Source organism: Vibrio sp. Vb2880, assembly GCF_033337975.1.
GTDB lineage: Bacteria > Pseudomonadota > Gammaproteobacteria > Enterobacterales > Vibrionaceae > Vibrio > Vibrio alginolyticus.
Genome location: NZ_JAWORT010000007.1, coordinates 173,014 through 230,684 on the forward strand (window position 1 = coordinate 173,014; position 57,671 = coordinate 230,684).

General features: G+C 44.4%; 55 protein-coding genes (2 of these 55 only partly in view). 22 read left to right on the forward strand and 33 right to left on the reverse strand.

All coding sequences use genetic code 11. The features are described 5' to 3' along the window. Positions 1-1,262: the 5' portion of a collagenase gene (locus tag R7M92_RS10430; protein WP_318133326.1), read on the reverse strand. It extends 1,183 nt beyond the left edge of the window; the window shows 1,262 of its 2,445 coding nt (coding positions 1-1,262); its start codon is at positions 1,260-1,262; its stop codon lies off the left edge, out of view. A 302-nt stretch (positions 1,263-1,564) separates the two neighbouring features. Between R7M92_RS10430 and R7M92_RS10435 the strand changes: the two genes are divergently transcribed. Next, positions 1,565-1,999 carry a hypothetical protein gene (locus tag R7M92_RS10435; protein ID WP_017633960.1) on the forward strand — a complete coding sequence of 145 codons (435 nt, stop codon included), beginning with the start codon at positions 1,565-1,567 and terminating at the stop codon, positions 1,997-1,999. A gap of 120 nt (positions 2,000-2,119) precedes the next feature. On the opposite strand, the gene R7M92_RS10440 is transcribed toward R7M92_RS10435, so the two are convergent. The 7 genes from R7M92_RS10440 to R7M92_RS10470 form a co-directional block, all read right to left on the reverse strand. Next, positions 2,120-2,968 (reverse strand): ABC transporter permease, encoded by an 849-nt coding sequence (locus tag R7M92_RS10440; protein ID WP_017633959.1) that lies wholly within the window; start codon positions 2,966-2,968, stop codon positions 2,120-2,122. Positions 2,969-2,970: 2 nt separating this feature from the next. Then, on the reverse strand, positions 2,971-4,251 hold the full coding sequence (locus tag R7M92_RS10445) for an ABC transporter permease (protein ID WP_318133328.1): 1,281 nt from the start codon (positions 4,249-4,251) through the stop codon (positions 2,971-2,973). Continuing rightward, positions 4,248-5,369: an ABC transporter ATP-binding protein gene (locus R7M92_RS10450; protein ID WP_017633957.1), complete on the reverse strand. Its 1,122-nt coding sequence runs from the start codon at positions 5,367-5,369 to the stop codon at positions 4,248-4,250. The genes R7M92_RS10445 and R7M92_RS10450 overlap by 4 nt, the downstream gene beginning before the upstream one ends. A gap of 73 nt (positions 5,370-5,442) precedes the next feature. After that, entirely contained in the window at positions 5,443-6,357 is a 915-nt protein-coding gene (locus tag R7M92_RS10455; RefSeq protein ID WP_225472836.1) for a dihydrodipicolinate synthase family protein, read from the reverse strand. A 56-nt stretch (positions 6,358-6,413) separates the two neighbouring features. Continuing rightward, the gene (locus R7M92_RS10460; RefSeq protein ID WP_318133357.1) at positions 6,414-7,388 is read right to left on the reverse strand and encodes an ornithine cyclodeaminase family protein; all 975 of its coding nucleotides are present in this window, start codon (positions 7,386-7,388) and stop codon (positions 6,414-6,416) included. Between the two features lie 87 nt (positions 7,389-7,475). Then, positions 7,476-8,549, reverse strand: coding sequence for a polyamine ABC transporter substrate-binding protein (locus R7M92_RS10465; protein ID WP_262638490.1), 1,074 nt, complete (start codon positions 8,547-8,549; stop codon positions 7,476-7,478). A gap of 124 nt (positions 8,550-8,673) precedes the next feature. Beyond that, positions 8,674-9,930 (reverse strand): NAD(P)/FAD-dependent oxidoreductase, encoded by a 1,257-nt coding sequence (locus R7M92_RS10470; RefSeq protein ID WP_213898274.1) that lies wholly within the window; start codon positions 9,928-9,930, stop codon positions 8,674-8,676. 109 nt (positions 9,931-10,039) lie between these two features. On the opposite strand from R7M92_RS10470, the gene R7M92_RS10475 reads away from it, so the two are divergent. From R7M92_RS10475 to R7M92_RS10500, 6 genes are all read left to right on the forward strand, one after another. Then, complete coding sequence (locus tag R7M92_RS10475) at positions 10,040-11,041, forward strand: 4-hydroxyproline epimerase (protein ID WP_005389764.1); 1,002 nt, start codon at positions 10,040-10,042, stop codon at positions 11,039-11,041. Positions 11,042-11,062: 21 nt separating this feature from the next. Next, on the forward strand, positions 11,063-12,595 hold the full coding sequence (locus tag R7M92_RS10480; RefSeq protein ID WP_238844507.1) for an aldehyde dehydrogenase (NADP(+)): 1,533 nt from the start codon (positions 11,063-11,065) through the stop codon (positions 12,593-12,595). A 152-nt stretch (positions 12,596-12,747) separates the two neighbouring features. After that, a complete protein-coding gene (locus R7M92_RS10485) occupies positions 12,748-13,422 on the forward strand; it encodes a GntR family transcriptional regulator (RefSeq protein WP_005377862.1) in 675 nt (224 codons plus the stop codon). Between the two features lie 30 nt (positions 13,423-13,452). Continuing rightward, complete coding sequence (locus R7M92_RS10490; protein WP_005377865.1) at positions 13,453-14,217, forward strand: hypothetical protein; 765 nt, start codon at positions 13,453-13,455, stop codon at positions 14,215-14,217. Positions 14,218-14,581: 364 nt separating this feature from the next. Then, positions 14,582-16,177 carry a S41 family peptidase gene (locus R7M92_RS10495; protein ID WP_318133331.1) on the forward strand — a complete coding sequence of 532 codons (1,596 nt, stop codon included), beginning with the start codon at positions 14,582-14,584 and terminating at the stop codon, positions 16,175-16,177. Between the two features lie 70 nt (positions 16,178-16,247). Beyond that, entirely contained in the window at positions 16,248-16,568 is a 321-nt protein-coding gene (locus R7M92_RS10500) for a hypothetical protein (RefSeq protein WP_005397755.1), read from the forward strand. A gap of 71 nt (positions 16,569-16,639) precedes the next feature. On the opposite strand, the gene rlmF is transcribed toward R7M92_RS10500, so the two are convergent. After that, positions 16,640-17,755 carry a 23S rRNA (adenine(1618)-N(6))-methyltransferase RlmF gene (rlmF, locus tag R7M92_RS10505; RefSeq protein ID WP_318133333.1) on the reverse strand — a complete coding sequence of 372 codons (1,116 nt, stop codon included), beginning with the start codon at positions 17,753-17,755 and terminating at the stop codon, positions 16,640-16,642. Next, positions 17,742-18,257: a M48 family metallopeptidase gene (locus R7M92_RS10510; RefSeq protein ID WP_005377870.1), complete on the reverse strand. Its 516-nt coding sequence runs from the start codon at positions 18,255-18,257 to the stop codon at positions 17,742-17,744. The genes rlmF and R7M92_RS10510 overlap by 14 nt, the downstream gene beginning before the upstream one ends. A gap of 138 nt (positions 18,258-18,395) precedes the next feature. On the opposite strand from R7M92_RS10510, the gene R7M92_RS10515 reads away from it, so the two are divergent. Beyond that, positions 18,396-18,626 (forward strand): glutaredoxin family protein, encoded by a 231-nt coding sequence (locus tag R7M92_RS10515; RefSeq protein ID WP_005377871.1) that lies wholly within the window; start codon positions 18,396-18,398, stop codon positions 18,624-18,626. A 27-nt stretch (positions 18,627-18,653) separates the two neighbouring features. Here the strand turns inward: R7M92_RS10515 and R7M92_RS10520 are convergent, their stop codons facing one another. After that, complete coding sequence (locus R7M92_RS10520) at positions 18,654-19,523, reverse strand: LysR family transcriptional regulator (RefSeq protein ID WP_149191862.1); 870 nt, start codon at positions 19,521-19,523, stop codon at positions 18,654-18,656. 106 nt (positions 19,524-19,629) lie between these two features. Here R7M92_RS10520 and R7M92_RS10525 point away from each other — a divergent pair, with 106 nt between their 5' ends. The 3 genes from R7M92_RS10525 to R7M92_RS10535 all read left to right on the forward strand — a co-directional run bounded on the left by R7M92_RS10525 (position 19,630) and on the right by R7M92_RS10535 (position 22,200). After that, a complete protein-coding gene (locus R7M92_RS10525; RefSeq protein WP_318133335.1) occupies positions 19,630-20,853 on the forward strand; it encodes an MFS transporter in 1,224 nt (407 codons plus the stop codon). Between the two features lie 88 nt (positions 20,854-20,941). Further along, entirely contained in the window at positions 20,942-21,514 is a 573-nt protein-coding gene (locus tag R7M92_RS10530; RefSeq protein ID WP_206969989.1) for a DUF1415 domain-containing protein, read from the forward strand. A gap of 110 nt (positions 21,515-21,624) precedes the next feature. Beyond that, positions 21,625-22,200: a nucleoside triphosphate pyrophosphohydrolase family protein gene (locus tag R7M92_RS10535; protein WP_005377875.1), complete on the forward strand. Its 576-nt coding sequence runs from the start codon at positions 21,625-21,627 to the stop codon at positions 22,198-22,200. A gap of 69 nt (positions 22,201-22,269) precedes the next feature. Here R7M92_RS10535 and btuD read toward each other — a convergent pair whose 3' ends face one another. The 8 genes from btuD to cobT form a co-directional block, all read right to left on the reverse strand. Continuing rightward, on the reverse strand, positions 22,270-23,037 hold the full coding sequence (btuD, locus tag R7M92_RS10540) for a vitamin B12 ABC transporter ATP-binding protein BtuD (RefSeq protein WP_213868414.1): 768 nt from the start codon (positions 23,035-23,037) through the stop codon (positions 22,270-22,272). Then, a complete protein-coding gene (gene btuC / locus R7M92_RS10545; RefSeq protein WP_042521936.1) occupies positions 23,024-24,019 on the reverse strand; it encodes a vitamin B12 ABC transporter permease BtuC in 996 nt (331 codons plus the stop codon). Before btuC ends, btuD begins: the two co-directional genes overlap by 14 nt. A gap of 82 nt (positions 24,020-24,101) precedes the next feature. After that, positions 24,102-25,130, reverse strand: a complete 1,029-nt coding sequence (locus R7M92_RS10550) for a succinylglutamate desuccinylase (RefSeq protein WP_167415155.1) — start codon at positions 25,128-25,130, stop codon at positions 24,102-24,104. A 274-nt stretch (positions 25,131-25,404) separates the two neighbouring features. Then, the gene (locus R7M92_RS10555; RefSeq protein WP_318133338.1) at positions 25,405-27,201 is read right to left on the reverse strand and encodes a M3 family oligoendopeptidase; all 1,797 of its coding nucleotides are present in this window, start codon (positions 27,199-27,201) and stop codon (positions 25,405-25,407) included. 128 nt (positions 27,202-27,329) lie between these two features. Further along, positions 27,330-27,944 carry an alpha-ribazole phosphatase gene (gene cobC, locus R7M92_RS10560; RefSeq protein WP_017820880.1) on the reverse strand — a complete coding sequence of 205 codons (615 nt, stop codon included), beginning with the start codon at positions 27,942-27,944 and terminating at the stop codon, positions 27,330-27,332. A gap of 11 nt (positions 27,945-27,955) precedes the next feature. After that, positions 27,956-28,489: a bifunctional adenosylcobinamide kinase/adenosylcobinamide-phosphate guanylyltransferase gene (gene cobU / locus R7M92_RS10565; RefSeq protein ID WP_047100703.1), complete on the reverse strand. Its 534-nt coding sequence runs from the start codon at positions 28,487-28,489 to the stop codon at positions 27,956-27,958. Then, positions 28,486-29,292, reverse strand: a complete 807-nt coding sequence (locus R7M92_RS10570) for an adenosylcobinamide-GDP ribazoletransferase (RefSeq protein WP_047100704.1) — start codon at positions 29,290-29,292, stop codon at positions 28,486-28,488. The genes cobU and R7M92_RS10570 overlap by 4 nt, the downstream gene beginning before the upstream one ends. Further along, positions 29,292-30,335: a nicotinate-nucleotide--dimethylbenzimidazole phosphoribosyltransferase gene (cobT, locus tag R7M92_RS10575; protein WP_047100705.1), complete on the reverse strand. Its 1,044-nt coding sequence runs from the start codon at positions 30,333-30,335 to the stop codon at positions 29,292-29,294. Before cobT ends, R7M92_RS10570 begins: the two co-directional genes overlap by 1 nt. 248 nt (positions 30,336-30,583) lie before the next feature. Between cobT and R7M92_RS10580 the strand changes: the two genes are divergently transcribed. The 7 genes from R7M92_RS10580 to purT all read left to right on the forward strand — a co-directional run bounded on the left by R7M92_RS10580 (position 30,584) and on the right by purT (position 38,171). Next, positions 30,584-31,273, forward strand: a complete 690-nt coding sequence (locus R7M92_RS10580; protein ID WP_318133339.1) for an NAD(P)H-binding protein — start codon at positions 30,584-30,586, stop codon at positions 31,271-31,273. A gap of 200 nt (positions 31,274-31,473) precedes the next feature. Further along, on the forward strand, positions 31,474-32,847 hold the full coding sequence (locus R7M92_RS10585; RefSeq protein ID WP_047100707.1) for an L-cystine transporter: 1,374 nt from the start codon (positions 31,474-31,476) through the stop codon (positions 32,845-32,847). Between the two features lie 156 nt (positions 32,848-33,003). Continuing rightward, entirely contained in the window at positions 33,004-34,425 is a 1,422-nt protein-coding gene (gene sbcB, locus R7M92_RS10590; protein ID WP_047100708.1) for an exodeoxyribonuclease I, read from the forward strand. Positions 34,426-34,480: 55 nt separating this feature from the next. Then, positions 34,481-34,855, forward strand: coding sequence for a CidA/LrgA family protein (locus R7M92_RS10595; RefSeq protein ID WP_005397786.1), 375 nt, complete (start codon positions 34,481-34,483; stop codon positions 34,853-34,855). Between the two features lies 1 nt (position 34,856). Then, entirely contained in the window at positions 34,857-35,534 is a 678-nt protein-coding gene (locus R7M92_RS10600) for an LrgB family protein (RefSeq protein ID WP_262599252.1), read from the forward strand. Positions 35,535-35,964: 430 nt separating this feature from the next. Next, on the forward strand, positions 35,965-36,852 hold the full coding sequence (gene cdd, locus R7M92_RS10605; RefSeq protein ID WP_005377892.1) for a cytidine deaminase: 888 nt from the start codon (positions 35,965-35,967) through the stop codon (positions 36,850-36,852). 143 nt (positions 36,853-36,995) lie between these two features. Next, positions 36,996-38,171, forward strand: a complete 1,176-nt coding sequence (gene purT, locus R7M92_RS10610; protein ID WP_318133341.1) for a formate-dependent phosphoribosylglycinamide formyltransferase — start codon at positions 36,996-36,998, stop codon at positions 38,169-38,171. Between the two features lie 72 nt (positions 38,172-38,243). On the opposite strand, the gene R7M92_RS10615 is transcribed toward purT, so the two are convergent. Beyond that, on the reverse strand, positions 38,244-38,894 hold the full coding sequence (locus tag R7M92_RS10615) for a thiopurine S-methyltransferase (protein ID WP_021707633.1): 651 nt from the start codon (positions 38,892-38,894) through the stop codon (positions 38,244-38,246). A 315-nt stretch (positions 38,895-39,209) separates the two neighbouring features. Between R7M92_RS10615 and R7M92_RS10620 the strand changes: the two genes are divergently transcribed. Beyond that, on the forward strand, positions 39,210-39,989 hold the full coding sequence (locus R7M92_RS10620) for a phosphoribosylglycinamide formyltransferase (RefSeq protein ID WP_318133343.1): 780 nt from the start codon (positions 39,210-39,212) through the stop codon (positions 39,987-39,989). 121 nt (positions 39,990-40,110) lie between these two features. On the opposite strand, the gene ihfA is transcribed toward R7M92_RS10620, so the two are convergent. Then, complete coding sequence (ihfA, locus tag R7M92_RS10625) at positions 40,111-40,407, reverse strand: integration host factor subunit alpha (RefSeq protein ID WP_005377899.1); 297 nt, start codon at positions 40,405-40,407, stop codon at positions 40,111-40,113. A 534-nt stretch (positions 40,408-40,941) separates the two neighbouring features. Between ihfA and R7M92_RS10630 the strand changes: the two genes are divergently transcribed. Continuing rightward, positions 40,942-41,823: an AEC family transporter gene (locus R7M92_RS10630; RefSeq protein WP_005377901.1), complete on the forward strand. Its 882-nt coding sequence runs from the start codon at positions 40,942-40,944 to the stop codon at positions 41,821-41,823. 213 nt (positions 41,824-42,036) lie between these two features. Here R7M92_RS10630 and pheT read toward each other — a convergent pair whose 3' ends face one another. The 6 genes from pheT to R7M92_RS10660 all read right to left on the reverse strand — a co-directional run bounded on the left by pheT (position 42,037) and on the right by R7M92_RS10660 (position 51,048). Next, complete coding sequence (gene pheT, locus R7M92_RS10635; protein ID WP_318133346.1) at positions 42,037-44,442, reverse strand: phenylalanine--tRNA ligase subunit beta; 2,406 nt, start codon at positions 44,440-44,442, stop codon at positions 42,037-42,039. Between the two features lie 18 nt (positions 44,443-44,460). Continuing rightward, positions 44,461-45,444, reverse strand: a complete 984-nt coding sequence (pheS, locus tag R7M92_RS10640; RefSeq protein WP_005385470.1) for a phenylalanine--tRNA ligase subunit alpha — start codon at positions 45,442-45,444, stop codon at positions 44,461-44,463. A gap of 191 nt (positions 45,445-45,635) precedes the next feature. Then, the gene (locus R7M92_RS10645) at positions 45,636-46,811 is read right to left on the reverse strand and encodes a hypothetical protein (RefSeq protein ID WP_411974276.1); all 1,176 of its coding nucleotides are present in this window, start codon (positions 46,809-46,811) and stop codon (positions 45,636-45,638) included. A 10-nt stretch (positions 46,812-46,821) separates the two neighbouring features. After that, complete coding sequence (locus R7M92_RS10650; RefSeq protein ID WP_025766823.1) at positions 46,822-47,613, reverse strand: outer membrane lipoprotein-sorting protein; 792 nt, start codon at positions 47,611-47,613, stop codon at positions 46,822-46,824. Positions 47,614-47,631: 18 nt separating this feature from the next. After that, positions 47,632-50,010, reverse strand: coding sequence for an efflux RND transporter permease subunit (locus R7M92_RS10655; RefSeq protein ID WP_017634848.1), 2,379 nt, complete (start codon positions 50,008-50,010; stop codon positions 47,632-47,634). A 249-nt stretch (positions 50,011-50,259) separates the two neighbouring features. Further along, positions 50,260-51,048, reverse strand: a complete 789-nt coding sequence (locus R7M92_RS10660; RefSeq protein ID WP_005377913.1) for a TetR/AcrR family transcriptional regulator — start codon at positions 51,046-51,048, stop codon at positions 50,260-50,262. Between the two features lie 270 nt (positions 51,049-51,318). Here R7M92_RS10660 and R7M92_RS10665 point away from each other — a divergent pair, with 270 nt between their 5' ends. After that, positions 51,319-51,504 carry a hypothetical protein gene (locus R7M92_RS10665; RefSeq protein ID WP_031780965.1) on the forward strand — a complete coding sequence of 62 codons (186 nt, stop codon included), beginning with the start codon at positions 51,319-51,321 and terminating at the stop codon, positions 51,502-51,504. Here R7M92_RS10665 and R7M92_RS10670 read toward each other — a convergent pair. From R7M92_RS10670 to thrS, 6 genes are all read right to left on the reverse strand, one after another. Then, a complete protein-coding gene (locus tag R7M92_RS10670; protein WP_318133348.1) occupies positions 51,497-52,306 on the reverse strand; it encodes a helix-turn-helix transcriptional regulator in 810 nt (269 codons plus the stop codon). The two genes, R7M92_RS10665 and R7M92_RS10670, sit on opposite strands and share 8 nt — an antisense overlap. 366 nt (positions 52,307-52,672) lie before the next feature. Beyond that, complete coding sequence (locus R7M92_RS10675) at positions 52,673-52,990, reverse strand: heavy metal-binding domain-containing protein (RefSeq protein WP_005377919.1); 318 nt, start codon at positions 52,988-52,990, stop codon at positions 52,673-52,675. A gap of 189 nt (positions 52,991-53,179) precedes the next feature. Beyond that, a complete protein-coding gene (gene rplT, locus R7M92_RS10680; protein WP_004727974.1) occupies positions 53,180-53,533 on the reverse strand; it encodes a 50S ribosomal protein L20 in 354 nt (117 codons plus the stop codon). A gap of 40 nt (positions 53,534-53,573) precedes the next feature. After that, positions 53,574-53,768: a 50S ribosomal protein L35 gene (gene rpmI / locus R7M92_RS10685; protein WP_005377932.1), complete on the reverse strand. Its 195-nt coding sequence runs from the start codon at positions 53,766-53,768 to the stop codon at positions 53,574-53,576. Positions 53,769-53,888: 120 nt separating this feature from the next. Next, the gene (gene infC / locus R7M92_RS10690) at positions 53,889-54,440 is read right to left on the reverse strand and encodes a translation initiation factor IF-3 (RefSeq protein WP_080276913.1); all 552 of its coding nucleotides are present in this window, start codon (positions 54,438-54,440) and stop codon (positions 53,889-53,891) included. Between the two features lie 3 nt (positions 54,441-54,443). Continuing rightward, a complete protein-coding gene (thrS, locus tag R7M92_RS10695) occupies positions 54,444-56,372 on the reverse strand; it encodes a threonine--tRNA ligase (protein ID WP_005395892.1) in 1,929 nt (642 codons plus the stop codon). 403 nt (positions 56,373-56,775) lie between these two features. On the opposite strand from thrS, the gene R7M92_RS10700 reads away from it, so the two are divergent. Next, positions 56,776-57,671, forward strand: partial view of a DUF3187 family protein gene (locus tag R7M92_RS10700; RefSeq protein WP_005377942.1) — the 5' portion only. It continues 82 nt past the right edge of the window; the window shows 896 of its 978 coding nt (coding positions 1-896); the start codon lies at positions 56,776-56,778; its stop codon lies beyond the right edge, outside the window.

Sequence of the window (57,671 nt, forward strand, 5' to 3'; positions counted from 1 at the left end):
TCGAAGATATTGACTTGGAGCTGAGTGTTGTGGTCATCTTTTACTGGCTGTTCACCAGTTTCTAATGACTGATGAAAGTAACCCTCTTCGTAACCCATTTTAGAACATGCGGCCGCGTGTTGCTCTTGCGTCATATTCTGGGACAATATTCGAATTGTTGGACTACAAGTATAAGTTTGCGATAGCACTAAGCCTTTTAGCTCAGTTTCGAAATTACAAATTCCGAACTCACTACAATCTGCGTAATATGAGGCGGTGTCCGCCGCCGCAAGCCAAACCGCGTCACCCCGACCATACATTTCATACTGTTCAAAGATTCGACTTAGCTGACTCTTCACCACAGAACTCGCGTTACCCGCATACTTGGTCAAACGCCCGAGCTCTCGCCCCGCATTCGCGGCCATAAACTCATCTTCAGCACCGATTGATGACGCCCTTAGAGCGAAATCGCCTAAAGCTTTGGCAAGGTCCATTTGATTGCCAATTATTTGCACAAATTGCTCGTTCCACTGCCCACCAAACAAAATAGTAAAAACACCGTTAACCGCATTGCGCATATACCAGTGCTGGGCGTATTGATCATTCCAACGAGTAAGCCACTGGGTCACTTGTGGTAAGTACGCGTGCTGCAAGCCCGCACTATCCATAGTGATGATGACTTCACTAAGCACTTTGCCGTGACGATCGCTGTTCTCGTAGAAGTTTGCGTTGTTAACAAACGCATCCACTGATTCTTTCACCGCTGGTGTGACCCATTCAATAAATGAGATGTTGTCATTGTAAAACTCGGCGTAATAACCCGCGCGCAAGTATAAGAACAACGTTTCTAGTTCATCGCTCCCGCCACCTGTATACCCCTTCGCCAATGTCGTAGTACGCTTCGCAATGTTGTACATATGATCGGAGCTAAATACCGACTCTTGAATCCGACTTTCAGCAGAGAATAGCTGGTTCACACACGTCGCGCCCTGACTTAAAATTTCGCCGATCAATTGGTTACTGCTTTCGGTAACCAATGCTTCCAAATCACAAGCAGTGCTCGACTCATCCAGGCTTTCAAGTGACTGTACTCGAGTTGCCTTGGAGGGCTGAATAGGGAGAGTTGCGGTTGGTTGGTATTCAACTCGATTGGATTCAACACCGTGTGTATGAGCCGAATGTGCATGTTGCTCTGTAACTTGAGAAACTGGCTCGCTTAACGCAAATACGCCAGTGCTGGTTAATGTTGTCGCAATCGCGACACTCAAAGTCTTCAGTTCCATCTAATTTCTTCTATATTGAGTTTTCCTTAGATGCATTACGTCTTTTGCATCGCCACTGCCCTTATTACTGCAAGAGCATCTCCATATAATCTACTCGCAAGACAAGAAGAAACATTTTGTTAACAACTAGATGTGGCGGTATCAGTTTTTGGTACTCGAGTTGCCGTTGCACGGGCTTGCCAGAAATCGATTTGCTTTAGTAATATTGATCAACTAGTTGTTTATCTTTCCATTCAAATATCTTTTATTGCTCCTCACAAAAGCTATAAAATGGTTTCTTTTCTTTTTGCTAAACAACTCCTATGACCGACGCTGATATTGAGCTACAACACCTTTGGTTAGAAGTCCAAGCCGAACGCTGGCAAAACCTGCCACGCTTTTTATTCAGTTACTACTGCTACAAGCACAACCTTATCAGTAAAACCAACAAAGTTTGCTGGGAGACGGCACGTGCAAACCTGCCCGCTTCAACGTCAATAAAAGAGCGAAAAAACGCGGTGGTTGAACCGTTAGTTTCTGAGGAAACCGTCGCTGGGTTATTGAAAGCCATCAGCAAAGATGGGGAAATGACATTCGACGTGATGGGAACCACACTTGATACGTTTTTGCATTATGTTGTGATTAGCAAGGAAGAAAAAGCGCGACTTAAATCAAACATGCCAGCTAGTTGGTATCAGCGATCAAACAAGTCGCCTTTGGCACGTTTCGAGCAAGCTGGCATTAAGCTACCAGAGTGATATGTCAGTCATCGCTGATGATAAACACAAAAGACAAGCGCCTACAATGAGGCGCAGTTGGTCAAAAATTGAGGTGCCCCTAAACAAAAGTGCATAGTGAGCAACAAAGAAAAAGTTTGGCTATTCTTGAATGCCTCGAATGCGTACATTACGCCTACGTAGAACTTCTAAAGTCACGAGCAAACACACCGACATAAAAATCAGCAACGTAGCGACCGCCAATATAGTCGGACTGATTTGCTCTCGAATTCCTGACCACATCTGCCTAGGAACGGTTTTTTGTTCTGCCCCAGTCAGGAATAACGCCACCACAACCTCGTCGAACGAAGTGCCAAAAGCAAACAAGCCGCCAGAAATCATCCCCGGACGAATCAGAGGAAAGGTAATGTGTCTGAAAGTATAAACAGGGTTTGCTCCTAAGCTAGCCGCCGCTTTTACCAAGCTATGGTCAAAGCCGCTTAACGTCGCAGTAACGGTAATGACGACAAAAGGCGTACCTAAAGCAGCGTGTGCCAAAATGACGCCTAGATAAGTTTGTGACAAGCCAAGGCGCGTGTAGAAAAAGTACATCGCAGCAGCAGAGATAATGACTGGTACGATCATGGGTGAGATCAACAGCGCCATAATCGTATTGCGAAAAGGCAAGTTACTACTTGCTAAACCCAACGCCGCCAGAGTTCCTAGCCCTGTTGCAACGAGTGTCGCCATAAAAGCAATAAACGTGCTGTTTTTCAGCGCCAACAGCCACTGATCACTAGTAAACATTTCTTGATACCAGCGAGTAGAATACGCTGCCGAGTCAAGGTTTAACATCCCCTCGGTAAAAGTAAAGTAAGGCGTTGCATTAAACGATAACGGGATGATGGTCAGAATTGGAGCGATTAAAAAGCACAGCACCAACCCACAAAAAACTAAGTAGCCTGCGTAAGCGACTCGCTCTACTTTTGATGCATAGTTTGGTAATGCCATGGTTATCCTCCTACCTTAAGGTTATTCATGCCAACCACACGGTTGAATATATAAAACAGAACCAGTACAACGAACAAAAGCAGTCCACCCAATGCGCCAGCCATCCCCCAGTTCAGTGATGTCTGCATATGATAGGCAATCATATTGGATATCATCTGTCCGCTTCTTCCACCAACCAAAGCGGGCGTAATGTAGAAGCCAATAGAAAGAATGAAAGTAAGCAAGGCCCCCGCACCTATCCCCGGTAACGTAAGCGGCATATAAACTTTGATGAACGCAATGAAAGGCGTCGCGCCTAGAGAACGAGCGGCACGGAAATAAGTTGGGCTAATTCCTTTCATTACGCTATACAGAGGCAGGATCATAAAAGGCAACAGAATGTGCACCATAGACACCACCGTTCCGAAGGTATTGTGAATCATCTGAATTCGCTCAGAAGTAAAACCCGACCAAATAAGGAGATCATTAATGACCCCTTGGTTTTGCAGCAGAACAATCCAAGACGTGGTTCTGACTAACAATGATGTCCAAAATGGCAGCAGCACAATAATTAAAAGTAAGTTCGCGCGCTTATCAGGTAAATTGGCAAGCAGGTAAGCAACGGGGTACGCCATCACCAAACAAATTAAGGTGATTGAAATAGACATCCAAAAAGTTTTAAAGAAAAGGTCGACGTATATTTGGCGTTTTTCTGGTTGGGGCTCAATGTCTCCAAACTCATTCACTTGCAAGTCTAGCGCAGCAAGATAATGACTGAATGTTAATGCGCCACTAAGATTCTTAAACGCCGCCCAATATTTAGGATTAGCCCAACGCTTATCCAGCTTAGCCAACTGTGTCACCGAGATCGGCAGCGACGTCAACCGAGACAACTTTCTGCCGGTTTTCATGAGTAAACTGCGCATACCAGACTCTTCAATATTCATCCGGTTGGCTATTTTCGGTAGCTCTTTGCTTTGATAAAGCGTAAGTACCTCAACAGAGAATGCCTCAATGACTTCTTGATGAGGCTGACCTTGATAATCCCAACTTTCTAAAGCTTGAATAGTTTGTGGGAGTGACTGGGATATTTCTCGGTTATCCACGCTTCGAAAAAGCATGTCGAGGATAGGAAAAGCAAACGTAAGCAGAATAAAACACACCAATGGCGTTGTGAGCATAATGGAGCGAAGCTTTTTTCGGCGCTCTGCCTTTTGCAGCTGCGCTTTCAGATTGGTTTCTTGCTCATGAACTTGGCGTTCGATTTCCAATACAGAATCTAATGCGGTTAGCTCTCGACTCATGCTGCTACCTCGCTACTTTGAGTTTGTGTCCCATCAAGAGCATGGCAATCGTCACTTTGCCAACCAATACGACAAATTGAGCCAGGCGTTAACTGCAAGTGTTTACGATTATCGTTAGGTACTTTAACGATGAAGTGACCAACGCTCTCTACTTCGACGACCAGACGATAATGATCACCGTGATAAATCAATTCTCGTAGGACGCCCGAGACTTGGTTCTCACAAGACGCTTTCTCTGGTTGAATAACAATCTTTTCTGGTCGAATGGAAAGTGTTGTTCTCTGCCCTTGCTCAGAGACTCTGACAGGTTTCGCAGTAAATAACTCTTTCCCAACGAGCACTTGGCAATACTTTCCGTTCCACTCTTTGACTAAACCTGAGAGTTGGTTGTTTTCTCCGATAAACTGCGCAACAAACGTATTACTCGGAGATTCATAAAGCTCGGTTGGTGTCGCGAGTTGTTGCACTTCGCCGTGATTAAAAACCGCAATACGGTCGGACATAGTGAGAGCTTCGTCTTGATCGTGCGTCACATACAAAATGGTAATGCCAAGCTTTTCATGCAAATGTTTAATTTCCATCTGCATTTGCTCACGCAGCTGCTTATCTAACGCGCCTAGTGGTTCATCCATCAACACGAGTTTAGGCTCAAACACTAATGCTCGCGCTAACGCAACACGCTGTTGTTGACCACCTGATAACTGCTTCGGGTATCGAGTCGCAACATGCTCAAGCTCGACCATTTCTAATACACTCTGAACTTTGCTTTGAATCGTGTCACTGTCGAGTTTTCGCACCTTTAAAGGAAACGCAAGATTCTCAGCAATGGTCATATGTGGAAACAACGCATAGTTTTGAAACACCATACCAATATCACGCTTGTGCGGCGCGAGATGATTGACAGGAACGCCATCGATATAAATGTTTCCACCGGTCGCAGTTTCAAAGCCTGCTAGCATCATCAAGCAAGTGGTCTTGCCCGATCCTGACGGCCCCAACATAGTAACGAACTCTCCAGGAGCAATATCTAAGTTGAAGTCTTTCACCACCAAATTCGTGCCATCGTAGGTTTTCTTAACGTGTTGAAAGCTGACATAGTCCTTGTTTTCCGTGCTCATGACTTCCCTCTTCTCATTTTTTGAATATTACGAATAAGTAGAGCGTCAGTTAACGCTCTACTAAACAGCACAATTACAGATTGTATTTGGATAGGTCTAACCGGGTTTCTAACGCATGTTCAACCATTTGAATGACTTGTTGACGCTCTTCACCTTGTAAAAGTTGGCGTGGCGCACGAACTTGTTCAGATCCACGTCCGCAGACTTGCTCGGCCAATTTAATGCACTGAACCAGCGTAGGAATGGTGTCTAAACGCAGTAGCGGTAAGAACCAACGGTAGATTTCTAACGCTTCAGCATAACGACCTTGGCTTGCCAGTTTATAAATCGCGACGGATTCTTCTGGGAATGCGTTGGTTAAACCAGAAATCCAGCCGGTCGCACCTAGCATCAATGATTCAAGAGCGATGTCATCAACACCGCTGAACACGGTAAAGCGGTCATCAAATTTATTGTAAAGCTCAGTGATACGACGAGTATCAGTGGTCGACTCTTTGATAGCTACAATGCTTTCAAACTCAGCCAGTTTCGCCATGATATCGAGGTTTACATCTACACCATAAGCAACCGGGTTGTTGTAAATCATGATTGGCATTTCTGGCGTTGCTTCTGCTAGCGTGCGGTAATATTCGAACGTTTCGTTCTCAGACGTGCGGTAAACCATGGCAGGCATCACCATACAACCATCGATACCAATTTTGTACGCATCCTGCATGTAATCAACAGCTGCTGTGGTAATAGACTCTGCTGTACCAGCAATCAAAGGCACACGGCCATTTACGACTTCTTTTGCCGCTTGCAAGACCTGGCGTTTCTCCTCCGGGTACAACGCACAGTTCTCACCGACAGTACCCAAGCAGATAATGCCATTCACACCATCTTTAATTTGGTTATCTATAACAGTTTGCGTTGCGTCTAAGTCGATTGACTGATCTTGACGAAATTGCGTACTGACCGCCGGATAAACACCTTTCCAATCAATTTTCATGAACTACTTTCCTTATATGTATATTGTATGCAATTTAAATGAACGAGCAAAAATGCTCAGGCATGGCTATCTATGCCATTTTCTAACAACACCGCCTTTACAGCGGCCAAATCAGCCAAAGCACTGCCAACTGATTTGTATAAAGTAATGACCTCATCGTTTTGACGTCCTGAGATTTGTTGGGCGCAAAGCTGCGGTAATTCCCCTCTAATATCGTCTGACGTGAACACGCCCTCTTGAATTGGAATGAGAAGATCGCCCGCTTCGGCTAATACATTAATACGGCTATCAACATACACCTGTGCTCGTTGCACTGCTTCGGAGTCGCATTCACGCTTATCCAAGTCATGATTACCGACCAAATCAATATGGGTGCCCGGCTGCACGTCTGCGCCATTAAACAAAGGCTCTGCTGATGCGGTAATACAGCTGATGATGTCAACGTGTTTGATAACGTGGTCCACATTTTCTACGACTGAAACACGGAACCGACGCTCATCAGGAAGCGACTGATACTCTGAAGATGACACAATGGCATCTACCGTCGCCTCGGCTTTGTCTGAGTTACGCCCCCAAATATAAACCTGCTTAAGTGGGCGAACCGCAGCGTATGCCCACGCAAAATAAGGCGCAAGATTGCCCGTTCCGAAGATCAACAGACGATCAGCATCGGGACGCGCTAAATAGTCCGCTGCCAACGCAGAAGCTGCGGCGGTGCGCCAAAACGTTAAAACTTTACCGTCCACGAGTGCGAGCGGCTCACCATCGTTTCGTCTGAAAACAAGCAGCTTAGATGCAAGCGTATCTTTGCCTTGCTCAGGGTTATGCGGGAAATACGTAAAGGCTTTCACCGCAATCAACTCCTGGTTCCAAGCTGGAAGTAGCGCAAACGCCTCGTATTCTCCCTCTTCTAAGGGCATGACTCGGCGTTGAGGTATTGTCGCTGGCCGCGAGTACATTTCACGCATCGTTTCAATAAGAGACTTCATTGTTAAACATTGCGCGACTTGCTGTGCTTCGATGACTTTCATCATTTCTCCGAAAACATAAATACAGTTGAGGAAAAGTACGGAACCTCGCTTATGGATGAAAACTCGGCCCCATACATAATTTAACGCCTAGTTAAGCAGCCAGGTGTTGAACTCTTCATTTAGTTCATCCGCGTAGTCTGACCACCATTCATCGTTAATCAGGAAGGCGGTTTGGAAGTTTTGAGGTGCGGTAGGAAGGTTCGCTAAAATGTCTGGGCTCACCTCCGCCGAAGACGATTTACGCGTAGGCCCGTAGGCAACGTACTTAGCTTGATCAGCTAATGGTTTTGTTCCTGAAGAAAAAGCGATGAAGTCCAATGCAAGCTTTGTGTTCTCACTCCCTTTAGGTATTGCCCATCCATTCATGTAACCCATTTGACGGTCCCATATAATCCGAAATGGTTGACCCTCATCTTTACGGGCATTGTGAATTCGGCCGTTAAACGCCGAGGCGATCACCACTTCTTTGTCAGCAAGCATTTGAGGTGGCTGGGCACCTGTTGTCCACCACAGCACTTCTGATTTGATCGTATCCAACTTAGCAAACGCACGCTCACGCCCGGCTTCGGTTTCGAGCAGGCTGTAGACCTCTTCTGGTTTTACACCATCAGCCAATAGTGCCCACTCAAGATTACCCTGAGGTTGTTTTTGCAATGCACGTCGACCTGGAAAAGTTTTTAGGTCAAAAAGATCGGTCAACTTGCTAGGCAAAACCTTACCTTTAAACGCGTCTTCGTTCACCGCTAATACTGTGGACACCACGATGGTATTGATTGCGCACTCGTGAATCGCACCATCAATGAAATCCTCTTGTGCTGGTGTTCCATCTGCGCCCGGAGGCAAAATACTTGGGCTCACTGGTTCTAATAGCCCTTCTGCACAACCACGAACAATGTCCGGCTTGTCGAGAGAAACCAAATCCCAGCGCACGTTGTTCGCTTCCACCTGCGCTTTAATTTCGGCTAATCCGCCACTGAAATCCTCGGATACGATCTCAACACCTGTTTTTTTAATGAAAGGCTTATGATATGCCTCCACTTGGCTCTTGGTGAATGCACCACCCCAAGATACGACCGTCAATTTGTCTTCAGCATAAGCAGAGGTCCCCAACAGCATTCCTGAAATCAACAGCGCCAATGGTGCTTTGGTCATTCGTGACATGTATTACTCCTTTTGGTTGTTTTTCTGGAGGCATCCGAGTACGGCTGTTGGATACCAGTTTTTGTTAAAATTACGTTAACATTAGCATTTAATATATTTTATACAATATTTAATATTAAATTTTTCAGGCAAATCGTTGTAATGAAAAAGGTGAAAGATCAATCGATGTCGGCTTTCCTTCGATAAGCTCTAAAAGGAGATCTGCCGTAATCGCCGCTTGAGTTAATCCAAGGTGTTGGTGGCCAAATGCCAGTAATACATTTCCATCCCAAATGCTATCAATAACCGGTAACGAGTCGACTGTTGAAGGCCGATTCCCCATCCACTTTTCTCCTTGCTTGAGTGGATTTAACCCCGATTCAAACATCTCATCACCTAACTGAAAAAGCATTTCTGAACGTTTCATATTGGGTGTTGATTCTACATCGGCATACTCAACAGTGCCTGCCAAGCGTAGCCCACCAGACATCGGAGTCATGATGAATTTTCTATCGGCAGAGCTAATAGGAAATGGCAGTACATCACGCTTGTCATCCACCATTAGGTGATAACCACGCTCGGCTTGAATAGGCACTTTGACTCCGGTTAGTTGCCGAATCAAAGGCTTAGAATGTACACCAGCGGCAACAATGATTCGGTCAAATGAATGTGTTTGAGACTCAACCAGCACATCGCCATTTTTCGCCAACGCAGATACACCTTTTTGTAAAACCTTACCGCCAAGCTCTTCAAAGGCTTCACTTAGCTCAACACAGAGCTGATAAGGGTCTAGCGTATGACCGGTTTCGGGAAAAAAGACTCCGATACGAACCTTATGGCTGAGATCAGGTATCCGCTCTCGAATCGCCTCTTGTGTCCAAACTTGATGCGTCACACCGTTTTTAGCCAGTGAGTTAAGCGTACTTTGATAATTCTGAAACAGTTTCTCGTTTTCAAAAGTGAGCAATGAACCATTCATTTTTATTAGATGCGCTTTTCCGATTGAATCAAGCACGCCACGCCAACTTGCCACTGACCGCTCGTTAAGACTCTTAATCGCGTTTTTTGCCCGCTCCGCGGCTGATGGCTTGGTTTGTAATAGAAAACGAATCATCCACCCGATTGTGTTTGGAATATCTTGCCAACGGATCGAAACCGGACTTTTGGGATCTAGCAGCATTTTAGGTAATTGTGGAAGCAGCGCTGGCGTTGCAAGAGGGAAGATTTGCTCAGTCGCGATATGGCCTGCATTTCCCTTAGAGCATCCATTCCCCACGCCATTGGGATCAAAAATCGTGACTTGATAACCTTGCTGCTGCAACTTCAATCCAATTGATAAGCCGATAATGCCCGCACCTATCACGGCGATCCTTTCCTTTTTGGTTTCATCCTTGACCAACATAAATATGCTCCGAGTCACACTTGAAAACGTAGATTGTATACAATATATTTTACATTACGTTAACATCACTATTGTTTAATTCAACCATTTTTTCAGCAAGGAGCGAAAAATGAGACAAGGAACTTTTTTCTGTATTGATGCCCACACCTGCGGCAACCCAGTTAGGCTGGTCGCAGGCGGTGTGCCTCCACTCGAAGGCAATACCATGAGCGAAAAGCGCCAATACTTTCTTGAGCATTATGATTGGATTCGTCAGGCACTCATGTTTGAGCCTCGCGGACACTCAATGATGTCGGGGTCAGTTGTCTTGCCTCCTTGCAGCGATAACGCAGACGCTTCAATTCTGTTTATTGAAACCAGTGGCTGCTTACCAATGTGTGGCCACGGCACCATTGGAACCGTCACTACCGCTATCGAGAATCGCCTTATCACTCCCAAAAAAGAAGGCCGTTTGATACTTGATGTCCCAGCAGGACAAATCGAAGTGCACTACCAAACAAAAGGTGACAAGGTCACGTCGGTGAAGATATTTAACGTACCAGCTTACCTTGCCCACCAAGACGTAACCGTGGACATAGAGGGCTTAGGTGAGCTCACTGTCGATGTTGCTTATGGCGGAAACTATTACGTAATCGTCGATCCTCAAGAAAACTACGCCGGACTTGAACACTACTCTCCAGATGAAATTTTGATGCTTTCTCCAAAAGTTCGCGAAGCGGTATCTCGAGCGGTTGAGTGCGTACATCCAGAAGATCCGACAGTGTGCGGTGTTTCTCACGTGCTATGGACCGGAGAGCCCACTCAAGAAAACGCCACCGCTCGAAATGCTGTGTTTTACGGCGACAAAGCGTTGGATCGCTCGCCATGTGGTACGGGCACTAGTGCACGCATGGCGCAATGGCATGCAAGAGGCAAACTCAATCAAGGAGAAGACTTTGTTCACGAAAGTATCATCGGCAGCCTATTTCAAGGACGTATAGAAGGCATTACCGAAGTGAATGGCAAAGCCGCTATTTTGCCAAGTATTGAAGGATGGGCACAAGTATACGGTCACAACACAATATGGGTAGACGATGAAGATCCATATGCGTACGGATTTGAAGTGAAGTAATAAGGATAGTAAGGAAGAATGATGAACCCACAAGAACCAACCACTTTTTACGCAGTCAACGCCTTTACTGGTGAGCCTCTACCTATTGCGTTTCCGGTACATGGAGAGCAAGAAGTTAATCAAGCCGCCTCAGCCGCCCAAAACGTTGCGCGTGAGTTTCGCCAACTAAGTAATGCAAAGCGAGCGAGCTTACTTTGCTCTATCGCCTCTGAATTGGAAGTGAAGAGTGAAGAAATCGTTGCTCGTGCTCATTTAGAAACTGCCCTTCCCGAAGCACGTTTAAGCGGTGAAATAGGACGTACCGCGAACCAATTAAGACTATTTGCCGAGGTTGTGAGATCGGGTAATCACCATCAAGCAATTTTCGATACGCCAAACCCAAACCGTCAACCACTGCCAAAACCAGATATTCGCCGTCAACAAATCGCAATTGGCCCTGTCGCCGTGTTTGGTGCGTCTAATTTTCCGCTCGCATTTTCTACGGCAGGTGGTGATACGGCTTCGGCACTGGCAGCTGGCTGTCCTGTGATTGTAAAAGGCCATACCGCCCACCCTGGCACCAGTCAACTTGTTGCAGAGTGTATTGAGGCTGCACTGGAGAAAGAGTGCTTACCGCAAGCCATCTTCACGCTATTGCAAGGCAACAAACGCGCACTTGGCCAAGCACTCGTTACCCATCCAAAAATTAAAGGGGTTGGGTTTACAGGCTCCGTCGGTGGTGGCCGTGCGCTGTTCAATCTAGCTCAGCAAAGACCAGAGCCAATCCCCTTCTATGGTGAACTAGGGGCGATTAACCCAACATTTATTCTCCCTTCAGCCATACGAGCAAACGCCTCATTGGCTGAAGAGTTTGTGGCTTCTATGACTTTGGGCTGTGGACAATTTTGTACAAAACCAGGCGTTGTATTTGTCTTGAATAGCCCAGAAACGCAAGCCTTTATCGAAATCGCTCAAGGGTTAATTCGACAACAATCAACGGCCACTTTGCTAACGCAAGGAATCCGAGAAACGTATGAATCCGAAGTGGATAAGCGAGCTTCCGAAACAGGCATTAACGTCACTCGTTCTGAACAAGCAGAAGCGACCAATGTCTCACCAGCACTGTTCGTGACGGACAGTAAAAACTGGCGTAAAAACCCGCAATGGGAGGAAGAAATATTTGGTCCTCAATCGTTAATCGTAATCTGTGAAGATTTCGATGACATGTTGAAACTGAGTGATTCACTGACTGGATCGCTCACCGCAACCCTTCACGCTACCGCTGAAGACGAAGAACAAGCCAAGCAACTGCTTCCAAGTTTGGAAGAAATCGCCGGACGCCTTGTATTCAACGGTTGGCCAACTGGCGTCGAGGTTGGTTACGCTATGGTTCATGGTGGACCCTATCCGGCTTCAACCAATTCTGCCTCAACATCTGTCGGTGCGGAGGCTATTCATCGTTGGTTGCGTCCAGTCGCTTATCAAGCTTTGCCAGAATCTTTATTGCCGGATTCATTAAAAGCGTTGAACCCACTGGGTATTCAACGCGCCATAGATGGCAGTGTGTCCCAATAAGCCCACCAAATGGCTCAAAAAGGCATCAACTGATGCCTTTTATTTCACTCTACTTCTCAAAACCTTCTTTCCTAGTTGGTTTGTGCCAGAAAAACAATAAACTACTAAAGTAAAATGGATTGGATACAATATTAATTTCACGGGAGACTTCAATGTCACAGAAACCTGTTTTTAAAACGCGCACTCAGCTCGTTGAGGAAGCAATTCGAACTCAGATCTTGAAGGGCGAGTTAAAAACTGGTCAACCTTTACGTCAAGATGCGTTAGCAAAAGAGTTTAATGTTAGCCGAATTCCTGTGCGTGAAGCGTTAGTTCAATTGGAAGCACAAGGACTCGTTAGCTTTGAACCTCACAAAGGTGCGACGGTCACTGAGCTATCTCCAGAGAAAATCAATGAGCTATTTGAACTGCGCGCTGTCGTGGAATGCCACATTTTAGAGCGCGCGATTCAAAATATGACAGACGCTGACCTTGAACGCGCGCGCGAAGTTCGCGAACGTTTCGAGTCAGTAGTGAACAGTGGCGACGAAGTAGAAGAATGGAGCAACTACAACTACGAGTTCCACAAAGCCCTATATGCGCCAGCCAACATGCCTGAAACTATGGACGTCATTTACAACCTGAACACAAAGTGTGACCGATACATACGCATGCAGCTATTGTTTACTACAGGCATTAAAAAGGCAGAAGAAGAGCACTTAAGCTTGTTTGAAATGTGCCAAAATCGCGATATCGAAGGCGCCAAGTATCTACTGAAAAAGCACATTCTAGAAGCGGGCACAGCGATTCGAAACCTGCTGCTTGAAAGGCAAAATATCAGCCAGTAAACGGAATAACGAATAAGGTGATATTCAAGGATGAATGTTGGACCAAAGTTTTTACTTGCAGCGCTACGACAAAAGATTAAAGAAGAAGGGCTTTGCTACAATTCCTTGTCAGAGAAAAGTGGCATCCCTTTATCTAGTATTAAACGCCACCTACATAATCCAGCTTTAGGTTTGGATAAAGTACTTATTTATCTGAACTACCTGAATACCGATCTCATCGAACTCGCAACCTTAGCCAACGAGCTTCAGCACCAAAACGAGCAAATGCTAACAGATGAAGAGAGCGCCCTTTTCGTTGAGCATCCTTATTTACTTGATTTTATTTATATGCTGACTTCTCGTGATATTAAACCGCAAGAGATAGCCCAAACTTACGGACTTTCTGATACAAGCTTACGATTCTATTTGCGTATCGCGGAAATTCTAGGATATGTCGAAAACTTCGGAGACGGCTTGTTTTACCGTTCTGGTCGTCGATTTATTATGGAAGAAGGTACGGCATTAGACACCTTATTCAAAGAGCGATTTCAACAAGATTCGCTTTCTCATGATATCAACCCAGGCGTATGTATAGGTCGCATTAGGCTCACCGAAGAGCAGAAAGTGCAAATAGAGGACGAGCTTTGTAATAAATTAGCGAAACTTAACGCAGTTAACACTTCCAACAATGAAGGTGAACTAACAAATATATTAATGCGCTGCACTCCCGGTGCTCAGATATTTTTCGCTGATGATTTACCTAACATTGACGGAAGCCTATTAAAGCACGTCGCTCAACTCACTAAATTAAGTTAAAGCATCAGACAAATAAATCAAACAAACCCCAGATAACATCATATACCCCTACCAAACTATTGATTCAAAGCGTTTCCTGAATCTAATTCTGATTTTTATTTAGCAAGCGTCGCTTAGTCAACTAAGAACTTGTCTTAATTTCACACTTATTAATTGTCTTGTTAGCTCTTTTGAAATAGACAGAAAACTTAAGTAATGACTAATTTAGCTTAAGTATAAAAGACAACTTTTTTACGTTATTTACCTCACACTATTTAACTATAAATTTGCAGACGAACAAATTAAATTAATACATTCACCTAGCTAATAAAAACAAAAGCAAAACACATAATTATAATTCTATTATTTATAAGGACATAGAAAAGTGAAATTTAAGTATTCTTTAGCAACGGCAGTCACTCTCGCATTATTACAAGGCTGTGGCGGTGGCGGCGGTGATGGTTCATCACCTACTCCGTCAACTAGCAGCGCAACTGGACCAACATGGAAAGCCGGTGATTTTAGCCAACCGTCGAAAACGTTTATTAACCAATGTGAAACGCCCCGCGTCGGACTGGACCCATATGACAACTATGCCGCCTATCCAGATAAATTGGGCTCTACATTGCACGAAAAACTCTTTTTAAGAGCTTTTACTAACGAAACGTATCTATGGTATGACGAGGTTCCTGATAATAATCCAGCAAACTACAAAACTGTTACTGATTACTTCAATACGCTGGTCACCTCTGCTACTACCGCGACGGGTAAACCAAAAGATCGCTTCCATTTTACCGTCCCTTATGAAGATGATATGAAATCATCGCAATCCGGTTTAGTTGCTGGATTTGGTTTTAACTGGGCATTCCTACGTGGCGTACAACCTCGAGACGTTCGTATTTCCTACACTGAAGAAGCTTCGCCAGCTGATAGAAGCGGCATTGCTCGTGGTGATAAGCTTCTGAAAATCAATAATATTGATGTGGTTAACACCGGCAGTCAGTCCGACATTGATTTTATTAACAAAACGCTCTTTAACCCTGACATCAATCAAGATTACACCTTCACATTTGAGAGTGTTGACGGTCTAGAGAAAACCGTGACGCTTACCGCCTCTGATGTCATGACCTCTCCAGTTAAAAATGCCAAAGTGATTACACACAATGGTATGCGGATCGGCTATCTGCAATACAACTCCTTTGAACCAAGCGCTCAAGCCCCGCTTATTGAGGCGTTCAGTACGCTCTCAGCAGAGAATGTTGACGAGATCGTCGTTGATTTACGTTACAACGGCGGTGGCTTAGTCCTTCAGTCCTCGCAAGTAGGCTACATGCTAAGCGGTGCTGGTCAGAACCGAGTCTTCAGTGAGTTGATTCACAATGACAAAGTGATGCGTACCATTAAAGATGGGGATAACATCTATCGCTTTACAAATCTAGCAATAGACTGGGCAGCACAGAAATATTCGGACCAAGTGCTTCCGACACTGAACAAAAAGCGCGTATATGTGCTGACTTCAGGAGGCACGGCTTCCTCAAGTGAACTGTTGATCAACGCTTTGCGCGGCATTGATGTTGAGGTTATCCAAATAGGCTCAACAACCACAGGTAAACCGTATGGGTTCTCAGCAGAACAAAACTGCGGCACTATGTACTACACTATTCAGTTCAAGTCAGCGAACGAGAAAAAATTTGGCGACTTCTCTGATGGTTTTATTCCTACTCCAAAGAGCCAAATCAATACCGAGCTAGGCTTAAACAATAGAGTGGAAGGTTGCTGGGTCAATGACGACCTAACAAAACCATTAGGCGATCCGTCTGAAGGTATGCTTTCTGCGGCACTAAACTACATGGAAACGGGAACCTGTCCGCCAGTCTCCTCTTCAAGTTTCAACGCCATGCCGCGTAACATTTCATCTCCGGAGTTAAGCGATCTTCGCTCTCCGCTACGAACAGAGGCAATTCATGTTGAGATCAACTAACTTTTTACGAATGCTGATTCGGGTTGCGCTTTTCTTAGGCACTTCGATTTCTTTGATAGGATGCCAAGCTATGTCACAAGAACCCGTTGAAGCATTGAGTAAAAAGAACTCTCCGGAAACAGTCATAGAGATTCAAAACGCGATCGCAGAAATCCAAGGGACACCAGCACCTAGAATTGCAAATAACGTATTTGAATCTTCACCGCATTTGTTGATTGAAAAAGGACGAGTAAAAGGGAACAACAATCAACTGTTGGATGGCAGCTATACGGATCTTCCAGACCAATATACATTGCAGATCAGAGGTGAAACCTGTGGCTTGTACTATGCCAAAACAGATACTTTTGTCTCTCTCAGTTCACTAGATTGTGAGCCCATCATTAAGTTTTAGATCTCCCAAAATAGAAGCCCGCTGATATCAGCGGGCTTTCTACTTTATTGCTCAGTGTGAAACGGTCAACGTCACTTTAGTTCAATCCATGCTTTGCGCTGTTGTTTATCCATGTATGACCAAGCTACAAAGCGGCTCACTTTCTGCCCTTGACTCATTTCAACCACACGAACGGCTTTCACACCCAATTTTTCAAGCTGCTTACGCATCGGGCGAACGTTGTCTTTTTTGGATATAAGTGTTGTAAACCACAAGACCTGCGCGGCAAAAGCTTGGCTTTCATTCGCCATTTTTCGGATAAACGCCGCTTCTCCGCCTTCACACCACAATTCAGCGTTTTGACCGCCAAAATTCAACGCAGGTTTACTTGTCTTTACTTGTGCGGTTTGAGGTTTTAGCCCTTTCTTGCGCTGGTTTGCTTTTAGATTATCGATTTTACGCTGGCTGCCCATAGCGGCATCTTCCGCCGAACGGTGGAATGGCGGATTACATGTCGTCACATCATAACGATCATTCGGTTGAATGATACCTAGATAAATATTGGCATCATTGTGTTGCTGTACCAGTGCAATTTTTCCCGTCAAAGCACGATTGTGCTCTACGATCGTTTGAGCCGATTGGATGGATTTTGGATCGACATCGCTGCCCGTATAGTGCCAACCGTATTTTGTTACACCAACAATCGGATAAATACAGTTTGCTCCCACGCCAATGTCCAACGCTTTCACTTTTTGGTGCGCGTACTGACCTTTTACTTCACCATCAAGTAGTTCTGCCACTCGGTGAATGTAATCAGCGCGGCCCGGAATCGGTGGGCAAAGGTAGGTGTCGGGAATGTCCCAGAACTCGATACCATAATACGCAGCAAGCAATGCTTTATTGAGCATTTTAACAGCATTAGGATCAGAGAAGTTTATGGAGTCTTCCCCTTTCGGATTTTTGATAACGAATGGCTTTAACTGTGGTTCACTTTCCACGAGTTTTTTAAAATCGTAACGACCTCGATGAACATTACGCTCATGCAAACCATTCTTCGCTATTTTTATGAACTCGACTTCGCTCTTTCCTGCAGGCTGCGAGGATTTGCGCGCAACTTTGTCTTTAACACGCTTCGGCTTGGCTTTATTCGCGTCTTTATTCTGAGTCTTTGGCTTTGCTTGCTTCGCGTTGTGATTATTGTTCTTCATTCAAATTCGCTTTTAAATCGAGGTAAATCATAAACAAACGAGCATCAAATTCGAGTTGGTGATACTCAGGCTCCATATAGCAACATAGCTGATAGAACGCCTTGTCGTGGTTTTTCTCACGAGTATGCGCCAACTCATGTACCACCAGCATTCTTAATAGTGGCTCGGGCGCATCCTTAAATACATTGGCAATGCGAATCTCGTTTTTCGACTTCAGCTTACCGCCATGGTTTCTACTGATTACACTGTGCAAACCAAGCGCGTTGTTTACCGCGTGAATTTTCTTATCGTAGACAACTTTACTGATTGGCGCGGCTTTCTTCATGTAGCGGTTTTTGATTGCCATGGCGTACTCATAGAGCGCCCTTTCGCTTTTGATTTGGTGCCTATCGGGATAACGCTTTTCGAACCAAGGAACAAACTTGCCACTCGCTATCAATGAGCTCACCTGCTCTACGATGTTTTGTGGGTAGCCCTGAATGTATCGAAGTGACGGATGCATAGAGTTAACGTCTGTTATGACAAAATAAAGGCGCTCAATATACCTGAGATAAAAGACAGTTTCACCTTAGCTTTCGCCTTTCATTTATGGTGAAAGGCCGTTAAACTTCGCCTCCCAATGATAATGGAGAGAAATTCAATGAAACGTGTCGTTCTTTATGTCAAAGACAAATGCCCTCACTGCAAAGATGCTCAACGTTATCTGGATTCGAAAAATATTAACTATCGTTTGTGCAATGCTAAGATGCAACGCGGTCGCAAAGAACTTGATGCGCTTGGTGCTCGTTCAGTGCCAGTTTTAAAAATTGGTGATCGGGTAATGATTGGCTGGAACCCAAAGAACTTCGAGAAGATGTACAAAGGCGACTAGTGCTCGGACGATGAATCTGCGCTGCGTTTAAACGTAGCGCTTGATAAAGTCGATAAACGTTCGATCTGCTATTGATAAGTACCCCTGCTTGCGCCAAGCAAGTGCCAGATCCAGCGTCACTGGTGGTTCAAACGGTAAGCCAACAACGCCCGACTCATGTTGAGTCACCAATTCCAGTAACGCGGTAATCGCAAACTCTTGTTTTACAATACTCAAAATCAAAGGCAGTAAGTTGGTCTCGAATGATGACTTCATGGTAAACCCATGCTCCTCACTCACCTGATCCAAAAATTCGCGGTGAAAATAGCCATGCTGAAACATAACCAAATCGTGTTCAAAGAACTCATCAAAAGTAAGAGCGTGTCGCTGGGCTAACTCATGCTCAGGTGAAACAACTGCGACCATTTGGCTAGTAAACAAATGGTCAGTTTCTAGGTCATCAGGCACGTTATCACAACTGATCACACCGATATCGAGTTGACCATTGAGCAGCATACGACGAATCGATTGAGTCCCAGCTTCGACCAAGGTCAATTTTAACTCCGGGAATTGGCTTTTAAACGCCATCACAATTCGTGGAAAGAAATAACTGCCCATCATTGATGGCGTTCCGAGTCGTACTTCTCCTTTCGCTAAGCCTTTCAACTCATCAATCGCGAGCTGCGCGTCGTGCAACTGTTGAATCACCCGCTTGGCATGTATAAGTAGCGTTTCGCCCTCTTTCGTTAAGCTGATTTTTTTATCATCACGGCGAAATAGGGTAACGCCCAAAGACTGCTCAAACTTTTTGATAGAAATGCTTAATGCGGGCTGGGCAATATGCAGGGCTTTCGCCGCATGGGTAATGTTTCCATGTTCAGCGACCGCCAGAAAATATTTAAGTTGTTTCGATTCCATTAGATCAAAAATATATGGTGTCCATATTTTTAATATATTTTTTTAATTTACAACGAACTGATAGATTGATCACAGTCTCTCCATTTGCTCACATTAGGCAGGATTCATGGTCAGTTTTGGCACACCGGAATACAAACGCATTACGCTCTCGCTAGCGCTTGGTTCCTTCTTGGTTTTTTCAAATTTATACCTACTACAGCCAATGCTGCCCACTTTTGCCCAAATTTTTACGATCTCAGAAACGCAAGTGAACTGGTTATTTGCGGCCTCAACACTCGCTCTCTCTTTTAGCCTCGTTCCAATGGCTGTGTTATCAGAATCAGTGGGACGAAAACCAGTCATGATGGCCGGTCTGTTTTCGATTCCTACCCTTTCCGCTTTGATGCTGTTTGGTGACTCATTCCTGTTTTTGGTGGTATGTCGAGCACTGATCGGTGTCGCGCTCGCAGCTTTTGCTGCGGTCGCCGTGGCTTACATGGCAGAAGAGCTCGACAAGCACGCTTTCTCGATGGCAATTGGAACGTACATTGCGGCTAACTCATTAGGCGGTATTGCAGGACGTATTAGCGGCGGCTTATTGGCGGACAATTTCAGTGTTGATGTCGCCATTGAAGTTATGATGGTGTTCACTCTTCTTGGTGTCATTGGCGTTCACTATTTATTGCCAACACAGCGCAACTTCACCCCGTCATCAAGCAGCTTGCGCCATCAAAATCGTGCGCTTATTGGTCATTTTAAAAACCAACGCGTGTGGTTCGCGATGCTGATAGGAGGACTCAACTTTGCTTTGTTCGTCAACCTTTACTCCGTCATGGGTTTCCGTCTGGTGAGTGAACCTCACAATGTGCCCGTCGGGTTGGCCTCACTGATCTTTGTTTGTTACTTGGGAGGGACTTTCTCCTCTCGTTGCGCAGGCCACTGGAGTAAACGTTATTCATCAATCCTCGGTATGTTCTTAGGCGCGATAGTGAGCATGGCGGGGATGTGGATTGCGGCGGTTGAAAGCTTGACTGCAATGCTATTTGGGTTATTGCTGATAAGTTTTGGTGCCTTCTTTACTCATACCCTCGCCTACGGTTGGGTCGGTCAGAACGCCACTCGTGCCAAAGCCACCGCGACAGCGCTCTACTTAGTACACTACTACGTAGGCGGTAGCTTAGGAGGATTCTTACTTCTTTATTGTTGGCAGCATGGTGGTTGGTCGAGTGTTCTTATGGGGGGAAGCGCCGTCTACCTAGCGATGTTTGCTGCGATTGCGTATTTGAAACACATTGCCGAAAGAAAGCACACTGACCAAACACCTGACGCTGCGAGTTTAAAGAGTAGCTAAGGTACGCTCATTTGCGTAATACCTCTCTGGTTACTTGGATAACCAACTCTGTTATGCTTGCGCTACTTTAATAAAACCAGAAAGTCGTATGTCAACGCGTTCAACACAAAACACAGATATCGAAGCGATCACTCAACAGGTCAACCAATGGCTCAACGATGTGGTAATCGGGCTCAACCTTTGTCCGTTTGCTGCCAAGCCGCAACGTAATAAACAAATCAAAATCTTTGTTAGTGAAGCGACTCAAGAAGAAACGCTTCTTGAAGATATTTTATTGCAACTGATTGAGCTGAGTAACACAGAGCCCGAACAGCTTGAGACCACGTTGGTTGTGGTTCCCAACATGCTACAAGATTTCTGGGACTACAACTTTTGCATAGATTGGGTTGAAGGATTAATTAAGCAGCAAAACTGGGAAGGTATTTTCCAAGTAGCGACTTTCCATCCTGATTACTGTTTTGGTGGCGCAAGGCCTGAAGACGACGAAAACCTGACCAATCGTTCTCCTTACCCGATCTTCCATTTGATTCGCGAAGAGAGTATGGAAAAGGTACTAAAACACTATCCTGATCCTGAATCCATTCCCGATACGAACATCGCTCGTGTTTCCGCCCTTTCAGAGGAAGAACGTAAAAAGCTGTTCCCTTACCTATTTCGTTAAGCACCACCATTCCCCAAAGGCAGATTTATCACCAGTTAGATGCAATGCCCTTGGGGTTCAAAGTGCGGTTTGGTATCATTGCCGCTTCAATCGATTCAATGGAAATTAGAATGCAACTGTCAAAGCTAACCCAAGAGATTTTTGATCACTTATACCGTGATATCACCGAGTTTCGTAGTACGTTCGACTTACCAGTCGCAGACGCTGCAAGCCTTGATACGCAAGCAGATACACTACACACCTCTTTGGCGATCGAAGAGCTAACAGAGCTAGCAGAAGCAGATTGTAAAACTGAGCAAGCAGATGCCATCGTAGACAGCGTGTATGTATTAATGGGCCGTCTCGTTCATCTTGGCCACAGCAAAGTAGAAGACAACCTGGCGATCAGCTACTTAATTGATCTTCTATTAAACGTTGCGGTAAACCGTGGTATCGAATTTATTCCTTGCTGGGATGAAGTACATTCAAGCAACATGAGCAAAGTATGCCGTAACGAGCAAGAGTACTCAGAAACAGAAGCATTCTACGCGGAACAAGGCATCAAGTTGATGGCGGTGCAGAAAGGTGAATACATCATCGCGAAATGCGCCGAAGATTTCGTATCGGAAGGTAAAACCATTCGTAAAGGCAAAGTACTCAAATCTGTTTACTACCGCCCAGCAGATCTAAAACCGTTAACTCAATAAGCGTTGAGTTTGGCTATCTCGATTAAAAAAAACGACCTCAAGTAGGTCGTTTTTTGTTGTCCCTAAATACTAATCAAAGATTAAATAAGGTTGCTCATCTACGATGACCTTTTTGACTTGAGTATTGAACACTTCCCCGAGAGCTTCTTCCGTTAGCACAGTATCGGCATTTCCTGATGAGTGCAGCACACCGTTGTTAAGCAGCAATACTTTATCTGCGTGCTTTAATGTGCGATTGAGATCGTGATTAGCAACTAATACTCCAATCCCCTGCGCCGCCATAGCGTTAATCAATTGATAGAGCAGACCCTCTTGCGCAATATCTAACGGTGCTGCTGGCTCATCCAAAATTAAAAACTGCGAAAAAGGATTAATGGTACGCCACACCTGCAAACATACACCTGCTAATCGGACACGCTGCCACTCACCACCGGATAATGTTTGAATACTACGATGAAGCTTATCTTGCAGTTGTACTAGCTCCACCACCATATTGACGGCATCACGCACTTTGATATCCGCAATCTCAGCGCCACTCGGCAGAGATAGTGCTAGATACTGAAAAACATCGACATTAAATGCAGGGCGTGATTGCTGACACAAATAACCTCGCACATGAGCTTGCTCTGACAACGGTAAAGTAAGCAAGTTTTTGTCGCCAACGTACACTTCACCACTCATACCCTCTCGGTGACTTAACGTACCAGAAATCGCAGCCAATAAAGTACTCTTACCGGAACCATTAGGCCCAACGATATGTACGATTTCGCCAGCTTTGCATTCAAAAGAAAGAGGCAATAATCGACTACCAACCGACATATGTTTAACGTGCATCATGACTCTTCACCAGCATCCAGATGAAAATAGGTGCGCCAATCGATGTTGTCATGACACCTAAAGGTAACTCTGCGGAGTCCAATAACAGTCTTGCGCCGATGTCAGCAAATACAAGCAACGCAGCACCAGATATTGCAGAAAGTGGCAATAAATAACGGTTTTCCGTACCAAAAGCCAAACGCAACAAGTGCGGCACCACCAAACCAACAAAACTGATGATGCCACCCAAAGCGACTGAACTCCCCACCAAAACAGAAATGGCGAGGATCAGTTTCCAACGCATTTGATGTACATCGACTCCCAATTGGGTCGCATGAATCTCACCCAGCATCAATTTATCAAGCGATTTGCCTTTACAACATAACCAGATGAGCACCGGTAACATCACCAAGGTAACGGTATGTTGATACCAACTCGCACCGCCAATACTGCCCATTAACCAATACATCAGTTGGCGTAAACTGAGATCATCACTAAAGTAAAATGCCCACGTCACAATCGCGCTCGATAAAATACCCAATGCGACCCCAACCAAAAGCAATCGAGCCGTCGTCAGGTGCATTGCCCTTGCTATCGCCACCAAAACAAACGTGAATACCATCGAGCCTGCAATCGCTGCCAACATAAAAACAATCGGGGTAGGAAGAACAGGTGACGCGAACATGATTAAGACCATTGCTAAGCTTGCACCACCAGATATACCAAGCACGCCAGGTTCAGCCAACACGTTCCCAAGCAACACTTGTAACGTCGCGCCAGATACCGCTAACGCAGCACCAATAATTGCCGCAGACACTAACCTCGGTAAACGCAAGTCCACCAATAACTTCTGTTCAAATGCAGATAAGGATTGAAAAGGAGAAAGGAAAATTTCTCCGACCATCAAGTGGATGGCAGAGAGTACAGCGAGCACGATCGACATAACCATCAGGTTACGTTGCCAGCGTCGTTCCTTGTTCAGGATAAGTTGTTGAAAATCCATAGCGGCCGATAAAAACAAACGAGGCTTAACCTTACAGTTAAGCCTCGGTAAATTGCAATTAACTTCTCAAAGCAATGTTGGATTAATCGTAAACCAACTCACCCTCTTCAAAACGGGTTTTCACTTCACAAACCATCAGAGCTGCACGTTGACCTATTGCGACGTGGCGGTTCGGGAAGACAATCGCTTCGTTTTCATTCTTCGCCATTAATGGTTTGTCGCCATCATGACCAAACACTTCGCCGTGAACAAATGAGGTGAAGTTTTCAACATTGTCGTCGAACATAAAGTCAAAGTCTTCGTTCAAACGAACGATTGTGCGACTTACGCGATACTTAATGCATGGTTTTGGTAGGTGTTCTGGCTTCGTTTCCGCAATCAAATTACGTAAAGACAAATCAAACGCGGTCAGTTTATCGAGGTCATTTTCACCGATACGAGCCACACGCCCAAGCTCCATCGTCAGAGCCTGCGCACCAAAGTTCTCGGCACTGTACCAGCTAAACGTACTCGATGGGGAGTTTGACAGGAGCACAGCTTCAATGTGTGCACTGTCCAAGAAATCGATCAATGCTTTGCTGCGCACAGGATGGCGAGTCTTAGGACTTACTGCAAACGTATAGTGCTTGGAGCCTCTAATCGCGCAGTGTAAATCAAGGTGCCAGCGTGTTGTCGGGTCGGTATCCTGATAAAAATCTCGAACAAGCAGCTTAAGTGTATCGGCGATAACAAGCTCTTTTGTCTGTTTGTGTTCTTTTTCGTCAAACAGACGGTTGAGGTTTTCTTCGAGGAATCGCGTGTGCGCCAGAGTGGATTCTGGGTGAGCGATAATGAACAGACAACGGGTATCGACCGTCTGGAACCCAGTTTCTATGTCTTGAATAATGGAATCCACCAGCTCCATCGGTGCGGTTTCATCTCCGTGAACCCCACAAGAGATGATGATGTTCTTCGTATCCTGAGTATAATTCGCAGGGATTACTTCTAATACACCACGCTGATAGAGTTTAAGTTTTACACCGCTAGAAAGCACCTGCTCCGCTGGTGCAACATCAATATGAACATCTAACGTGTCAGTTAAAAACGATTGGCGAAAGAGAGACTTCGTCATGCGTTACTCCTTAATAGCACGGCGGATATGTTAATAAATTGTACAAAGGATTTTTGTTGCTGCGATCTCACTTATGAGTAGAAATCACTATTTCCCTCGAAAATCCGATGCCTTTTCGCGCCAGGCACTCAAATCAAGCATTGAGGCGTTTAATTTTCAAACAATTACAAAGTGTTAGGGCTGTGAACTTTACCACAGCCCTGATTAAGATCATTATGATTTGATCAAATTTTTGTAGCTATAAAGCAGATTATGCATCAACACTGCGAAAAACTTAGCCGCGCTGTGCGAGCAAACGCTCAAACTCATCGACTTTTTCACGCACTAGCTCAACACTCTGCTGCCAAAACGTTGGCTGGGTTAAATCCATCGACAGATGCTTTTCGACGACATCTTCCGCCATCATGCAGCCTGTATCGCGCAGCAAATTGATGTAATCGGTGTAAAACGCTTCGCCTTTGGTTTCTCGCTGTGCATAGATACCCTTGCTAAACAAGAAACCAAATAGGTATGGGTAGTTATAAAAGCTCACGCTATCAATAGAAAAGTGCAGCTTGCTTGCCCAGAAGTACGGATCCGGTTCGCTCATTACGTCGCCATACCATTCTTTCCAAGTTTCTGACATCAACTCACAGAATTCATCTGCGGTTAACTCTCCATCCTGGCGGCGTTCATAAAACGATTTTTCAAACTCGTAGCGAACCGGAATGTTGATCATTAAAGCTAGCGCAGATGACAACTCTTCCCACAACATCTCGAGCTTTTCATCAACGCTCTCAGCTTTCGAAATCAAATGATCACGAACGATGTTTTCTGCAAAGATAGAGGCGGTTTCTGCTAACGTCATTGGGTAGTAAGTTTGGCAAAGTGGCAAATCACGAATAACCCAGTTATGGAACGCATGGCCAAGTTCATGTGCCAGAGTCATAAGGTCTGACCGGCTGCCACTCCAAGTCATAAATACAAGTGGTGTTCGCGTTGCTGGCAGTTTGGTGCAGTATGCGCCAAGACGCTTGTTAGCATTTGGCGCGGCATCAATCCAACCATTTTGTACCATCAAACGGACAAATTCCGACATCTCAGGGTTTACTGTTTCAAATGCTTCACAAATAACCTCAATCGCTTCATCAAAGTCGTAAACCTTCGCTTCACCGCTCAAAGCAGGCATAGCCGCCAGATGATTCCAAGGTTTCATCTCATCCAGACCATGTACTTGCGCCATCAATAAACCCGCTTTCTGACCAATAGCTCGACTGTCTTTGGCTACGGTCATCATCGCATTTAAAGTTTCAGCTTGGATTCGGCTACCATGCAAACTCGGCTCTAGGAAGTGAACTTCACGCTTCGTAGAACGCTTTTTATTTTCAGTTAAGCGCCATCCTGCTAACGCATTCAAAATCGCAGCGAATGATTCTTGGTGCGTTTGCATTGCATCTTGTACGCCTCGCCACGCGGCTTCTTGACGCTCGAATTCAGAACCATAAAGAATGCTTGCCGCTTGAGAAAACCCAAGCTCTTCACTCTTACCATCTACATACTTAAGCTTCACTTTCAATGAGCCAGTCAGGTTATCGTATAGGTTACCCCAAGCCGATTTGCCATCCACACTCATCGCAGCCAGTAACTGTTCTTCTGCGTTGCTAAGACGAGTATCCGCCAACTTTCTAGAATTCAAGATAGAAAAAGCTTGCCCACTGATATCAGGATTCTCATGGTCTAACACGCGCAAGATAAACTCTTCGTCGGCATGAGTTAATGTCAAATCAAAGGGACTGAACGCTTGGGAAAGCTCCGAAAAGATGCGGGTCATTTTACCAAGTAACGATTTCGCTTCGGCGTTTGTTGCATCAACAGAAGCATAACAACTCGCAAAATTTGCAACTGTACCCGCTAAACGACTCGCGGCTTCATTGGTTAAAATCGCATTTTGCATGATCTCTACGTTGCCACAATCTGCTGATTGTTTATTCAAAAGATCAATACATTGTTCCACAAGAGCAATATCGTCTTGAATTCGTGGGTCAGAAAGGTCGTTATAAACGATGGACAAATCCCAACTCGGCGTTGTCATTTCTATATTTCCTTTTTATGTAACTGAGTCAATTTTCGCTTCCTGCACCTAGCAGATGGGCTTCCACTGACATCTTCCGTGACTATGCCCGTAAGCAATATCGTTCTGGGCATTTTAATATTTATAAATTAACGAGTTAAAAGAGGTACGCCAATCGAACGCACCGAGGCGTAAATTTGCTCATCTATGGTAATTGTTACATGCGTGACAGAAGCGTTTCCTATCGACAACGTCGAATACCACTTTGGGTTACGCCAATCTAACTCCAATACATGAGCAAGAATCATACGAATGACGCCACCATGCGTGACGATAAGTAGATTGTCATTGATATCGTTGATGATTTGAGACCAAACGCGACATATGCGCTCAGAAAATGTGCTTAAGCTCTCAGCATTCGGCAACGTATGTTGTGCTGGCGATTGCCAAAAAGCATCTAGCTTTTTCCACTGCTCAGTGAGCATATCAAAAGGCATACCATCAAAATCACCAAATGCCATCTCTTGTAAAGACTCATCCGTCATTACTGGTAATAATTGCTGTTCAGCAATGATGTTTGCCAGTTCTTGACAGCGTGAAAGCGGAGAAGAAATTATTCCACCCACACCTCGTCCACTCTCGGCCCAAGCCCGAGCAATACTCTCTTGATCAGCAGGCGTAACTTTTACATCTGTTTGGCCATGGAGTCCTGGTGGAGCGTCTACTTTTCCATGACGCACAAGATAGATATTGAGTGTTTTCATTTTGTTCCATCCTACTCTTTAAGAACCAACGGCAAACCAGCAGCAACAAAGGTAACGCGATGGCAAACACTGGCTAGTTTTTGATTCATCCGTCCTGCATTATCCACAAAATAACGACTAACCGCCCCCAAAGGCACAATGCCCATTCCAACCTCGTTAGAGACGAATATTAACGTCGCATCTGAGCCACGTACCATCTTTATAAGCTTTTCAATTTCTGCTTCTAGCTTCTCATTGGAACATTCATCACCTAACTCAAATATCCAATTGTTGAGCCACAAGGTTAAACAGTCGACCAATACAACATCGGTGGTAGCGAAATTTGTCAGTAACTCAGATAAATGAAGGGGGCATTCATGCTCTTGCCACTCGCCCCCGCGTTGCTTTTGATGATGCGCTATTCGCTCTCGCATTTCTTGGTCAAATGGCAGCGCGGTTGCAACATAGTGTAATGATCGATGAGAAGCGACCGATAAGTGCTTAGCTGTTTTTTCTGCCAAATGCGACTTCCCAGAGCGCGCGCCACCGAGTATCAATTGCTTCATGAGGAGTGATACAACCCAATCATAGTGAGATAAATAAGCAGTTCCGACAACTGTTGCGCTGCGCCAAGGCAATCCCCCGTAAAGCCGCCAATTCTCTTGGTTAACCAACGTTTGAACATCAAACGAAATACCACGAGAACAAGCGATATCAAGATCGCATCCGCGAAACCAAGCACAAGCAATGTTACGCCACCAGTAAACAACAAAATGGAGACTTCTAGAGAAGACTGGCGACTTGCTAGCGGTTTACTTTTCGACGTATCACTGTCACTGACATAAGGCATGTCATAAATAAGCGTCGCTGCTAGTGCTCGGCTTGCGGTGTAAGCGACGACAATGACCAACCAAAAGTGCGGCAAGTTAGCCAGTTCACTCCAAAAAACATACTTAGCCAATAACGCCATAATGAGAGTGGCGGCACCATAAGTGCCAATACGACTGTCTTTCATAATAGAGAGGCGTCGCTCTACGGTCATGCCACCGCCAATGCCATCCGCCATATCGGTCAAGCCGTCTTCGTGAAAAGCCCCAGTTAACAATAAGCTAAACACCATCGTTAATACTATGGCAACCGACTCTGGAAAAAAAATTGAGGTGAGCGAGAATACCAAAGCGCAAAGTGCTCCAAGCACGAGACCAACTAACGCAAAGTAACGGCCTGCCTGATTCATGCGTTCTTCACTGTAAGGCAACGCTTGGGGCACGGGTAAGCGGCTAAAAAAACTGGTAGCTAATAGAAATAACTCCCACTGGTATCTTAACGATGACGACGTGACTTTCTCAGAATTATCAGGGACTGACACTAAACTGTAACTCCTGCACTCTCAAAGCTCGCCATTTTGTTGTAAAACTGGGCGGCAGCTTTTAACAAGAGTAAGGCAAGAGCGGCTCCTGTTCCCTCCCCTAGCCGTAAACCAAGGTCGAGCAGAGGTTCGGCTTTAAGATGTTCCAATACAAATTTATGTCCATTTTCTTCAGAGCGATGGGCAAACAACATGTATTCACGCGTTTCTTCGTCTAACAACGTCGCAATATAAGCCGCTACCGATACGATAAACCCATCCACTAAAACTGGAGTTTTAAGCCGCTTGGCTTCTAAAAAAGCGCCCACCATTTGTACGATTTCAAAGCCCCCAACCTGTGCGAGAATCGCTTTGGTATCAAGACCTCGACATCGGTTTACCCCCTGTGCTACCAGTTTATATTTGCGGCTCAACTGCTGTTGATTGATTCCGGTGCCAACGCCAACACAATAATCAATATCTAATGAGCTCAGCGCCGATAACAGTGCTGAGGCCGAACTGGTATTACCGATGCCCATCTCGCCGAACATTAAGAGGTTTGAACCATGCAAAATGGTATGCTCAGCAATCTTCGCACCATATTCTAAACCTAACGCCACTTGTTCTGGGGACATCGCTGATTGTTTAGAAAAATTAGCCGTACCGTTACCCAACCGTTGTTCAACCAAGTTGGGATGGGATTTAAATTCTGGAACCAGCACATCAATAGGAGCCAACATGCCGCAATCTATTACTTTGAGTTGAATGCCATTAATGTCGCAAAAACAGTTGATGGCTGCGCCGCCAGCGAGAAAGTTAGCCACCATTTGCTGAGTGACTTCGCTTGGCGCAATGCTCACGCCCTCCTCTGCAACGCCGTGATCTCCAGCAAATACCAGCATGCTTGGTTTGCAGATAGCGATGGAATCAACTGGCTGAGGTTTATTCTGACTTTGAATAAGAGCTAACTGCAGTGCCACCTTTTCCAATAAGCCTAAAGAACCGACGGGTTTGGTTTTGTTATCTATGCGTGCTTGTATCTCCGCAGCAAAAGAGTCATCCATTTTTTACGTTCCTTTGATGTTGTCTGGGTGAGAGGTGTTCTGTTGTTCAAGAGGTCTTGTTCAGCGACAGTTTTTGCGCGCCCACTATTGTATACACTTGCATCCAATTGGGGCAGCGCTAATCAAGTTTATCTCAGGATAGTCTGCCGAGTTCGCAGAGCGTCTCACCTTTCTTGCACGAGATTATAAGTAACTCGTTGAAATCCGCTACAATAGCTTAGACTATGTTCCCATATAGGAGAAAAGATATGGATAACAACACCTGCGCAATCATCGCCGGTGCAACTGGCTTAGTAGGCTCAAAAGTCATTGCAAACCTCATAAATCAATCAGGTGTTGGAACATTATATTATCTTTCTCGCCGCCCACTCGATGGCGTCCTAGATGTGGACAACAAGCTTATTCCTCTCATTGATGCAGACCTTTCTATCCACCAATGGGATGAGAACCAACCGACACCAACCATCGGCTTTATCTGTTTAGGCACGACCCTTAAGCAAGCAGGCAGTAAGGATAATTTGCGTAGAGTAGATGTTGATCTGGTGTGCAAAGTCGCCCAACAAATGAAAACAATCGGAGTCAAACGCCTTGCGATTGTTTCTAGCCTCGGTGCAAATAGTAAATCGCCATCCCATTACTTAGCTTGTAAAGGACAAATGGAACAACGAATCGAAGCTATGGATTTTGAGGAAATCGTATTTGTTCGCCCAGGCCCGCTTGTTGGTCAACGTCAAAGCCCAAGAATGGACGAGAAGTTAGTACAAACTCTGTTTAAGGTAATTCGCCCATTCATGCTTGGCAAACTGTCCAACTTTTTACCGATTCGAGCAGAAGATGTCGCCAAAGCGATGATTTATCAACTTTTCAGTTATCAAGAAGACTCGGTGGTTTACTTACAAAGGAAAGAAATGCGTGACTTACTGCATCACTACGAATAACCATTTTGTACAATTAACGTGCTAATTCACGCTCTCACGCGACTTAGATCTCGTTTTTATATTCATTTTAGATCTAGCTAATACCCGTTTGTCATTTTTAAAGTTATATCACGAGCGTTATCTTACGCTCCATAAATACATCCGTATAAAACCCCGTATAAAAAACAACCGCCACTTCGGTTGGTTGATAAGGTCAAATTATGAATTTTGCAGTGATAGCCTCTCTAGCCGTCTTTGTTGGCATATTGTTCTTTCTATTTAGTCAGCAACAAAAGAAACATACTCTTTCACGTCTCGTTTTGATCGGTCTTGTTACCGGTTCTCTTTTTGGTCTTGCTTTGCAACTCATTCACGGTGAAGGCAACAGCGCAATTGCTCAAACACTTGAATGGGTAGGCATTGTAGGCAGTGGCTACGTTGGTCTACTGAAAATGGTCATCATGCCACTAGTATTGGTATCGATGATCTCTGCAGTTGTTAAATTGGAGAAAGGTGGATCTTTAGGTAAAATTTCTGGCCTGACCATCTCTGTTCTTCTAGTAACGACTGCAATTGCTGCACTTATCGGTATCTTGGTGACAACAACATTTGGCCTTTCAGCAGAAGGGTTAACTGAAGGTGCGCGTGAAACCGCTCGTATCGCCGTTCTAGAAAGCCGTGCCGGTACAGTAAGTGACCTAACTATTCCTCAAATGCTAGTTAGTTTCATTCCAACCAACCCATTTGCTGATCTAACAGGTGCTCGCTCGACATCGATTATCGCTGTAGTGATTTTCGGCGTGTTAACTGGTATCGCCGCTCGTAAAGTGATGATGGAAAAAGCAGAGTTGGAATCACCGATTCGTACTTTCGTAGAAGCTGCTCAATCTATCGTTATGCGATTAGTGAAGATGATCATGGCCCTAACGCCATACGGCATCGCAGCACTGATGGCAAAAGTGGTAGCGACATCAAGCGCAGGCGACATCCTAAACCTACTTGGCTTTATTGTGGCGTCTTATGTTGCTATCGCACTGATGTTTGTTGTTCACGGCGTATTAGTCTCTTTTGTCGGCGTTAGCCCTGCGGAATACTTTAAGAAAATCTGGCCTGTACTGACCTTCGCGTTTACATCTCGTAGCTCAGCAGCAACAATTCCACTAAACGTAGAAGCGCAAATCACGAAGCTTAACGTACCACCAGCGATTGCAAACCTATCAGCATCGTTTGGTGCCACTATCGGCCAAAACGGCTGTGCGGGTATCTATCCTGCAATGCTTGCAGTGATGGTAGCTCCAACAATGGGTATCAACCCACTTGATCTACACTTTATCCTGTCATTGATTGCGATTATCACCATCAGTTCATTTGGTATTGCAGGTGTTGGCGGCGGTGCAACGTTTGCAGCCTTGATTGTTCTTCCTGCAATGGGCTTACCTGTGACCATCGCGGCGCTACTTATCTCTATTGAACCATTGATTGACATGGCACGTACCGCACTAAACGTTTCAGGCTCAATGACTGCGGGTACAATTGCTAGCCGAGTGCTGAAGTCACCAGAAAGTGAAGCAACATTGGAAGAAACACGAGCATAGAACTCAAATTCCTTCCAAAGCGATAAACGTAAAATATCAAGCCGATGGTTCGCCATCGGCTTTTTTCATTTTCAAAAATTCAACTTGCATCTTTCGTTGCTAGTCAAGGCGTTGAATGGTCTAATACTGTCATCGGTTTTGTAAACGGTAAGCAGAATGCACCAAGATAATCAGCCCACTTTTTTCTTCTTTGATTATGAGACATGGGGAACCAACCCCGCGAAAGATCGCCCAAGCCAGTTTGCTGGTGTTCGTACAGATGAAAACTTTAATATCATCGGCGAGCCTTTAGTCATGTACTGTCAACCACCAGCTGATTATCTTCCGTCTCCTGAAGCTGCGCTTATTACTGGTATTACTCCGCAAAAAACGGTTCAAGAAGGCCTTTCTGAGCCAGAGTTTATCGCTAAGATTCACGCTGAACTCGCGAGACCAAATACCACCAGTTTAGGCTACAACAGCATTCGCTTTGATGACGAAGTGACCCGTTATACTTGTTATCGCAACTTTATCGATCCATACGCATGGAGTTGGCAAAACGGTAACTCGCGTTGGGATTTACTCGATGTACTACGCGCGTGCCATGCCCTTCGCCCAGAAGGCGTAGAATGGCCAGAAAACGAAGATGGCTTCACTAGCTTTAAATTAGAACACTTGTCTGTGGCTAACGGCATAGAACATAGTAACGCGCACGATGCCATGGCAGATGTGATTGCGACTATCGAAATGGCAAAGAAAGTAAAAGCAGCGCAACCAAAATTGTTTGATTACTTTTTTTCTATGCGCCAAAAGCGCAAGCTCAATGATTTAGTCGACATCGTCAACATGACACCGTTGATGCACGTTTCAGGCATGCTAGGGCGCGAATGCCAGTACACTAGCTGGATTGTGCCTGTTGCTTGGCATCCAACCAATAATAACGCCGTTATCACCATCGATTTAGCGAAAGACCCTCAACCTATTCTTGAGCTATCCGCAGAAGAGCTGCACGAAAGACTCTACACTAAGCGCGAAGATCTTGGTGAATTGCTACCAGTGCCAGTTAAACTAGTTCATTTGAACAAATGCCCTATTCTCGCCCCTGCAAAAACGTTAACGGCTGAAAATGCGGAGTCTATTGGCATTGATCGCCAGCAATGTCTCGCTAATCTCGCTTTGTTGCGCCAACATCCTGAAATTAGAGAAAAGCTGATTAGCCTCTTTTCAGTCGAGCGTAAATTCGATAAAAGTGATGACGTCGATACACAGCTTTACGACGGGTTCTTTTCTCCGGCTGATCGCGCAGCTATGGATATCATTCGAGAAACCGACCCGAATAATCTTGCTGCATTAGACATTGAATTTGATGACAAGCGCATTAAACCTCTATTGTTCCGCTATCGTGCGCGTAACTTCCCAGGCACATTAGACGAGCAAGAACAAAGACGCTGGGCACTACACTGTCGAGAAGTGTTTGAAAGCCAAATTGAAGAGTACATGCTGAATTTAGAAAACTTAGTTCACGAACATGAAAGTGACGAAAAGAAGATTGCGATATTAAAATCCGTGTACTGTTATGTAGAGAGCTTAGCTTCCTAACTCCTCCTAATACAAGCGCACCTTATGGTGTGCTTGTTGTTTATATACTGTCAAAATGATTAAAGAACGATTCTTACAACTGATCCAACTGCTCATTTCAATCTTCCTCATCATGGGAGCACTTGGCATCGGAATTACCATTCAAAAGTTCACTGGCGTTTCCGTTCCAGGAAGTGTCATCGGTATGCTCGTACTGTTTTTCTCCATGACTCTTGGGCTTGTAAAAGTCGACTGGGTCAAACCGGGCGCCACGCTATTTATCCGCTATATGATCTTATTGTTCGTTCCTATTAGCGTCGGATTAATGCAACATTTCGATATGCTACTCGCTAATGCCCTCCCTATCATTGCTAGCGCAGTTGGAGGCTCACTCATTGTACTAGTCAGCCTCGCTTGGCTGCTGGACTACTTGCTAAAGGAGAAGCACTGATATGTGGTTAGTTGTTACCATTGCGGTTTTTCTTGTCGCGCGCCAAATTGCAATCAAAGTGAATAATCCTCTAGCAAATCCTTTGCTGATCAGTATTGCAGTGCTCATTCCTTTGCTTACTTACTTAAATGTACCGTTTGAAACGTATTATGCGGATAACGAAGGGATCAGTTTTTTACTTCAACCAGCCGTAGTTGCTCTGGCTTACCCGTTATATGAACAACTACCACAAATTAAAGCAAACTGGCGAATCATCACTTTCGCTTGCACAGTAGGCAGTGTGATGTCGATGATGACAACCACCTTGATCGCAGTCGCTTTCAAAGCGGATATCAATTTAATCGCGAGTCTAGTGGGTAAATCCGTCACGACGCCAATAGCAATGGAAATTTCGAGTCACCTCGGTGGTGAAGCTGCCGTTGCGGCGATCTTGGTTCTGATTGTCGGTTTATTGGGCGCAATTTTGGCATACCCAATTTACAATTTGATTGGAATTAAACACCCGATTGCACGTGGTCTGACAATGGGTACAGTCTCTCATGCCTTAGGCACCGCTACTTGTGCAGAGAAACAGCCCATAGATGCCGCGTTCTCATCACTCGCATTGGTTTTATGTGGGATCATAACTTCTATTTTGGCTCCAAGTTTTTTTGCTTTGGCGGTCTGGCTATATCAATAGTTAAGCGCTCTCGGTCTGCCCTCCTTCCGGCAGACCGTAGCCTTTCCGCTTCTTCCTTACCCTTTTCAAAACCCTATCTTATCTAGCAACCTCACCCAGTAATATCGTGAAGGGACTTGATCGAGATATACATTCATAGCATTAGCATTCTAGCTGCTACCACTCGCTCTAGATTACGTAGGTATAAAGTAGCATAGCGGTAAAAGTCGCGTTGGTAACATACTCCTGCTCCTTGGTCATATGAATATATACTGATATGGTTAATTGTGAGACGGAGATAACGCTTCACACCTGTGCAATCGAATACATGTGTGAGCTCACTCTAATTATGTAACAGAATTATAAATTGCATTATTTATCGTGATCTAACGCACGGAACATTTCTATCTTTCACATAGAATAACTGTCCATGCAATAACAAGGATTCAACATGAAAAGTCGCATTGAACAGGCGCTAGCAGGCGCTCCAGAAGCACTTTCCAAACAACTTGCTCCTATCATCCAAGCTGATGATTTTGATGCTACGCTTTCAGTTCAACAATTTGAGCAGTTGCTTTCAGCTACCGGTCTATCAGACAAAGAGCTTCGTGTTGCGCTACTTCCTTTTGCCGCAGCGTACTCCTATGCTCCCCTTTCTGACTTTTATGTCGGCGCTATCGTTCGTGGTCTTTCAGGTCGCCTTTACTTCGGTGCCAACATGGAATTCTTTGGTGTACAGTTGGGTCAAACGGTTCACGCAGAGCAGTCTGCGATTAGCCATGCTTGGATGAAAGGCGAACGTGGTGTTAAGGATATCACTATCAACTTCAGCCCATGTGGTCACTGCCGCCAGTTCATGAATGAGTTATCTACCGCAAACGAGCTTAAAATCCAGCTCCCAGAACGCGAAGAAAAGTCACTTCATGAATACCTGCCTGAAGCCTTTGGACCAAACGATCTCGGTATCGAGTCCGGCTTAATGGCAGAAGTTAAACACCAATTCTCATGTGATGATGAAGACGCACTCATCCAAAGTGCAGTTGAAGCGATGAACATGAGCCACTCTCCATACACCAACAACTTGAGTGGTTTAGCATTAGAGATGACTAGCGGCCGTGTATTCCAAGGCGCTTATGCAGAAAATGCAGCGTTTAATCCTAGCTTGCCACCGCTACAAGTTGCGCTAATCCAAGTTTTACTTGCGGGTGAAACCTTTGACAGCATCAAAGCCGCTGCATTGGTAGAAAACTCAGAAGGTAAGATCAGTCACTTAGCCGATACGCAATCAACGTTGGAAGCGTTGAATCCAGATATTCCGCTTAGTTTTGTCAACGTATAAACGACAAATTCAACAAAAAGCTCTACAACATGTAGAGCTTTTTTATTACTTAAAAACCAAAAGCAAACGTTTGCTTTGTCATAAAACTTCAGTATGATCTCCTGCAATTTCTGTCTCATCACTCTATTTTGTAAGGGAACACTATGTTTGGCACTGCAACTAGCGCAAATGCTACCCGTGTATTACTTTTAGGCTCTGGCGAACTCGGTAAAGAAGTCGCCATTGAATGCCAGAGACTTGGTTTAGAAGTGATTGCTTGTGATCGCTATGCCAATGCTCCAGCGATGCAAGTCGCTCACCGTAGTTATGTTATCGACATGTTAGATGGGAACGCCTTAGAAGAAGTTATTACGAAGGAACAACCTACTTACGTCGTACCAGAAATTGAAGCCATCGCAACCGGCAAACTGGTAGAGCTTGAAGAGAAAGGACTGAATGTTGTTCCAACCGCTAAGGCAACCAGGCTAACAATGAATCGTGAAGGTATCCGACGTTTGGCAGCAGAAGAACTGGAATTGACGACTTCACCTTATCGTTTTGCAGATAACTTTGAAGACTTCAAAGCCGCGGTTGAGCATGTGGGTATTCCGTGCGTGGTGAAGCCTGTGATGAGCTCTTCAGGTAAAGGGCAAAGTGTTATCAAGACCGAAGACGACGTTACAAAAGCATGGGATTACGCTCAGGAAGGCGGGCGTACGGGTGCAGGTCGCGTTATCGTGGAAGGTTTTATCGACTTCGATTACGAAATCACTTTATTGACCATCAGAGCCGTTGACGGTGTGCATTTCTGTGCTCCAATTGGTCATCGTCAGGAAGATGGCGACTACCGCGAATCATGGCAACCGCAAACTATGTCAGAAAACGCAGTAAAAGCAGCTGAATACACGGCTGAGAAAGTGGTAAACGCGCTCGGTGGCTACGGCATCTTTGGTGTAGAGCTATTTGTTAAAGGCGATAAAGTCATTTTCAATGAGGTCTCTCCTCGCCCTCACGATACGGGCATGGTTACAATGATTTCACAGGAAATGTCTGAGTTTGCTCTCCACGTGCGCGCGTTTACCGGAATGCCAATTAATAATATTGTGCAATATGGCCCATCTGCGTCTGCTGTTATTCTTGGACAAGGAACTTCCACAAACATTCGCTTTGAAAACCTAAGCAAAGCTTTAGCTCAACCTCAAACACAAGTTCGTCTATTCGGTAAGCCAGAAATCGATGGCCGCCGCCGTTTAGGTGTTGTCTTTACGCGACGAAAAACCACCGAAGAAGCCGTTCAAGATGCTGTTGAAAGTGCTTCAAAAGTGAATATCATTTATTAAATACGAACCACTCATACAAAAATAGCGCAGCTCAAATTGCTGCGCTATTTCGTGTTCCAAACCGAAGAGAGCCTATTCACTCTCGATTAAGTACACTTCTTCAGAGAAGCGACTTAAGCCTTTTTTCGCAATTTTAGGATGATTCTCGTCAGCTTCATCTACGTTCAAACAAGTAACTTTGTAACCTGAAAATAACTGCTCAATCTCTTCGACCGGCACGCTAAATGGAGGCCCCGCCATCTCTTCTTGAGGATAGTTGAGTGTAACAAGCAAAATACGACCGCCTGGGTTCAAAAGTTGCTTGAGACGCTCTACATACTCCTCTCGCATATCTTGCGGTAAAGCAACCAACGCGGCGCGATCATAAATGATATCGGCTTGAGATACTGGTGCAGTGAAAAAGTCCCCAGTATAAATAGAGAGCTCATCAAATTGATAAAGCTCGTGCATGCCATTAAGAGGCGTTACCGTTGGCGTGTAAAAATGTTCAGCAAAAAAGGCACGCACAGCAATATGGCTTAGCTCAACGCCTTCAACCGAATCATGCTTCATCGCCAGCCAAATCAAGTCTTCTGACTTTCCACATAAAGGAACTAACACTTTATCTTCACGCTTTGGATTAGTGTGTTTCCAATATACTGGTAATAGCGGGTTTACATCTTCCAAGTGAAATCCGATCTGATTGCTGGCCCATTTGTTATGCCAAAATTCTTGGTCTCTCATTTTACTTTCTACTTGTCGGCTGTTTTCATTTTGAGAGGTAAGACTAACGTTTTTTTTCAATTTGTCTATGCCGTTCATCTTTGGTTAATACTGCGGTGATAGGATGTAATCGGTCTCATAGGAGACGCGCCTTTATCTGATAATCAGAATAAAGAAAAGAGAAATGGTGATCTAACGCACGATTCTACTTCAAGATAAAACTGAAACCTTGGAATCTTTCGTAACGGCCCCATTTATAAGTTAGTACCTGATTTGCCGAACTTAGCGACCTTTATGTTCCCTATTTTCTAAGTACAAGCAAGTTAAGGAGAGTGAATGAGCTTATTTCTTCGTACTACAGCATTGATGCTTTTGGTACTTAGCCGTGCACCGGCATTTGCCGCACTTCCAATTACCCCTGCACCTAGTGGCGAACAAAGTCGTTCAACCAGCCAAAACGAAGTTTGTTCGAAACTTTTTAAACACAGCCTTAGCGGTTTATATGGCATTCAGTCAATCGACACCACACCAACTCAGCCATATTCTGACTTCGACATTCTTTACAGCAAAGCTCACCAAGCGCAATTTGAACTTGAAACTATCTGTAAAAGTACCGCACTTCTTAATGACGCTCAGCCATACTTCGCAGGCGTGAAATCCAAACAACGAGCAGAAGAAAAGATAGCTTTAGAGTTAGATGGGAAAGTTGAACGTATTACTGACCTAGCACGTGCAACGATTGTAGCTGAAGACGTCGCGAGTTTAGTCTCCATTTATGAAACGTTAGAGCGTGAAACAACGATTGTGAAAGTAAAAAATCGATTCAAAAAACCTGGCCCTTCAGGATATAGAGACTTGAACTTGCTCGTTCGTTTACCAAAAACAAACCTAGTAGCCGAAGTTCAACTGCACTTGAAAGCAATCGCAGATGTAAAAAGCGGTCCCGAACACGACCTATACGAAAAAATCCAGAAACTAGAACGTCAAGCGATGTTGGAAAAACGTGAGCTAAGCGAAATAGAGCTTGCCTCTATTCACAACATGCGTACACAGTCTAAGAACTTGTACCAACAAGCATGGCAACCATACTTAACAACGCATCTAGAAGCGGCGTAACCGATATCATTAAGCGTCTCTCATAAACAGAAAAACCACCGCATTGCGGTGGTTTTCATTTGTATGCACACGAATTTTACGCAAAAAAAGACCACGCCTTAGCGTGATCCATTTATTCGGCTTACTGTACTTTCTTCAGGTTTTCTACACGAGCTTTTAACTTCTGACCCGGGCGAAAAGTCACTACACGTCGAGCAGTAATTGGAATATCTTCACCAGTTTTCGGGTTACGACCAGGTCGTTCATTCTTGTCACGAAGATCAAAGTTACCAAAACCTGACAGTTTTACCTGTTCGCCACTTTCCAGTGCCTTACGAATCTCTTCAAAGAACACTTCCACCGTTTCCTTGGCGTCCCGCTTACTAAATCCTAATTTATCAAACAGGTTTTCTGCCAGTTCGGCTTTTGTGAGCGCCATAAAACTTTCCTCAAAGCTATGTTAAACAATGCTACGTTAGTGTAGCGCCAGAGCAGTTTTACCCTACCAATTCAACAACATATCGGGGTTACATCAGGAAGTGTATGACAAGCTTATGATTTTCGCCAACTTTTTTCTTGGCGAACAAAAGGAATAGCACTACGTAAATTATTGTTAAACGCCAGAAATTTGATATTTTTGTTTTTGTTTCATCTTTATCAGGAAAAACATCCAGATTATAAAACTAAAATTAGTTTAAATATCAATATTAAACACTATTTAATAAAAATATCAGATATTGGTTATTTAACAGACACTTGACATAGAACTTGTCGTAAATTCAGTGATTTGTATGTAACTCGATACGTAACAATTAGATTAAAAGGTATGACCACCTGTACTTTGTAACTGTGCTTAGAAAGCTTGATTAAACCCACGCTTCTCGCTGTTTAACGATGACGCCATATATAAAGATTGATAATGTGGAAGTTCGTGTATTTCCTCATTAGCTTCTTACACTGCTTCTAGGCGACCATGATTAATCAAATCATAAATATTCTTTTCCCTGTTTTTGCTCTTGTCGGAGTTGGCTATTTGGTCGGTCGTTACATCAAGCCTGACTTTCGCCCAATAAACCGCATTAATATTGAGGTATTCACGCCAGCACTGGTATTTTCGTCACTCGTTAGCATGCCGCTCGATTCAAATCAGGGGCCGCTTCTTTTGGCGGCAATTGTCGCGGTTTTAATTCCCGCACTACTCATGATCCCGGTATGTCGATGGACGTCACTCTCGTTTAAAACCTGGGCGCCACCACATATGTTTCGCAATAGCGGAAATCTAGCTATTCCTTTGTTTACCTATACGTTTGGAGAAATTGCGCTGTCGTCAGCAGTGCTTTTATTTGTCGTGTCAGCATGCTTGCATATCAGCTTAGGCGTAATGCTGCTTAGTCATGGCAACCCTTTTAAGCAAATAGTCAAGATGCCAATCTTTTTAGCAGCGTCGTTGGCTCTGTTTCTCAACGTGTCAAATGTGGGTGCATGGGCGCCTTTATACGAAGCCACGGCTCTACTTGGGCAAGCGGCCGTACCCGTGATGCTTTTATCTCTGGGGGCACAAATGTGTCATTTAAGGTTGGACGGTTTAAAGATTGGTGTGTTGTGTACCGTGCAGTCACTGGCAACTGGTGCTGTCGCTTTTGCACTTATTTATTGGTTAATTCCCCTTCCAACGATGCAATTGCAAATGATGGTGCTCTTCACAATGCTGCCGCCAGCCGTCATGAATTACCTATTTGCGGAAAGGCTGAATATAGAACCCATGAAAGTGGCGTCAATGGTACTATTTGGCAACTTTTTCAGCATTCTTACGCTACCTCTTCTGCTTAGCTATACCCTCTCACTCGCTGCCTAACCGCCAACAAGCTATCGTTAGCGTGTATTAGCTGAAAAACAATACGTTCCTAATCTCGGGTAAGGGCCATCCCTAGTTTAGTCTAGTATTTTAAAGTAATGAGGGATGGTGCGAGCAGTAAGGAACTTGAACAACGATAAGGTAATCCTAAAAATAAAAAACCCTGCCAAACTGGCAGGGTTTTCATTTATTAAGAAGATACGTTACGCGAGATTAGTCACGCAGAGACGCACCAAACTTCTCAGAAACGTGAGCAACGATAGCGTCAACCGCACCAGCGATATCTGCATCTTCCAGCGTACGCTCAAGTGACTGTAGAGTCAGAGCGATTGCTAGGCTCTTCTTACCATCTTCAACGCCTTTACCTACGTAAACGTCGAACAGTTTCGCATCTTTAAGGAACTCGCCACCTTGCTCTAGACAAGCGTTAACGATGTCACCAGATGCAACAGCTTCATCCACTACTACCGCGATATCACGACGGTTTGAAGGGAATTTAGAAAGTGCTACCGCTTCTGGGATCACTTTGCTGTTAATTGCAGACCATTCGATTTCGAATACGATAGTACGACCGTTTAGACCGAACTTACGCTCAAGCTCAGGGTGAACGGTACCGAGCACGCCTACTTCTTTGCCGTCTACGATGATTGCCGCAGATTGACCTGGGTGAAGAGCTGGATTAGCTTTTTTGCTTTCAGGTGACAGTGCAGCGAAAGAGTACGCTTTTTCGTTCGCAGATAGCTCTAGAATCGCTTCTAGATCGCCCTTAAGGTCGAAGAAATCAACCGTGTTAGTTTCGATATCCCAATGTTCTTCACCGCGAGTACCAGCAATAACACCTGCAAGCATAGGCTCTTGACGCATGCCGTTTTCTGCAGATTCACATGGGATGAAACGTAGGCCATATTCGAATAGACGAACGCGTGGCTGTTGACGCTTTTGGTTGTGAACAACCGTGTTCAGCAGACCTTGGATAAGACCAAGACGCATTGCTGACATGTCTGCAGAAATTGGGTTTGGAAGCACTAGAGGCTCAACACCAGGTACAACTAGCTTTTGTTGCTCGGGCTCAACGAAGCTGTATGTAATTGCTTCGTGGTAACCACGATCAACAAGAAGATCACGAACGCGTTTCAGTGGAAGATCCGCTTCAACGTGGTTGTGCATCTTAAGTGCTGCTGCTGGGTGTTGGTTAGGAATGTTGTCATAACCGTAGATACGGCCAACTTCTTCAATCAGGTCTTGCTCGATAGCGATATCGAAACGCCATGTTGGCGCTACTGCCATCCAACCTTCTTCTGAAGCTTCAACAGTCAAACCTAGACGCTCTAGGATTTCTACTGCGTCGCTATCTGCAATGTGGTGACCTAGCAGGTTGTCTAGCTTAGTACGACGTAGAGCAACTTTGTTTGGCTTAGGTAAGTCTGCTTCAGACTCTACTGCAACAACAGGTGCTACTTCACCGCCACAAATTTCAACAAGAAGCTGTGTTGCACGCTCCATTGCGCTTACTTGTAGTGCGTAATCTACACCACGCTCGAAACGCATTGAAGAGTCAGTGTGCAGACCGTAGCTGCGTGCGCGACCACGGATGTGGTCAGGTGCAAAGAATGCACACTCTAGTAGAACGTCTTTAGTCTCAGTTGTTACACCAGACTCTTCACCACCAAAGATACCTGCGATTGCAAGTGCTTTGTTGTGATCAGCAACAACTAGTGTATCTGCGTTTAGCTCTGCTTCGCTGCCGTCAAGAAGTGTTAGCGTCTCACCTTGCTCAGCCATACGAACTACGATGCCACCTTCGATCTTCGCTAGATCGAATGCGTGCATTGGTTGGCCTTGCTCTAGCAGAACGTAGTTAGTGATGTCTACTACAGGGTCGATAGAGCGAATACCACAACGACGCAGTTTCTCTTGCATCCATAGTGGCGTTTCAGCTTGAACGTTTACGTTCTTAACTACACGACCTAGGTAACGAGGACACGCAGCTGGCGCTTTCACTTCGATAGACACTTTATCGTCGATTGAAGGGGCAACTGCTTCTACTGATGGCTCTGTCACGTCAGCACGGTTTAGTACGCCAACTTCACGAGCTAGACCACGAATGCTGAAACAGTCTGCGCGGTTTGCTGTTAGATCTACGTCTACTGTTACGTCGTCTAGACCTAGGAATTCACGGAAATCAGTACCGATTACTGCGTCTTCTGCTAGTTCCATGATGCCTTCTGACTCAACGTCGATACCTAGTTCGGTGAATGAACAAAGCATGCCGTGAGAAGGCTGGCCGCGTAGTTTCGCTTTTTTGATTTTGAAATCGCCTGGAAGAACAGCACCAACTGTTGCTACTGCTACTTTCAGACCTTGGCGACAGTTAGGTGCGCCACAAACAATGTCTAGAAGCTCTTCTTCACCCACGTCAACTTTAGTTACGCGCAGTTTGTCTGCATCTGGGTGTTGACCACATTCAACAACGTGACCGACTTTAACGCCAGTAAAAGAACCAGCAACAGGAAGAACGTCGTCTACCTCTAGACCGGCCATTGTAATTTGGTGAGTTAGCTCGTCAGTAGTAACCGCAGGGCTTACCCACTCACGAAGCCATGATTCGCTGAATTTCATGTTGATGAACCCTCTGGATTACTTGAACTGTTTTAGGAAACGAAGATCGTTCTCGAAGAACGCACGTAGGTCGTTCACGCCGTAACGAAGCATTGTTAGACGCTCAACACCCATACCGAATGCGAAACCAGAGTATTTTTCAGGATCGATACCTACGCTACGTAGCACGTTCGGGTGAACCATACCGCAGCCTAGTACTTCTAACCATTTACCGTTTTTGCCTTTCACGTCTACTTCAGCTGAAGGCTCAGTGAATGGGAAGTAAGATGGACGGAAACGTACTTCTACTTCTTCTTCGAAGAAGTTACATAGGAAATCGTGCAGGATGCCTTTCAGCTGAGCAAAGTTTACGTTCTCATCAACCAGCATGCCTTCCACTTGGTGGAACATTGGCGTGTGCGTTTGGTCGTAGTCGTTACGGTATACACGGCCTGGTGCGATGAAACGGAATGGTGGTTTACCATTTTCCATCGTACGGATCTGTACGCCTGACGTATGAGTACGAAGCATCAAGTCTGGGTTGAAGAAGAAAGTATCGTGGTCAGTACGCGCTGGGTGATCAGCTGCGATGTTTAGCGCATCGAAGTTGTGGAATGCATCTTCGATCTCTGGGCCTGCCTCGGTGTTAAAACCAAGTTCGCCAAAGAACTTCTCAATACGCTCTACAGTACGAGTTACTGGGTGTAAACCACCGTTTTCAATACGACGACCTGGTAGTGTTACGTCGATTGTTTCTGCTGCTAGTTTCGCTTCAAGCTCAGCACGTTGTAGTGCGTCTTTACGAGCTGCGATAGCTTGCTGAACTACGCCTTTCGCTTTGTTGATCTCTTGACCAGCTTCACGGCGTTCTTCTGGTGGTAGTTTGCCTAGGCTTTGAAGTTGAGCAGTTAGCTCACCTTTTTTACCCAGATACTGAACACGCACTTCATCAAGTGCGACTAGCGATTCGGCAGCTTCAATTGCAGTGCTCGCGCTAGCAATGATCTCTTCTAGATGTTGCATCGTTTCCTCATCTACCTGTAGGTAGTGTCCATAAGGGAGTGATTGGTTTTTTGATAGCTGTACATAGTAGCCAAACCGGGCACCAATGCCAAATTGAATTACGAAAAGAAGAGGTTATTGAATAAAAAGAGCACAAAAACGTCAAAAATGTCATCTTTAGTTAATCTGCCGTTTAGTTGTGCCCTTTTGTTTTAGAAATAGTATTGAATAGATAGCTCGATAAAATCGTCATCTCTAGCGAAGTAGAGCAAATCATTTGGTGTTTCATTTTTAAACAACCAAGCATCAATTTGCCACTTAACGTGATTCGATATTCGGCTCGATGCTTCTAACTTAGCATTGTAAACATTAGCGTTATCTAAATCCTTCGTGATTCCCGTCAATACTTCCGTTCCGTCCTCATCATTGAGCGCCCAACGAATACCTGCAAACACATCATTTTGACCGATAGTTTGTGCGTTGTTCCCACGACTGTCATAGAGGTACTCACCAATGACCCCCACATCCCAAACCGTGTCAAATGCACCGACGAAGGTATACTCAAAACCCGTCACAAGACCGACATGATTATCAGCGCTATCTCGATAAATACTTTCCAGTTTCCATAACCAATCGCCAACGATTCCTTGCACATCCAGACCGACATGACTCATCAGAGCGTAGTAAGGCTTTAATTCTCCGTACTCAAAACGAAAGTAAGGATCCCGGTTTGTTCCATATAAATAGCTCAGGCCTACGTCCCAATCGCCAAGCATTTTCGAATATCGAAAAGCCACATCTACGTGCTTCTCTTCTCTGCTTGATTCATAGATAGCATCATCAGAGACAACGGGTTCGGTTCGCAAGCGGCCATCTGTACCCGCAAACGTTCGTTCCCTAAAGTAAGGTAACAACATTGCGTGGACGGTGCCCCAGTCTTTGAAAGAGGTAAAATGTAACATCGGCTGACCGAGTTTATCTTCACCATCGACAGCTTCAATGGCATCTGTTTGGTTTACTACATCAACTAAATGGGCTGATTCAGTCACTCCCCAAAAGACCTTACTAATCCCAACTCGAAGCTCATAATCATCCCAATAAGTCAGATAAAGTGCCTCTCGTATGTCACCATGACTTCGCTCATCGTCTAGACCATCCAGACGATAGAAAGGTGTGAAAGTAAAGTTTGCATCACCATTTTGCATCTCCCAGTAAAATTCTGGCTGCAAAACCAATGACGTTTGCGCTTTGCTCTGACCCTGAGAGCCCGTTTTAAAAAACTGACGATGCTCAATATTGACTTGTCCTGCGAGCTCGACGGCAGTCAGAGGCATCGAGTAAAAAAAGGCTGCTGCACTAAGCAACAACCCAACATTTAATCGCTTCATTTTTCCTCCACTACCTCACTCGCTTCAACACATTCTTATGAAAGTCATTGTCTTGTAATCCAGTGTTAAAACGCATTTCGCTAGTCGTTAGCTCAGTACTTTTTCCTGTTTGATGGTTTGTCATCGCCATAGTGTGCGCTCGCCAATATTGGTTGAGATATTGCTTGTAATCGGAAAAAGAAAGCGTTTTTAACAAAGAGCCTTTGCGGTCGTAAAACTCAACTTTAAGTGGACGATAATGCGCTTTATCTAACCACACCGTTTGCTTGGTATAACCTGAGTTCTTATCGGTCGGAATTTGCTCTACGACGAAAACATCTTGCCCGTTTATGCTGTCATCTTTTAGGTAGTTGAAACGGTATTTTTCAATCTCAAAGGAACTGAGATCCTCATACGCGAATTCACTGCCCATAAAAGGGCCTGATTTGTTACGCGAGGAAATACGTTTCACACGTTTCAGTGCAGGAAGGTAAAGCCATTGGTCATCGGCACCCACCGTATGAGAATGGTTAAGAAACGCCGTGCCTTTTACATCTCTCGGTTCATCAAATATCGTGAGCCCTTTGTCACCATCGCCATCAACTTCGAGTGATTGTAAGCGCATTAAACGTGTGCTGCTTTCTCCTTGCGCGTTTCGCAGAATCATTTGCATCGTAGCAACAGAATCCCCCCACCCTTCATCACGGGCTTTGCGCTCTTGGGCAATTTCTAGTCCTTTGGCTTCATCCGCCAACACCGCATGACTCATAATAAGCGAGACAGAAAGTACTGATACTTTTAAGGCATTTTTTACTAAATTCATGTTCAATCCTTTAATTCGTTATGACTGAGTAACAGTCTTGGTTTGAGAGTCAGTTGATTTAAGCTTATTTCGGCGCTCCACCTCGTCGTAAACGCCTTTGTCAAACAACATCAGTAGAGTCGGTAGAAAGATGAAATCCACAACAAGAGCAATGAAGATAACAATGGCACTCAACTGTCCCATATCGGCATTTAAGCGGAAGCTCGACATCGCCAGAACAGAGAAACCAGCAACAAGCACGACCGTCGTAATCCAAAGCGCGCGCCCCACGGTGCGAAAGGCGTAGCGAACCGCTTGCTCCGCACTGTGGCCATCTTTACGAGCGTGTTGATATTTAGAAAGAAAGTGAACGGCGTCATCGACAACAACACCAAGCGTTAATGTCACAACGACAGACAATCCCAAGTTTATCTCGCCAGAAACCAGCGCCCAAATACCAAAACCAATAAGCGCAGGAGCAATATTCGGGACAAGACTAATTAAGCCAAGCTTGAACGAACGCAAGGCAAAGATCAGTAATGCAGAGATTAAGACAAGAGTAATGGGCAAGGTTGACAGCATGCTGGCCATATTCGTTTCACCAATATGCGCAAACATCAATGAAGGACTAGAAGCAACAACATCATATTGAGGCGCGTTTTCGTTAAACCATTGGTAAATGCGATTTTCCAAATCAACAAGCTCGACGCTGCCCAAGTTCTCCACGGTGAGAACCATCTTGATCGACGACTTATCTACATTGATTTGGTTGTTCAAATCTAAACCATACGGTAGTGACATTTCGTAAAGCAGCAGATATTGAGCCGCTAATTCTCTGTCTTGAGGGAGCGAGTAATAAGCCTGATCATCTCCATGCATGTTCTTGTTTAGGCGCTTATAAACATCGCTCAAGGTCGCAACATGGTCCGTTTCTGGCTGCAACCTTAGCCAGTCAGTAAATTTACCCACGGTATTGAGAAAATTAGGATCGGCAATGCCCTGCGATTCGTTGGTTTTTATCGCGATACTGATGTTCGCCATGCCACTGATTCGCTCTTCCATAAAATCAGCCGCTCGGCGAAATTCATTGCTATGGCCAAAGTACTCGACGGATTCATCATTGACTTTGTTCAGTGGAATCAAGCTCGCACTCGCGACAATAACAAGCACCGACAACGGCAATAAAGCATGTCGCTTTGACACCACGAAATCTCCTAAATGATCCATAAAGTGCTTTCTTTCATCAGAAGTATCCGACTTCACCGTAACCGGAAGGATATTAAGCAAGGCGGGAAGTAACGTGATGGAAAGGAAACAAGCAACCATGACGCCAAGGGCTGATAGGTTGCCGAAATCTCGCAGGATTGGAGAATCCGACATATTCATCATTAAAAAGCCGATCGCGGTGGTAATGGAGGTAATCAAGATAGGCATGAAATTGAGCGCAATACTTCGCTCAATAGAGTGGGCTTTACTAAAGCCGTTTTGCATAGACTGACGCATTGTCGCGATGATGTGTACACAGTCTGCGACGGCAAGCGTCATCACCAAGGTAGGCACATTAACGGTCGCCGTGCTCAAGAACATACCAGCCCATCCTGACAAGCCCATTGTCACCATAACCGAGCCGATAATAACGATGAGCGTCGCGATGACGCTAAGCAATGAGCGCAACATGATGGTCAGAAACACCAATATCACTAGTAACATAGTAGGCACTAATGTTGCGCTATCATCTTGGGCTGCGGTCATAAACGCGTAATTCATTGCAATAATACCAGCCTTATGGAATTCCGTGTCTGGGTACACTTGCTGATAACGCTCAATCATTCCGTTTATGTAAGCAACCACCTCTTGTACTTCAGCAGTTTTATCTATTTCAGGGAGTTGGACCGTAATGTTTACGACCGTGACATCTCCTTTTTCAGAAATCAGTGAACTTTTCAAAACCGGCTCACTCAACGCAATACTTTTGACTTTCTCTATTCGTTGAGGTGTCAATTCATATTCGCTATACAGTAAATCTTCGACAAGAAGATCATCTTCAAACGCTTCGGTATGCTGGTAGTTGGCGAGGGAATCAACGCGGGTCGAGTATGGAACTTGCCACGCCTCGTCAGTGATCTGCTGAATAAGAGATAATGTGCTAGGAGTAAAAACAGTGCCGCTCTTTGGCGCTATAACCAAAGCAAGACTGTCAGATTTTGCAAAGGTGGTTTGAATTTCATCAAACGCAAGTAACTGCTCATTTGTTCCATCAAAGAAGATGTCGTAATCTCCTCTAAAGTAAAGATTTTTTCCTCCAATAGTTGCTATGACAATCAATAAAACGGTAGCAAGCATCACCAATACACTGTAATTCGTTGGTAGCTTACCCCACCCTGAACGGGCGTATTGTTGAACGTTGTGATGTGGCATCACACTCTCCTTTTGTGACGTTTCGTCAAATTTAAAAACTAAAAAAACAGCAAATGCTGTAAATAACCAGACAAACTCGACATGCAAACTTTAGATCGAATGAATTTGGCTACATAAGTTAGTTTTTAGTAACTTCCTATGCTTCTCGTGATCATTGGCTGAACGCCAACCTTCGAGATTTAATGACGATTCGTCACAATAGTGCGATAAAAAAGCCAACCATAACGTCAGATTGGCCTTTCCAGTTTATTAGCGATTCACTGACTCTAAATAAGCAAGCTCTTCACTAAATAACTCCTGCTCCACTCGACGCCAGGTTTTACGGTAGTCCCATTCTGTAGATAAAGGCGACCAACCTAAACCATCAAGTAACATATTCGCGTTGTGCAGTACTGAGAATGGGTCTTGAATTCGCTGAATACATCGACTGTTCGATGCATTTTGCGCCAAAGCGTTTGAACCGAATGCAATAGACCAGTTGGCGAATACAATAGCATCAGAACCAATTGCGGGAGAAAACTTAAGATCACCACATTCTACCGCATTGTTCACCAGCGCATCAGCACCATCTATTACTTGTTCTTCCAAGTTATTCAGTTCATTCACACGTTTAGGCGAAGCCTTCTCTAGAACCCAAGGCGTCTTTGCAACAATCGCACAAGTTGATAGTACTGGCTCCATACGAGCGTAAATACGATAACCTACATGCATCGCAATGATTTTTTCTCTGGTATTGCCATTAAATTTGGCGGTACGTTCGAAAAATATTGCTTCGCTTTTCAGCGAATGAATACAAAGCGCAAGAATCACATCTTCTTTGCTGCAAAAATGATTGTAGATCGTCCCTTTAGAATAAGGGCTTGACGCTGTAAGCTTGTCCATCGTTAAGTTGGCAAAGCCTTGCTCTTGAACTAAAGACTTAGCCAATTGAATAAGCTCTATCTCACGATCAGCAATCGCCTGTTGCTTTTTTGTTAGCCCTGAAGACACACGACATCCGTCTTGCTTGCTATATTTTTTACAGCGAAAGTTAAACATAATCCTTTGATCCGTATACCAACACACTCCCAATAATTGTAACACGATTCTTTAATACAGGAACGCAACTAAAGTTGACGAACCGTCATAAATGACACTTCGTCATAATAGATCAAAAAACAAACATTTCAAGTATGAATTTATAATTAGAAGATAAATAGCTACCAATTATGCATACCCAAGTAGCTACAGGATGCTTGGTTCAACGAGAATGGTTTCTTTGTAGAGGAAGCGAGAGAGGCTTTGGGAGGAACAACGAAGGAAATCAGCATGTTAAAAATAACGAAAGTAGATGCTGAACAGGTATTATTCGAAATAAGCCCAACACACTTTAAGTCTGAATTAAGAGCAAACACCGCTGAATGCCCTACTTACAAAGTATTTGCTGTCTTAGGCTTTTTCTTTTGCAACGCCCTTTCAGAAACTCTCTTCAAAAAAGGCTCAAAATCTATATAGATAGGCTTGGCTTATCACCTGCAGCTGCGATGGCATAACGAATATCATCAATAAATCGCCCCTCTGTCTCAATAATGCCGTCAGAGAATGTGACTGGCTGATGTGGCCCAGCAAGTAGAACAATATTAGTAAAATCAGAGACATTAAAGTTCTCTGCTACAACATTTTTGGAATGAAAATCAATGACGGTCTTTGCAACTTGATCTTCCAGTAACAAAAGCTGTTCTTCAGTAATTTTCATACGCGCCAAAGCAACGCGAACACACTTATCGTGGGTAGTCGTCTGCTCTTTTATGATTTCGGTATATTTGTCGTTGAGCTTGGAGTTCTCTGCATAGCTATAATATAAAGGCCCGTGCAGCGTTATATTTTTATCTTCATCAACGTAAACGAGATCCAACAACTCTAATGCTTTTAAGTAATCAGACATGCTATGCTCAGACAAGTCATACTTTTTCTTTAAAATAGAATAACCATCTTTACCTCGTAGCATTCTCAATTCACGATAAAAGTCGTAAAGGTGAGGGAATTGAAAGAATACCTCATCCTGCGTACGACTAAAGTAATCCTCGTCTTCACCTTGCAATTGATTTGCGAGCTTTTGTAGTTCATCTAACGTGCAATCAACCGCTCTACAATATTCCAGCAACTTATCTAAAGCGAGATTCGTGCTTGTAAGATGTCTCTTAAAGGTAGATAGTGGCATACCCATTTTCTCAGATAGCTCTCGATATGTTAGCCCTTTTGTTTTAATCGCTTGGCGTAATGCGGCTAGCAAGTATTCGGGAGTCAGATCTCTCATCTACAATTCCTTTTGGCAATGTTACAGCTGTATAGTATTTGTAACAATTTAGAACCGCTTGGCAAGGTATAAGTTCATATTTTTATAAGAAAAACATGAATTAATATACTGAAAAGAGAATTCACACAACAAATGAAAAATTCAATATGAATTCAATTTCATTATAGATATAAAATAATATGCAAAATAAAAGTGAAGCAATTACTCTAAATCATCGTGATTAATTTTAATAGTAACGTAAAGTTGAGAATATAAACCTATTCTCTCTACAAAAATCTAGAATAATTAACCTAAAAGGAACAGAACGGTAAATGCATAATAATTCACCGCTCTCTATTAGCATTTTTGCAATGCTATTCAAGTAGACTAGTCCGCTAGTTTCACTGCAGTACCAAATGCCAAAATTTCCGAAGAACCATCTACGATTGAGCTTGTGGTAAATCGAATCCCTACAATTGCATCGGCACCTTTAGATTCAGCGTCCGCCACCATGCGCTGTATAGCAATATCACGCGCGTCGGTCATCATTTCCGTGTAACCACGAATTTCGCCGCCAACAATGCTCTTGATACCCGCCATGAGGTCACGGCCAATATGCTTTGATTGAACAACATTACCAGTTACAACCCCTCTGATTTCAGAGATCTGCTTGCCAGGAATGCTTTCGGTCGTTGTGTAGATCATTTTTAATCCCTTATAAACGTAAAAATTTATACCCAAGCTACCTTATAACTAACATAAGATGCTAACCAATAAATTGAGAAGACTGATAAACAATACTCTAAATAGCCAAGCTAAAAGTCATTTGGGTATAAATTTTAGCAATAAAAAAGGAGAGCTAATGCTCTCCTTCTCTTAATCCTAAACTGCTAATTAAAGAGCAGCTTTCGCTTTTTCAACTAGAACTGCAAATGCAGCTTTGTCGAATACTGCGATGTCCGCAAGGATCTTACGGTCGATCTCGATAGATGCTTTCTTAAGACCGTTGATGAAACGGCTGTAAGATAGACCATTTTGACGAGATGCCGCATTGATACGTGCAATCCATAGTTGACGGAATTGACGTTTCTTAGCGCGACGGTCACGGTAAGCGTATTGACCAGCTTTAGTAACTGCTTGGAAAGCTACGCGGTAAACGCGTGAACGCGCACCGTAGTAACCTTTAGCTTGTTTTAGAACTTTCTTATGACGTGCACGAGCTTGTACACCACGTTTTACGCGAGGCATTATGCTTCTCCTAAACTAAACGATTGATAACTAAAAAGAATTAAGCGTATGGCAACATACGGATTACTGCAGCCACTTCACATTTTGGAAGGATTGCATTCGGACGTAGTTGACGCTTGTTCTTAGTAGTACGCTTAGTCAGGATGTGACGTTTTGTAGCGTGCTTGTACTTAATACCACCAGCAGTTTTCTTAAAACGCTTAGCAGCACCTTTGTTGGTTTTCATCTTAGGCATGATGAATAACTCCGCATTGAGTAGGTTTAATAAACAACGTAATTAGGGCGAACAAAACCCAGCCATATGCCTTTATATAAAGGAAAGCGGCTAGGTTTTAATTACTTGATGAGCCGTTAATTACTTCTTTTTAGGGGCTAGCACCATGATCATCTGGCGACCTTCAATCTTCTTAGGGAAAGATTCAACTACAGCAATTTCTGCAGTATCTTCCTTAAGACGATTTAGAACGTCAACACCGATGTCTTGGTGTGCCATCTCTCGGCCACGGAAGCGAATTGTTACTTTCACTTTGTTGCCTTCTTCAAGGAAACGCGTCAGGTTGCGTAGTTTTACCTGATAGTCTCCAATATCAGTTCCAGGACGGAATTTTACTTCCTTGATCTGGACCTGCTTTTGCTTCTTCTTCTGCTCTTTAGCAGTTTTGCTCTTCTCGAAGAGGAACTTACCATAGTCCATCACACGACAAACAGGTGGCTCGGCGTTAGGACTGATCTCAACGAGATCCATACCAGCTTCTTCAGCAGCTGCAATGGCTTCTTGAATCGATACAACACCAACTGATTCACCGTCAGCGCCTGTTAGTCGAACTTCACGAATACCACGAATTTCACCGTTGATACGGTGCGGGTTTTGTTTTACCGGCTGTTGGCCACGTCTTCCGCCTTTAATAGCTTATTCCTCCAGATTGAGCTTACGGCTAGAGATCTCGTCTTGGATGTATGCAATAAAATCATCCACTTTAAATTTACCAAGATCTTTACCTTTACGAGTACGCACTGCAATTTCGCCAGCTTCCATTTCTTGGTCACCAACAACAAGCATATACGGTACACGCTTCAAAGTATGTTCGCGGATTTTAAAGCCAATCTTCTCATTTCTCAAGTCCGCTTTAGCTCTAATTCCACTTTTTTGTAGTTTTTGTACTATTTCTTGAACATAACCTGACTGTTTATCAGTAATGTTCATAAGAACTGCTTGTTCTGGCGCCAACCAAGTTGGGAAGAAACCAGCATATTCTTCGATAAGGATACCGATGAAGCGCTCTAGTGAACCTAGAATCGCACGGTGAATCATTACCGGTACAAGACGTTCATTGTTTTCACCTACATAAGTTGCACCTAAGCGACCTGGTAAGTTGAAGTCTAGCTGGACAGTACCACACTGCCACGCACGGTCTAGACAATCGTATAGTGTGAATTCAATCTTAGGACCGTAGAACGCACCCTCGCCTTCTTGAATTTCGTATGGGATATCCATCGATTCAAGAGACTGCTTCAATGCTTCTTCAGATTGATCCCAGATTTCATCTGAACCTACACGTTTCTCTGGACGAGTAGACAGTTTCACTACGATGTTGTCGAAACCAAATGTTTGGTACGTATCGTACACCATCTTGATACAGTTTGTTACTTCTTCTTGAATTTGGCTCTCAGTACAGAAAATGTGAGCGTCATCCTGAGTAAAGCCACGTACACGCATAATACCGTGTAGTGCACCAGATGGTTCGTTACGGTGACATGAGCCAAACTCAGCCATACGTAGCGGTAGGTCGCGGTACGATTTTAGACCTTGGTTGAAGATCTGTACGTGACCTGGACAGTTCATTGGCTTAATCGCGTATTCACGGTTCTCAGAAGAAGTTGTGAACATTGCATCAGCGTATTTGTCCCAGTGCCCAGAGCGTTCCCAAAGAACACGGTCCATCATAAGTGGACCTTTCACTTCTTGGTAACCGTACTCATCTAGCTTAGCGCGGATGAATACTTCTAGATCACGGAAGATAGACCAACCATTGTGATGCCAGAACACCATACCCGGTGCTTCTTGCTGCATGTGGAATAGGTCTAGTTGCTTACCAATCTTACGGTGATCACGCTTCGCCGCTTCTTCTAGGCGAGTTAGGTGCGCTTTCAGTGCTTTCTTGTCGTGGAAAGCCGTACCGTAGATACGTTGAAGCATTTTGTTGTCGCTGTTACCACGCCAGTAAGCACCTGCAACATTCAGCAAAGTGAAGTGTTGACAGAAGCTCATGTTAGGAACGTGAGGACCACGACACATGTCGATGTATTCTTCATGGTGGTAAAGGCCTGGACGATCATCACGAGATACGTTTTCGTCTAGGATTTCCACTTTGTATGGTTCGCCACGTGATTCAAACGTATCACGCGCTTCCTGCCAGCTTACTTTTTTCTTAACCACTTCGTACTTGGTTTTCGCTAGCTCTTTCATACGCTTTTCAATCTTTTCAAGATCTTCTTGCGTTAGAGATTCGTCTAAGTCGATATCGTAGTAGAAGCCATTGTCGATGGTTGGACCGATCGCCATTTTAGCTTGAGGGTAAAGCTGCTTAAGAGCGTGACCAAGAAGGTGAGCACAAGAGTGACGAACGATTTCTAGACCGTCTACTTCATCTTTAACTGTGATGATTTCAAGGCTTGCGTCTTCTTCAATTAGATCACACGCATCAACGCGGTTACCGTTTACACGACCAGCGATAGTTGCTTTTGCAAGACCAGGACCGATCGATTGCGCAACTTCCATAGTAGAAACTGGGTTGTCAAATTGACGCTGACTGCCGTCAGGAAGAGTAATAATAGGCATGCTATGTCCTTTACAGTGGTGTTGCACACCAAGCAACACATGTTATTCAAATTAGAAGCTATTTGTTGAAAATAGTTGAGAGTCAATAAAGGCCTCTCGGTAACACGAATACCGGACCGTTATCGAAAATGGGATTGTACCTAGCTCACATTTAGAATGCAAAGCGCGATTTTGTTTTGTCATAAGAACTTAACCGCAGACCCGTCACGACAATCTGATCATGCTTTTTTAAGAGACCGCATAGCTGATGAATGGAATTGCCCCTCAATGAACTTACACAACAAATTACAATATCCCCTATTACGTGTGAACCGATACAAAGCCTAACACGCTGGGCGAGAGCTCAACGTGCGATTTAGGTATATAGTTGTTTTATAGAGTAGTTTGTATGTAGGTATTCATCATGGTCTATTTCAAATCGCGCTTTATGGTGCTTCTAAGCACCTCGATATGTTCTTTGCAAGCCTTCGCATCAAATGACTTATATGGCCCGCTGCGTTCTTACGCACAATCCCCAATGCAAGTGGTTAGTCACACCAACATACTACGTTCAGGACACAGTCTGCCCTCTGGTTTTGTCGAAGCCTATGGTTCGGGAACCGTGGCAAGTGTTTGGGCTCATACTGATGAATACGCACTGGATTATTACCACAATCAAATCGAATTAGGCAGCAAATGGCAAGTCAGCAACCGTTGGCAGTGGGAGCTCAACTATCGATGGGTCTTTGCCGCTGACAACCATTTAGATGGACTGACGAAAAGCTTCCATAAACTTTTCGGTATCGGACAAAATGGGCGGGATAAAGTAGACAGAGATCGTTTTTACATTTCAATGCCGCAATATGATGTGCTTGAAGATGATTTCGAAGGACAAACACTGGCCAATAACCTATCTACTTACTTACAGTATCAAGTGTTCCAAAATGAACATCACGGCCTATCGATTGGCGGCAGTTTGTATTTTAACGATGTGGCTCACGGCACTTTTCAAGGTAGCAGTTTCGAGCAAGGCTTCCAATTAAACTACAGCTACTTAAGTGATGCTCATGCATTTTATTCGATGATTGGCATGACTTTTCGATCGGATGACCGTGCCTTGCTCGATCTGCCCTATCGACATAATACGATTGCCATTGCGGGTGGGTACCGTTATGCCTTAGAAGATAACCATCACCTGATGTTGGAATATCATTGGTATCAAGGCTCAACAGAAGGGCCCACAGAGTTTGCTGATGCCTCTAATGAACTGGTATTGGGCTATCGATATCTAATGGAAAATTCAGCGCTTGAGTTTTTAGC

Coding starts and splice junctions, on each gene's coding strand:
- R7M92_RS10620 (WP_318133343.1), top strand. CDS start 39,210: ATGAGCTTATTTCTTCGTACTACAGCATTGATGCTTTTGGTACTTAGC.
- R7M92_RS10580 (WP_318133339.1), top strand. CDS start 30,584: ATGGATAACAACACCTGCGCAATCATCGCCGGTGCAACTGGCTTAGTA.
- R7M92_RS10455 (WP_225472836.1), bottom strand. CDS start 6,357: ATGAAAATTGATTGGAAAGGTGTTTATCCGGCGGTCAGTACGCAATTT.
- R7M92_RS10480 (WP_238844507.1), top strand. CDS start 11,063: ATGAACCCACAAGAACCAACCACTTTTTACGCAGTCAACGCCTTTACT.
- R7M92_RS10675 (WP_005377919.1), bottom strand. CDS start 52,990: ATGATCTACACAACGACCGAAAGCATTCCTGGCAAGCAGATCTCTGAA.
- R7M92_RS10670 (WP_318133348.1), bottom strand. CDS start 52,306: ATGAGAGATCTGACTCCCGAATACTTGCTAGCCGCATTACGCCAAGCG.
- cobC (WP_017820880.1), bottom strand. CDS start 27,944: ATGAAAACACTCAATATCTATCTTGTGCGTCATGGAAAAGTAGACGCT.
- R7M92_RS10530 (WP_206969989.1), top strand. CDS start 20,942: ATGTCAACGCGTTCAACACAAAACACAGATATCGAAGCGATCACTCAA.
- rlmF (WP_318133333.1), bottom strand. CDS start 17,755: ATGAAGAACAATAATCACAACGCGAAGCAAGCAAAGCCAAAGACTCAG.
- R7M92_RS10650 (WP_025766823.1), bottom strand. CDS start 47,613: ATGAATTTAGTAAAAAATGCCTTAAAAGTATCAGTACTTTCTGTCTCG.
- cdd (WP_005377892.1), top strand. CDS start 35,965: ATGAAAAGTCGCATTGAACAGGCGCTAGCAGGCGCTCCAGAAGCACTT.
- R7M92_RS10600 (WP_262599252.1), top strand. CDS start 34,857: ATGTGGTTAGTTGTTACCATTGCGGTTTTTCTTGTCGCGCGCCAAATT.
- purT (WP_318133341.1), top strand. CDS start 36,996: ATGTTTGGCACTGCAACTAGCGCAAATGCTACCCGTGTATTACTTTTA.
- btuD (WP_213868414.1), bottom strand. CDS start 23,037: ATGATGCACGTTAAACATATGTCGGTTGGTAGTCGATTATTGCCTCTT.
- R7M92_RS10510 (WP_005377870.1), bottom strand. CDS start 18,257: ATGCATCCGTCACTTCGATACATTCAGGGCTACCCACAAAACATCGTA.
- R7M92_RS10470 (WP_213898274.1), bottom strand. CDS start 9,930: ATGTTGGTCAAGGATGAAACCAAAAAGGAAAGGATCGCCGTGATAGGT.
- R7M92_RS10475 (WP_005389764.1), top strand. CDS start 10,040: ATGAGACAAGGAACTTTTTTCTGTATTGATGCCCACACCTGCGGCAAC.
- R7M92_RS10500 (WP_005397755.1), top strand. CDS start 16,248: ATGTCACAAGAACCCGTTGAAGCATTGAGTAAAAAGAACTCTCCGGAA.
- R7M92_RS10445 (WP_318133328.1), bottom strand. CDS start 4,251: ATGAGTCGAGAGCTAACCGCATTAGATTCTGTATTGGAAATCGAACGC.
- R7M92_RS10655 (WP_017634848.1), bottom strand. CDS start 50,010: ATGCCACATCACAACGTTCAACAATACGCCCGTTCAGGGTGGGGTAAG.
- R7M92_RS10515 (WP_005377871.1), top strand. CDS start 18,396: ATGAAACGTGTCGTTCTTTATGTCAAAGACAAATGCCCTCACTGCAAA.
- R7M92_RS10460 (WP_318133357.1), bottom strand. CDS start 7,388: ATGAAAGTCATCGAAGCACAGCAAGTCGCGCAATGTTTAACAATGAAG.
- rpmI (WP_005377932.1), bottom strand. CDS start 53,768: ATGCCTAAGATGAAAACCAACAAAGGTGCTGCTAAGCGTTTTAAGAAA.
- cobT (WP_047100705.1), bottom strand. CDS start 30,335: ATGGATGACTCTTTTGCTGCGGAGATACAAGCACGCATAGATAACAAA.
- pheT (WP_318133346.1), bottom strand. CDS start 44,442: ATGAAATTCAGCGAATCATGGCTTCGTGAGTGGGTAAGCCCTGCGGTT.
- R7M92_RS10520 (WP_149191862.1), bottom strand. CDS start 19,523: ATGGAATCGAAACAACTTAAATATTTTCTGGCGGTCGCTGAACATGGA.
- sbcB (WP_047100708.1), top strand. CDS start 33,004: ATGCACCAAGATAATCAGCCCACTTTTTTCTTCTTTGATTATGAGACA.
- R7M92_RS10615 (WP_021707633.1), bottom strand. CDS start 38,894: ATGAGAGACCAAGAATTTTGGCATAACAAATGGGCCAGCAATCAGATC.
- R7M92_RS10485 (WP_005377862.1), top strand. CDS start 12,748: ATGTCACAGAAACCTGTTTTTAAAACGCGCACTCAGCTCGTTGAGGAA.
- R7M92_RS10550 (WP_167415155.1), bottom strand. CDS start 25,130: ATGACGAAGTCTCTCTTTCGCCAATCGTTTTTAACTGACACGTTAGAT.
- pheS (WP_005385470.1), bottom strand. CDS start 45,444: ATGCAACATCTAGAAGAGATCATTGCTAGCGCGAGCACTGCAATTGAA.
- rplT (WP_004727974.1), bottom strand. CDS start 53,533: ATGCCTCGCGTAAAACGTGGTGTACAAGCTCGTGCACGTCATAAGAAA.
- R7M92_RS10585 (WP_047100707.1), top strand. CDS start 31,474: ATGAATTTTGCAGTGATAGCCTCTCTAGCCGTCTTTGTTGGCATATTG.
- R7M92_RS10645 (WP_411974276.1), bottom strand. CDS start 46,811: ATGAAGCGATTAAATGTTGGGTTGTTGCTTAGTGCAGCAGCCTTTTTT.
- cobU (WP_047100703.1), bottom strand. CDS start 28,489: ATGAAGCAATTGATACTCGGTGGCGCGCGCTCTGGGAAGTCGCATTTG.
- ihfA (WP_005377899.1), bottom strand. CDS start 40,407: ATGGCGCTCACAAAAGCCGAACTGGCAGAAAACCTGTTTGATAAATTA.
- R7M92_RS10525 (WP_318133335.1), top strand. CDS start 19,630: ATGGTCAGTTTTGGCACACCGGAATACAAACGCATTACGCTCTCGCTA.
- R7M92_RS10535 (WP_005377875.1), top strand. CDS start 21,625: ATGCAACTGTCAAAGCTAACCCAAGAGATTTTTGATCACTTATACCGT.
- btuC (WP_042521936.1), bottom strand. CDS start 24,019: ATGGATTTTCAACAACTTATCCTGAACAAGGAACGACGCTGGCAACGT.
- R7M92_RS10595 (WP_005397786.1), top strand. CDS start 34,481: ATGATTAAAGAACGATTCTTACAACTGATCCAACTGCTCATTTCAATC.
- R7M92_RS10465 (WP_262638490.1), bottom strand. CDS start 8,549: ATGTCACGAATGACCAAAGCACCATTGGCGCTGTTGATTTCAGGAATG.
- R7M92_RS10490 (WP_005377865.1), top strand. CDS start 13,453: ATGAATGTTGGACCAAAGTTTTTACTTGCAGCGCTACGACAAAAGATT.
- R7M92_RS10555 (WP_318133338.1), bottom strand. CDS start 27,201: ATGACAACGCCGAGTTGGGATTTGTCCATCGTTTATAACGACCTTTCT.
- R7M92_RS10435 (WP_017633960.1), top strand. CDS start 1,565: ATGACCGACGCTGATATTGAGCTACAACACCTTTGGTTAGAAGTCCAA.
- R7M92_RS10665 (WP_031780965.1), top strand. CDS start 51,319: ATGTTAAAAATAACGAAAGTAGATGCTGAACAGGTATTATTCGAAATA.
- thrS (WP_005395892.1), bottom strand. CDS start 56,372: ATGCCTATTATTACTCTTCCTGACGGCAGTCAGCGTCAATTTGACAAC.
- R7M92_RS10450 (WP_017633957.1), bottom strand. CDS start 5,369: ATGAGCACGGAAAACAAGGACTATGTCAGCTTTCAACACGTTAAGAAA.
- R7M92_RS10440 (WP_017633959.1), bottom strand. CDS start 2,968: ATGGCATTACCAAACTATGCATCAAAAGTAGAGCGAGTCGCTTACGCA.
- R7M92_RS10630 (WP_005377901.1), top strand. CDS start 40,942: ATGATTAATCAAATCATAAATATTCTTTTCCCTGTTTTTGCTCTTGTC.
- R7M92_RS10660 (WP_005377913.1), bottom strand. CDS start 51,048: ATGTTTAACTTTCGCTGTAAAAAATATAGCAAGCAAGACGGATGTCGT.